The sequence below is a fragment of the Parapedobacter sp. genome, assembly GCF_035556095.1.
In the GTDB taxonomy this organism is placed as follows: Bacteria; Bacteroidota; Bacteroidia; order Sphingobacteriales; family Sphingobacteriaceae; genus Parapedobacter.
On sequence record NZ_DATMFT010000021.1, the window covers coordinates 230,686 to 288,356 of the forward strand.

43 protein-coding genes and 1 tRNA gene (2 of these 44 only partly in view) are annotated in these 57,671 nt (G+C 48.8%); 23 read left to right on the forward strand and 21 right to left on the reverse strand.

The window, feature by feature from the left end:
• On the reverse strand, positions 1–853 hold the 5' portion of the coding sequence (locus VNQ80_RS11490) for a M20/M25/M40 family metallo-hydrolase (protein WP_325638658.1). The gene continues 758 nt to the left of window position 1, outside the view; only the first 853 of its 1,611 coding nucleotides appear in the window; it begins with the start codon at positions 851–853; the stop codon falls past the left edge of the window.
• A gap of 103 nt (positions 854–956) precedes the next feature.
• Positions 957–3,689 carry an outer membrane beta-barrel protein gene (locus tag VNQ80_RS11495; RefSeq protein WP_325638660.1) on the reverse strand — a complete coding sequence of 911 codons (2,733 nt, stop codon included), beginning with the start codon at positions 3,687–3,689 and terminating at the stop codon, positions 957–959.
• A 200-nt stretch (positions 3,690–3,889) separates the two neighbouring features.
• Here VNQ80_RS11495 and VNQ80_RS11500 point away from each other — a divergent pair, with 200 nt between their 5' ends.
• Complete coding sequence (locus VNQ80_RS11500) at positions 3,890–5,131, forward strand: cysteine desulfurase (RefSeq protein ID WP_325638662.1); 1,242 nt, start codon at positions 3,890–3,892, stop codon at positions 5,129–5,131.
• Between the two features lie 52 nt (positions 5,132–5,183).
• Positions 5,184–5,609: a SufE family protein gene (locus VNQ80_RS11505; RefSeq protein WP_325638664.1), complete on the forward strand. Its 426-nt coding sequence runs from the start codon at positions 5,184–5,186 to the stop codon at positions 5,607–5,609.
• A 36-nt stretch (positions 5,610–5,645) separates the two neighbouring features.
• Here the strand turns inward: VNQ80_RS11505 and lysS are convergent, their stop codons facing one another.
• Positions 5,646–7,367, reverse strand: a complete 1,722-nt coding sequence (gene lysS / locus VNQ80_RS11510; RefSeq protein WP_325638666.1) for a lysine--tRNA ligase — start codon at positions 7,365–7,367, stop codon at positions 5,646–5,648.
• A gap of 379 nt (positions 7,368–7,746) precedes the next feature.
• Between lysS and VNQ80_RS11515 the strand changes: the two genes are divergently transcribed.
• The 4 genes from VNQ80_RS11515 to VNQ80_RS11530 all read left to right on the forward strand — a co-directional run bounded on the left by VNQ80_RS11515 (position 7,747) and on the right by VNQ80_RS11530 (position 13,422).
• On the forward strand, positions 7,747–8,352 hold the full coding sequence (locus tag VNQ80_RS11515) for an RNA polymerase sigma factor (protein WP_325638668.1): 606 nt from the start codon (positions 7,747–7,749) through the stop codon (positions 8,350–8,352).
• 9 nt (positions 8,353–8,361) lie between these two features.
• Positions 8,362–9,666: a hypothetical protein gene (locus VNQ80_RS11520; protein ID WP_325638670.1), complete on the forward strand. Its 1,305-nt coding sequence runs from the start codon at positions 8,362–8,364 to the stop codon at positions 9,664–9,666.
• A 291-nt stretch (positions 9,667–9,957) separates the two neighbouring features.
• Positions 9,958–11,892 (forward strand): sensor histidine kinase, encoded by a 1,935-nt coding sequence (locus VNQ80_RS11525; protein WP_325638672.1) that lies wholly within the window; start codon positions 9,958–9,960, stop codon positions 11,890–11,892.
• Between the two features lie 105 nt (positions 11,893–11,997).
• Positions 11,998–13,422, forward strand: coding sequence for an alkaline phosphatase (locus VNQ80_RS11530; RefSeq protein ID WP_325638674.1), 1,425 nt, complete (start codon positions 11,998–12,000; stop codon positions 13,420–13,422).
• On the opposite strand, the gene VNQ80_RS11535 is transcribed toward VNQ80_RS11530, so the two are convergent.
• Both VNQ80_RS11535 and VNQ80_RS11540 read right to left on the reverse strand, forming a co-directional pair.
• Positions 13,423–14,049 (reverse strand): HAD-IA family hydrolase, encoded by a 627-nt coding sequence (locus tag VNQ80_RS11535; protein WP_325638676.1) that lies wholly within the window; start codon positions 14,047–14,049, stop codon positions 13,423–13,425.
• Entirely contained in the window at positions 14,046–15,242 is a 1,197-nt protein-coding gene (locus VNQ80_RS11540) for a proline dehydrogenase family protein (RefSeq protein WP_325638678.1), read from the reverse strand. Before VNQ80_RS11540 ends, VNQ80_RS11535 begins: the two co-directional genes overlap by 4 nt.
• Positions 15,243–15,384: 142 nt before the next feature.
• Here VNQ80_RS11540 and VNQ80_RS11545 point away from each other — a divergent pair, with 142 nt between their 5' ends.
• The gene (locus tag VNQ80_RS11545) at positions 15,385–17,295 is read left to right on the forward strand and encodes an amidophosphoribosyltransferase (protein ID WP_325638680.1); all 1,911 of its coding nucleotides are present in this window, start codon (positions 15,385–15,387) and stop codon (positions 17,293–17,295) included.
• Positions 17,296–17,315: 20 nt separating this feature from the next.
• Here the strand turns inward: VNQ80_RS11545 and VNQ80_RS11550 are convergent, their stop codons facing one another.
• From VNQ80_RS11550 to VNQ80_RS11570, 5 genes are read right to left on the reverse strand one after another with little or no spacing between them, the layout of a single operon-like run.
• A complete protein-coding gene (locus VNQ80_RS11550; RefSeq protein ID WP_325638682.1) occupies positions 17,316–18,290 on the reverse strand; it encodes a bifunctional riboflavin kinase/FAD synthetase in 975 nt (324 codons plus the stop codon).
• On the reverse strand, positions 18,277–18,999 hold the full coding sequence (truB, locus tag VNQ80_RS11555) for a tRNA pseudouridine(55) synthase TruB (protein WP_325638684.1): 723 nt from the start codon (positions 18,997–18,999) through the stop codon (positions 18,277–18,279). Before truB ends, VNQ80_RS11550 begins: the two co-directional genes overlap by 14 nt.
• Positions 18,999–19,793 (reverse strand): undecaprenyl-diphosphate phosphatase, encoded by a 795-nt coding sequence (locus VNQ80_RS11560; RefSeq protein WP_325638686.1) that lies wholly within the window; start codon positions 19,791–19,793, stop codon positions 18,999–19,001. The genes truB and VNQ80_RS11560 overlap by 1 nt, the downstream gene beginning before the upstream one ends.
• Positions 19,790–20,032 (reverse strand): DUF3098 domain-containing protein, encoded by a 243-nt coding sequence (locus VNQ80_RS11565; RefSeq protein WP_325638688.1) that lies wholly within the window; start codon positions 20,030–20,032, stop codon positions 19,790–19,792. The genes VNQ80_RS11560 and VNQ80_RS11565 overlap by 4 nt, the downstream gene beginning before the upstream one ends.
• Before the next feature lie 9 nt (positions 20,033–20,041).
• Positions 20,042–20,920, reverse strand: coding sequence for a cell division protein FtsX (locus VNQ80_RS11570; protein ID WP_325638690.1), 879 nt, complete (start codon positions 20,918–20,920; stop codon positions 20,042–20,044).
• Positions 20,921–21,023: 103 nt separating this feature from the next.
• Between VNQ80_RS11570 and leuS the strand changes: the two genes are divergently transcribed.
• Positions 21,024–23,813, forward strand: a complete 2,790-nt coding sequence (gene leuS, locus VNQ80_RS11575; RefSeq protein WP_325638692.1) for a leucine--tRNA ligase — start codon at positions 21,024–21,026, stop codon at positions 23,811–23,813.
• A gap of 29 nt (positions 23,814–23,842) precedes the next feature.
• The gene (locus VNQ80_RS11580) at positions 23,843–25,960 is read left to right on the forward strand and encodes a S9 family peptidase (RefSeq protein ID WP_325638694.1); all 2,118 of its coding nucleotides are present in this window, start codon (positions 23,843–23,845) and stop codon (positions 25,958–25,960) included.
• Between the two features lie 5 nt (positions 25,961–25,965).
• Here VNQ80_RS11580 and VNQ80_RS11585 read toward each other — a convergent pair whose 3' ends face one another.
• Together VNQ80_RS11585 and VNQ80_RS11590 are read right to left on the reverse strand one after the other, a co-directional pair.
• The gene (locus VNQ80_RS11585; protein ID WP_325638696.1) at positions 25,966–26,568 is read right to left on the reverse strand and encodes a DNA-binding response regulator; all 603 of its coding nucleotides are present in this window, start codon (positions 26,566–26,568) and stop codon (positions 25,966–25,968) included.
• The gene (locus VNQ80_RS11590; protein ID WP_325638698.1) at positions 26,565–29,600 is read right to left on the reverse strand and encodes a ligand-binding sensor domain-containing protein; all 3,036 of its coding nucleotides are present in this window, start codon (positions 29,598–29,600) and stop codon (positions 26,565–26,567) included. Before VNQ80_RS11590 ends, VNQ80_RS11585 begins: the two co-directional genes overlap by 4 nt.
• 414 nt (positions 29,601–30,014) lie before the next feature.
• Here VNQ80_RS11590 and VNQ80_RS11595 point away from each other — a divergent pair.
• The 7 genes from VNQ80_RS11595 (at position 30,015) to VNQ80_RS11625 (ending at position 36,939) form a co-directional block, all read left to right on the forward strand.
• Positions 30,015–30,088 (forward strand) — tRNA-Ala (locus VNQ80_RS11595).
• Positions 30,089–30,146: 58 nt separating this feature from the next.
• Positions 30,147–30,938: a beta-carotene 15,15'-monooxygenase gene (locus VNQ80_RS11600; RefSeq protein WP_325638700.1), complete on the forward strand. Its 792-nt coding sequence runs from the start codon at positions 30,147–30,149 to the stop codon at positions 30,936–30,938.
• Positions 30,939–30,995: 57 nt separating this feature from the next.
• Positions 30,996–32,180, forward strand: a complete 1,185-nt coding sequence (locus tag VNQ80_RS11605) for a 1-deoxy-D-xylulose-5-phosphate reductoisomerase (RefSeq protein WP_325638702.1) — start codon at positions 30,996–30,998, stop codon at positions 32,178–32,180.
• 5 nt (positions 32,181–32,185) lie between these two features.
• A complete protein-coding gene (rseP, locus tag VNQ80_RS11610) occupies positions 32,186–33,514 on the forward strand; it encodes an RIP metalloprotease RseP (protein WP_325638704.1) in 1,329 nt (442 codons plus the stop codon).
• A gap of 66 nt (positions 33,515–33,580) precedes the next feature.
• Positions 33,581–34,045, forward strand: a complete 465-nt coding sequence (locus tag VNQ80_RS11615; RefSeq protein ID WP_325638706.1) for a Dabb family protein — start codon at positions 33,581–33,583, stop codon at positions 34,043–34,045.
• Positions 34,046–34,054: 9 nt separating this feature from the next.
• Positions 34,055–34,246, forward strand: coding sequence for a YwbE family protein (locus tag VNQ80_RS11620; protein ID WP_325638708.1), 192 nt, complete (start codon positions 34,055–34,057; stop codon positions 34,244–34,246).
• Positions 34,247–34,518: 272 nt separating this feature from the next.
• A complete protein-coding gene (locus VNQ80_RS11625; RefSeq protein WP_325638710.1) occupies positions 34,519–36,939 on the forward strand; it encodes an alpha-ketoacid dehydrogenase subunit alpha/beta in 2,421 nt (806 codons plus the stop codon).
• 22 nt (positions 36,940–36,961) lie between these two features.
• Here VNQ80_RS11625 and VNQ80_RS11630 read toward each other — a convergent pair whose 3' ends face one another.
• The 7 genes from VNQ80_RS11630 to VNQ80_RS11660 all read right to left on the reverse strand — a co-directional run bounded on the left by VNQ80_RS11630 (position 36,962) and on the right by VNQ80_RS11660 (position 44,530).
• Complete coding sequence (locus tag VNQ80_RS11630) at positions 36,962–37,822, reverse strand: ROK family protein (RefSeq protein ID WP_325638711.1); 861 nt, start codon at positions 37,820–37,822, stop codon at positions 36,962–36,964.
• Positions 37,809–38,909: a chorismate synthase gene (gene aroC, locus VNQ80_RS11635; protein WP_325638713.1), complete on the reverse strand. Its 1,101-nt coding sequence runs from the start codon at positions 38,907–38,909 to the stop codon at positions 37,809–37,811. Before aroC ends, VNQ80_RS11630 begins: the two co-directional genes overlap by 14 nt.
• 61 nt (positions 38,910–38,970) lie before the next feature.
• Positions 38,971–40,230: a 3-phosphoshikimate 1-carboxyvinyltransferase gene (aroA, locus tag VNQ80_RS11640; protein ID WP_325638715.1), complete on the reverse strand. Its 1,260-nt coding sequence runs from the start codon at positions 40,228–40,230 to the stop codon at positions 38,971–38,973.
• Positions 40,230–41,336, reverse strand: a complete 1,107-nt coding sequence (locus tag VNQ80_RS11645) for a chorismate mutase (RefSeq protein WP_325638717.1) — start codon at positions 41,334–41,336, stop codon at positions 40,230–40,232. Before VNQ80_RS11645 ends, aroA begins: the two co-directional genes overlap by 1 nt.
• Positions 41,337–41,439: 103 nt before the next feature.
• Entirely contained in the window at positions 41,440–42,264 is an 825-nt protein-coding gene (locus tag VNQ80_RS11650; RefSeq protein WP_325638719.1) for a prephenate dehydratase, read from the reverse strand.
• A gap of 539 nt (positions 42,265–42,803) precedes the next feature.
• Positions 42,804–43,625: a response regulator transcription factor gene (locus VNQ80_RS11655; RefSeq protein WP_325638721.1), complete on the reverse strand. Its 822-nt coding sequence runs from the start codon at positions 43,623–43,625 to the stop codon at positions 42,804–42,806.
• A 122-nt stretch (positions 43,626–43,747) separates the two neighbouring features.
• Positions 43,748–44,530 carry a patatin-like phospholipase family protein gene (locus tag VNQ80_RS11660; RefSeq protein ID WP_325638723.1) on the reverse strand — a complete coding sequence of 261 codons (783 nt, stop codon included), beginning with the start codon at positions 44,528–44,530 and terminating at the stop codon, positions 43,748–43,750.
• A gap of 70 nt (positions 44,531–44,600) precedes the next feature.
• On the opposite strand from VNQ80_RS11660, the gene VNQ80_RS11665 reads away from it, so the two are divergent.
• Positions 44,601–45,587, forward strand: coding sequence for an ABC transporter substrate-binding protein (locus tag VNQ80_RS11665; protein ID WP_325638725.1), 987 nt, complete (start codon positions 44,601–44,603; stop codon positions 45,585–45,587).
• Here the strand turns inward: VNQ80_RS11665 and VNQ80_RS11670 are convergent.
• Positions 45,584–46,642 (reverse strand): LLM class flavin-dependent oxidoreductase, encoded by a 1,059-nt coding sequence (locus VNQ80_RS11670; RefSeq protein WP_325638727.1) that lies wholly within the window; start codon positions 46,640–46,642, stop codon positions 45,584–45,586. The two genes, VNQ80_RS11665 and VNQ80_RS11670, sit on opposite strands and share 4 nt — an antisense overlap.
• A 192-nt stretch (positions 46,643–46,834) precedes the next feature.
• Between VNQ80_RS11670 and VNQ80_RS11675 the strand changes: the two genes are divergently transcribed.
• From VNQ80_RS11675 to VNQ80_RS11695, 5 genes are all read left to right on the forward strand, one after another.
• Positions 46,835–49,096 (forward strand): DUF7133 domain-containing protein, encoded by a 2,262-nt coding sequence (locus VNQ80_RS11675; protein ID WP_422662210.1) that lies wholly within the window; start codon positions 46,835–46,837, stop codon positions 49,094–49,096.
• A gap of 11 nt (positions 49,097–49,107) precedes the next feature.
• Positions 49,108–49,734, forward strand: a complete 627-nt coding sequence (locus tag VNQ80_RS11680; RefSeq protein WP_325638731.1) for a bifunctional 4-hydroxy-2-oxoglutarate aldolase/2-dehydro-3-deoxy-phosphogluconate aldolase — start codon at positions 49,108–49,110, stop codon at positions 49,732–49,734.
• 80 nt (positions 49,735–49,814) lie between these two features.
• The gene (locus VNQ80_RS11685) at positions 49,815–52,166 is read left to right on the forward strand and encodes a PSD1 and planctomycete cytochrome C domain-containing protein (RefSeq protein WP_325638733.1); all 2,352 of its coding nucleotides are present in this window, start codon (positions 49,815–49,817) and stop codon (positions 52,164–52,166) included.
• An 86-nt stretch (positions 52,167–52,252) separates the two neighbouring features.
• Complete coding sequence (locus VNQ80_RS11690; RefSeq protein ID WP_325638735.1) at positions 52,253–53,725, forward strand: DUF1501 domain-containing protein; 1,473 nt, start codon at positions 52,253–52,255, stop codon at positions 53,723–53,725.
• 9 nt (positions 53,726–53,734) lie between these two features.
• Positions 53,735–55,885, forward strand: coding sequence for a c-type cytochrome domain-containing protein (locus VNQ80_RS11695; RefSeq protein WP_325638737.1), 2,151 nt, complete (start codon positions 53,735–53,737; stop codon positions 55,883–55,885).
• 127 nt (positions 55,886–56,012) lie between these two features.
• Here the strand turns inward: VNQ80_RS11695 and VNQ80_RS11700 are convergent, their stop codons facing one another.
• Positions 56,013–57,038, reverse strand: a complete 1,026-nt coding sequence (locus tag VNQ80_RS11700) for a LacI family DNA-binding transcriptional regulator (RefSeq protein WP_325638740.1) — start codon at positions 57,036–57,038, stop codon at positions 56,013–56,015.
• 80 nt (positions 57,039–57,118) lie between these two features.
• Here VNQ80_RS11700 and VNQ80_RS11705 point away from each other — a divergent pair, with 80 nt between their 5' ends.
• Positions 57,119–57,671, forward strand: partial view of a sugar phosphate isomerase/epimerase family protein gene (locus VNQ80_RS11705; RefSeq protein ID WP_325638742.1) — the 5' portion only. 299 nt of this gene lie beyond the right edge of the window; only the first 553 of its 852 coding nucleotides appear in the window; its start codon is at positions 57,119–57,121; its stop codon lies off the right edge, out of view.

Sequence of the window (57,671 nt, forward strand, 5' to 3'; positions counted from 1 at the left end):
CCTGAATACGTGGTTTGTGTCCATTTTCTGCCAGCCGATAGAGTACGCCGTAGTCTTCCAACGAGATGTCGAGCGACGGAATTTTGGTAGTACGAGCACCAAAGATTTTGTTGGAACCGAACTCACGCGACCAATAGCATTCTAGTATGCCCGCAGCACCCGCTTCTTCCAATATGTGAGGCAGGGAGCGCGCTGATACACCCGTTGCAGCGATTTTATCACGCCACACATTGGTCAGTGAATCGCGCTCGCTTTTCATTTTTTCAATAGATTCCGGCTTTCCATATTCTTCCCAGTTGTAATCGGGCCGCCCGGTGGGCTGTAACATGGAAATCATGACATATTTGCCTTTCACGTTGGGCAACCAAGCCTGGAACGCCAACGAATCTTTTACGTCGGGGAGTGTGATGACTTCGCCTTCAACCGCTTTGCCGCCTGTTGTAGGGCTCCAGGCTAACTGGGTGCCAGCTAATGTCTTAACCCGCGGGTATACCATGTCGATGTGTGAGATGCCACGGTCCCAGCCGCGCCATTCACCGAATTCTTCATAACGGGCTTCGATACCCCAATCGGCATATTTGGCCACTGCCCAATCATGGGCATTTTTCATTTGGGGGGTGCCAACCAGTCGCGGACCCACCACGTCGAGCAATTCGTGGGCGAGCGATTTCAATTGTGAGTTTTGGTTTGCCTCTTTAACGATTTGCGCGACGACGGGTTCCAGCTTCTGCCCGGGTATTTGCCACGCTGTTTGGGCAGTGGCAATAAATGGAATACTCAGTCCGAGAAGGAGTACAAAAGAGGCAGGTTTGCCCAAATAGCGCCGACTCAATGCATTGTTCATGTGTATCATACCATCTTGTTTTTATTGGTTAACTCATAATGAGTGATTAAAAATCATGAAAAAAGTTGAGAATACCGCCTATGTGGTAGAAATTTTACTTGTTAGTGCTTCATCAGTTATATAATTCCTGGTAATCTTTTTCGGTGGTACCGCGCGAAAAATAACGGATATTATAAGTTAAGTTTACCATAAAATAACGCTGCAACACATTGGACTCACCGTCTTGGATATAGGTCTCTGTGACGTTACGGTAGATGTTGTTGTTCTGCCCGAATAAGTCGTAGACATTCACGCTTACTTCCGCCCGTTCGTTTTTCAGCAATTTCTTACCGATAGCCATGTTCACCAAAAAGGTGCTGTTATCGTAGCCTTCGGACAAACCACTGTTAAGTCGGTGGTTGAGATCAAGCCTGTAAATCAGTCCTTCCCAAACAATCCATTTGTAGTTAACGTGGGTTGTTTGCGTAAAGTAGTCGTTGTCGAGTGTGGGGCGCAATGAATTTTGGACATTGTTGAACGATGATCGGGTCCAGATATTGAAGTCGATCCGATCACTGATATTGCTGCTCAGCGAGAAGCCACCGCTATACCGGGTGGAATTCACGATGCTCGTTTCGTTATTGACCATACCGGGACTGTGACTATGCCGAATGCCGCCATGCACATTGAAATTGGATGGTAGGAAACGGACGGGCAAGCCATAATGAAAATACGAGCCAATGTCCCAATAGCCATTGAGATTTATCGGTCGTGTAAGCTGTGCCCCCCGCTCGAGTATGATGCCGTCGGCTAATTCGATTGGTTCATCAGCGATGATGGTATTGTTAACCACGCGGTTCGATGTCGTTGAGGAATGGACCATGGCAAAAAAACTGCGTTCCGTTTCGGGATTATAACTGCGATACCTGAAGCGGAAACGGTTGCTGTACGATTGGTCAAGATCTGGGTTGCCTGTCCGCAAGTGCAACGGATTTGAATTGTCGATAACGCCCTGCAAATCACCAATCGAAGGTGCGCTGGTACCTGCATCATAATCAAACTCCAGATTTTTTGATTCGGTAAATTTATAGCGTAGCCGTACGGAGGGCAAAACGCTTCTGAACGACCGTTGTAAGGCAAATTGACTTGGGAATTCCTGGTCGTTTTTCAATTGTGCATGTTGGAATTCGGCTTCAACCTGTACCCGGAATTTCTTAAGCGCGTATTGATATCCGATTTCAGCCTCCTGCCTGAGGTAATCGCTATTGAACGTATTGCTAAGTGCGGTGTCGATGCGCGTACGGTTCCCCAGATCATCCATGTCGTATGTCAGTTGGTCAGAATCGTCGCGGCGGTTACTCACTTCATATTCCAGCTCCACCATCCCATATTTGCCGATAGGTTCGGTGTAAGCTGCACCCGCTTCCCAAGAAAACCCTTTCCGTGCCCGGACAATGTTCTGCCTGATGGTTTCCGCACGTTCCTCGGGATCGTAAAATACGTTTTCCGCATACCGTTCGGCGTCGTCATCGTTTTTGTGGTTGCCCGTTTCCAAGCTCAGCCGCAGGCTTCTTCCTGCTTTGGAGAAGCGCCTGCTGTAATAGAGGCGGCTATTAAAATCAATATCCGAATTGTCGGCATACCGATGGTTTTCGGTTTGGTTGATTGGACCTGAATCGGACAATGTCTTGCCCGAAAAAAAACTATTCCCCTTGTCCAGTTGGGCGGAAAAATCCGGCCGGAAGAGGATTCTGTTATTGCTATCGATGTTATATTCCAGCCGCATGTTAAAGTAATGGTCCCTATTCCTGCGTGTGTTTTCGCTTGATTCAGTATAGTGTTGACCGTTATCATCTGGAAGCACATATTCCCGGAACAGGGATGACTCGCCGAAATTCTTACGGTGGTTGAACAGGTAACTGGCGTTGAGTTCCACTTTCTCGCCCCAACTATCGGTATAATTCAAACCGATCCTGTTGGTGTTGATGATTCCGTTTTGTGGGAGAACCGCCCCTTGGCTATTGGGATCGGCTGAATAATCGACTGCATTGATGTTGTTGGTCAGACCGGTAACAGTCAATCGCTGTTGTTCGTTGAAAGCGTTCACGCTTGCGCCAACGATATACCGATCGTTATCACCGTAACCGGCTGACGCTTTGCCGAAGAACCCCTTTCGGCTGTTGGGTTTCGTGATGATGTTGATGGTTTTTAGGCGCTCGCCGTCGTCGAACCCACTAAACTCAGCTTTATCACTCATCTTGTCGAATACCTGTACGTTTTGGATGATTTCGGCGGGTAGGTTCTGCAAGGCTGCTTTGACATCGGTGCCAAAAAACGGCTTTCCGTCCACTAGGATCTGTGCAACCGCTTCGCCTTGCGCTTGAAGGGTGCCGTCTTCACCATTCATTCCCGGCATTTTTTCGATGAGATCCTGGGCCGTCGCGTCTTTCATGGTCTGGAACGCCGCTGCATTGAACTGGGTGGTGTCACCGAGCTGTTTGCCAACGGGTGGTCGCATATTGATGGTTACTTCATCGAGAAGCCGAGCGTCTTCCTGCAAATAGAGCGCACCCAGATCCATGTTTTTAGTCATTTCTACTCGTTCATCCGTCTGTTCGTACCCCAGGTACTGCAAACGGAGTACATAATCGCCCCCCGCAACTTCCTTCAAGTTAAACGAGCCGTCGGAGAGCGTTAATGTTTCGCGCAGGATGATGGAATCTGTGGCATGGAGGAGTAAAACCGTTACATTCGGGAATGGGGTATCGTCGTCCGTACTGCGTACGGTGCCTTTAAGGGTATATTGTTGGGCAAGGATAGGTTGAGCGCAAAGAAATAACAGCACTGTATAGAGCAAGTGTTTCATTAAAGTATATATGTTTTAGTATCTGCGGTAGGCGCACAAATATCAGACCGTCCGGTGGTTTAGCGGCCCATGTCACGGCTTCGTTATGTAAATGATTGGGGTGCCAACTGATGTCATCAACTTGTCAGGGTTTGTTTAGCGGGGTGGCAGGTGAGCGTTGGCCGCTACAGATAACAAAAAAATACTCGTACATTTGCCTTATGGAACAGCCGATAGTTTTGGAAGGTTTTGATGTCGATCATATTAGGCAAGATTTCCCGATTCTTACCCGTACGGTAAACAATAAACCGTTGGTATATCTCGATAATGGCGCCACCACGCAAAAGCCTAAGCAAGTCATTGACGCTATCGTTGAATATTATACGCAATTGAATAGCAACGTGCACCGTGGAGTCCATCACCTCAGCCAATTGGCTACGGATGCGTTTGAAGTGACCAGAAGGAAACTTAAGCCATTCGTCAATGCGGCACACGAGCACGAAATCATCCTTACCAAAGGCACAACGGAAAGCATCAACCTGGTGGCTGCATGTTACGGCCGCGCATTTGTTGGGACAGGTGACGAGATCATCATCTCCGCAATGGAACACCATTCCAATATCGTACCCTGGCAAATGTGTTGTGAGGAACGGGGGGCTACGCTAAAGGTCATTCCCGTCAATGATGCTGGGGAGTTGGATATGGATGCTTATCGATCGATGTTGAGTAATCGAACGAAGATGGTTGCCGTTACCTATGTGTCGAATGCGCTGGGTACGGTGAATCCGGTAAAAGACATCATCGATTTGGCCCATGCTTCTGGTGCTCCGGTGTTGCTGGATGCTGCACAGGCTATTCAACACCTTGCCATAGATGTGCAGGCATTGGACGTAGACTTCTTGGCGTTTTCCGGACATAAAATGTATGGCCCCACGGGAATAGGTGTGTTATACGGTAAGGAAAAGTGGCTCGATGCCATGCCGCCCTACCAAGGAGGAGGCGAAATGATCAAGGAGGTTACGTTTGAAAAGACAACTTACAATGAACTTCCTTTTAAATATGAGGCGGGAACACCCAGTATCGAGGCAGGTATCTGTCTGACGCATGCCATTGATTATATCAATGCGATCGGATTGGACCAAATTGCGCGATATGAACAGGAGTTGTTGGCATATGCCACGCAGCAGCTGTTGGACGTGCCGGGTCTCCGCATGATAGGTACGGCGCAGGAGAAGTCCAGCGTGCTGTCATTTCTGCTGGATGGTACCCACCCCTATGATGTGGGTGTCATCCTGGATAAGCTGGGGATTGCTGTGCGTACAGGTCACCATTGTACGCAACCACTGATGGACCGTTACGGTATTCCCGGCACCGTACGCGCATCGATAGCGATGTATAATTCGAAAGCAGATATTGATGCGTTGGTTGCCGGAGTTAAACGAGCGGCAGCGATGCTGTCGTAAGTTGCTAGTCTCTAATCGTAAGTCATTAGTCTCAAATCTCAAATCTCATAACGTGACCATAAACGAAGTACAAGACGAACTGATTGCCGATTTTTCTTTTTTTGACGATTGGATGGCGAAATACGAGTATATTATCCAATTGGGTAAGGAACTTCCGCTTATCGACGAACAATTTAAAGAAGATGGCTACCTCATTAAAGGCTGTCAATCGAAAGTATGGTTACATGCGGACCATCAAGACGGGAAGGTGATATTCACCGCAGATAGCGATGCTATCATCACTAAAGGATTGGTGGCCCTGATGGTTAAGGTGTTGTCGGGGCATACCCCACATGAAATCGTAGAAAGCGACCTCTATTTTATTGACCAAATCGGTTTGCAAGAACACTTATCACCCACTCGTGCAAATGGATTGTTATCCATGGTGAAGCAGATGAAGCTGTATGCAGCAACCTTGCAAGCAGTTGACAATAATTGATAGTGGATAGTTGATAATTTATCTAACTGTCAATTATCAATTATCAAACCATTTCAACACCTCTTCCTTGGTTGGCATAGGTATATCAAGTTTCATTTTCTTACGAAGTCCGCCGAGATCATTAAACACTTTGTTAGGATTAGCCGATTTAAGTGTTTCAATGGTAGTTAAGCCCATTTTTTGGAGTACGGGCACCCACTCATTAGGTATTCCCTGTGCGTTATAATCCGCGGTGCTCGCTTGCTTTATGGCTTTCTCGGGGCGCATCTGCGGAAAGAACAGAACATCCTGGATACTTTGTTGGTTGGTCATTAGCATCGCTAGGCGGTCAATACCGATACCAATTCCCGAAGTAGGGGGCATCCCGTATTCCAGCGCGCGGAGGAAATCGTAGTCGATAAACATGGCTTCATCATCGCCACGTTCCATCAGTTTCAGCTGCTCTTCAAACCTTGCACGCTGATCGATCGGGTCGTTCAGCTCCGTGTATGCATTGGCGAGTTCCTTGCCATTTATCATCAGTTCGAAACGCTCCACCAGTCCTGCTTTGCTGCGGTGCTTCTTGGTGAGTGGGCTCATCTCTACGGGATAATCGATGATGAACGTCGGCTGAATATAGTGATGTTCGCATTTCTCGCCGAAGATTTCATCGATGAGCTTTCCTTTGCCCATGCTGGTATCGGTGGGAATACCCAGTTGCGTGCATACGTTGCGGAGCCCTGCTTCGTCCATTTCATTGACGTCGAATCCAGTGTGTTCCTTGATAGCATCGTAGATGCTTACACGTGGATAGGGTGCTGTGAATGAAATTTCTTTGTCGCCCACTTGTAAGGTAGCCTTTCCATTGGTGGCAATGGCTACCTGTTCAAACAACTGCTCTGTAATTTCCATCATCCATAGGTAGTCCTTGTAGGCCACATAAAACTCCAACACGGTAAATTCAGGATTGTGGGTACGGTCCATCCCCTCGTTGCGGAAGTTTCGGCTGAATTCATAAACCCATTCATAACCACCCACAATGAGCCGCTTGAGGTAAAGTTCATTAGCGATGCGTAGGTATAATGGGATATCCAGCGCATTATGATGGGTAACGAATGGCCTTGCCGCTGCCCCTCCGGGGATGCTTTGCAACACCGGGGTATCTACCTCAAGTGCACCGCGTTCATTGAGGAAATCGCGAATGGCGGTCTTTATTTTTGAAATTTTAATAAATGTTTCGCGCACATGCGGGTTCACCACCAAATCGACATACCGCTGGCGATATCGGAACTCGGGGTCTGTGACCGCGTCGAAGGTCTTACCGTCGGCAGATTTTACCACAGGTAGAGGTTTCAATGACTTGGCCAATAGGGTCAATTCATTGACGTGGATGGAAATTTCGCCCGAATTGGTGGTAAATACAAACCCTTTGATGCCGATGTAATCGCCGATATCCAATAATTTTTTGAAAACCGTGTTGTATAATATCTTGTCTTCACCAGGACAGAGGTCATCCCGCTTGAGGTACGCTTGAATCCGCCCAGAGGCATCCTGAAGCTCAATGAACGACGCATTGCCCATTATGCGGCGGCCCATCATCCTGCCGGCAATACTGACATTTTTGTAATTAAGCTTGTCGCGTTCGTAATTCGTTAGGATATCGTTAGCGGTGGCGTTGACGTCAAAGGCTTCGGCGGGATAAGGGTTTATTCCCAGCGCTTCCAGTTTATTGAGCGCATCGCGGCGCTGTATTTCCTGTTCAGATAGTACGGTGTTCATTCAGTAAGAATTATGCGGCAAACTTAGATAAATTGTTTTTATGTGCAAAATAGCATTCGTAAGCCGACTGTCGTAAGCCGATAGCTAATCATTCATGTATTTTGGGCGAACGGTGTAGCGTTTGTCTGTTCCGTTACGTTTGCCTAGCAGATGACAAGATAACAGAGTTATATGGTTAAATTTTCGTACAGTTAGCTACATCCCGGTGTAATTGAGCGTATACTTCCTCTGTGAAGTTCCTTCTCAGCGGCCGCCGATTAAGATTGATAAATTTGCTTTTAGTTTTAATATGTTGCAATTGTTGTATACATAAGGGCGAATTTATCTAAGTTTGCAATGTAAATTCAAAGAGCTGAATAATTAGGAGTGTAGCCGCGTAGTGAGTTTCAATATCCGATACTTGAAGGGAAGTAATGCGTTCTCGTTGGAAAGCGCGGTACGGCGCTGTGCCCAAAAGGGGGATGAGCGAAGCAAGGAGTTTATATACAAAAACTGTTATGGATATTTGAAAGCCATTACCATGCGGTATGTGAAGAACGAATATGACGCTGAGGAGCTGACGAATGAGAGTTTTATACGGGCATTCGGCAAGATGGGTACATTCCGTAGCAATGACGAGGGTGAGCGTTTTGAGAAGTCGTTTCGAGCCTGGCTGGCCCGGATAGCCGTAAATATATCCATCGATTTTTTAAGGGCCCAAAAGCAATTTGTTGCATTGGACAATGTCAGCGAAGGTGAGTTCGATCAGCAGCGCGTGGAGGTAACGGGAAACCTGCATGTAGAAGATATTATGAAGCTTCTATTCCAATTACCGGAGATACAGCGTACGATATTTAATTTGTATGAGGTGGAGGGCTATTCACACGAAGAAGTGTCGACGTTATTAGGGATACCCGAAAGCACGTCCCGTACGTACCTTACCCGTGCGAAGAAAAAACTGAGGAAACTGTATTTGGCATCGATAGATATCACGGCACGATATTAAGTAAGCAATATGAGTGAGCGGGAAGAGCATAATGAATTAATCCACCAACTAGCGGAACGGCTCCGTAGCCACACCGTGCCCTATAAGGAGGGTGCGTGGGAGCGGTTTAGGGCGGCTCACGGTAGGCCCCGACGGAAGCTATGGCCTTATTGGAGTGCTGCTGCGGTGTTGCTTGCAACCCTTGGATCGTACTGGATTATTCGTCATTCAAACGAAACGCTGATGCCGCCTCAAATTGTACAGCAAGACGCGGAGCCCAGTTCGGTAGTGCCCTCTGAGCACGAAAGCGATATATACGAAAGCGATATATTAGACGGTACCGATACCGAAGTGGTAGCGGATCAGCTGGTGTTGCCGGCGAACAATCGGGGAAGGGAGCGCCAGCAGCGTCCGGATATGGAAGAGCGGTTTCTAGCTGAAACCGTAGTTGAGGTACGCGAAGAAGCGGCTGTGGAAGACATGGATAGCGCTCGCGGCATAACGGAACAGACAGCTCCGCCAGCGGCGGCTGCAGTGGATACCTCGTCAACGCTTAACGTCGAACCACATCGGTTGGCTGTGATGGTTGAACCGGAAGGATTGGAGCAGTTGGTTGACAACACCGGATCGGTTACCGATGCCAGAACGTCTCCAAAACCAAGTAGTGCTATGGGCAAATGGGATTTGGGATTAGTGGTCTCGCCTTCGCTTACGAGCGAGGCAATTAATATGGGGGGCGGCGTTGCGGTTGCTTACCGGATTTCTGATAGATTCGCTATCGGTTCGGGGATTTCCGTGGCCCAATTGGGCGTAGGCGAAAATCCAAATCATCAACCCCAGTACGATGCCCTCCCCAACAGCCCTTCAGCAAGCGACTACTTTAACGGGCGCGCCGAGTCGGCGCTCAATTACCGACGGGAAGTTTCACTGACGAGCAGTGTGGTTACGTTGGACGTTCCCTTGGATTTGCGTTTTGATGTGGCAAAAGGCTTCTATACGTCGGTAGGGGTGTCGTACGTAGCTATTCTGAACGAGCAACGGACAAGCCATGTGGTTGACCAGATTAACAAGAATACGTTTGCTAGTGGCAATTCATCAATTACAGAGCGCCTCACTTCAACCGAGTTTGTTTATTCATCAGAGAAAATTCCTGCTAAACCCTTGCGGGGAAATGGATATGCTGGTTTCATGAATTTTTCCCTTGGCAAGAGATTACCGATATCCGGTAAACTCTTCTTATCTGTGGAACCTTATTTCAAACTTCCTATCGGTCGGCTTTCTAAAGAAGAAATGGACTTCACAAACGGGGGCATACGTATCGTCACCGGGTTTTGACCCGGCCGCTATATCTCAACGGTGTAAACGGCTTACACAAGAGTTGGATAAATTCGATGGGTTGCTTTTTTATTTGGAGTGGTGCTTGCATATTAAAGTAACTTTATCTAAGTTTGATTTATCTGTACCTCAGCGTCCGGCTTTGAGCAATGACGTAGCTTGGTCGGATACCTAATGATCTACCTTGGTGTTTATTGGATTGACAATGCCGGCGTAAAAAGCAGGTCGGCGTATTTAGTATAGGCTCATGCTCCTCGGTTGTGAAGAGGACAGGTACTGCAAATGTAAAAGATGGCGAAACGCAACAGCTTGTTTTTTTTTCTTGGGGTCTTTTTGTTGGTTGTTCAACACGTTCCGATCGCCGCATTTCAGGGTACCGCTCCTGCGACCAAGGTAGACACGATCATTATCAATGACCTGTATAGGGATGCAATCTTATCTGTTGAGGAAAACCTGAAAAAATCGGATGACCTGATTAACAAGGCCTGGAAAATGTCTATTGATATCGGTTACGATCGAGGTATTGCCGACGGATACTACTATACAGGAGTTGTATACATGCGAAAAGGCGCAACGGATGTCGCCGGGCGCTATTTTGAAAAGGCGATTTCACTTTACACGCAGGGGCAATTCTCGGATAACCTGCCCGATTGCCATCTCCTATTGGGACAGATTTACCTCAAGAGCGGCAGGTATTATACCGGTCTCCAAAATTTCCTAAGCGGCTTGCGTGTGGCGGCCGATAATGGTAGAGACATCGACCAGATCAAGTTGAATATCCAGCTTGCCAGCTATCACAACACCGTGTCTAAAGATTACGCGGAGGCAATAGCCGTCCTTAATGATGCAGCGGAACTGGCAAATAAAGCGGGTTATGACGAGGCGTTTGGTTCTATCCATCTGCAATATGGCATTAGTTTTTCGGAGCAACGTGATTATGAAAGGGCATTGTATAACATCTCGTTGGCAAAACAGGAATTCGACCTAAAAACGACCGCTGAACAGCGGCTCCGCACACTATTGGTTGAAGGTGATGTATACGCCGCCATGCGCGATGAGCGGCGTTTGGCAACTGTGCTTGAGGAGGCTGCTGTGCTTGTGGATACGGTCGGTGACGAGGGACTGGGAATAAGCTATCAACTTCTGTATGCCACTGAACTCTATTTTTTGGAGGATTATGATGCGGCTCTAAGGATATGCGAGCAGTTATACGCGGCGCTGGACCGCGTAGATACACAGATGGAACGTCATCACATCCAGTCCCTTCATGTGAAAGTAGTTTATGCTATGGGCAATGGTCCGCTGGCCGATAGCCTGTTTAATGCTTACGAATATGCGAAAGACAGCCTTTATACGGCACATTATATTGGGCAGGGCCGGGAGATGAGCGAAAATTACAAATTGGATAAGTTTGAACGTCAAATCAAGGAACAGGAGTTGCTTTTGTCTAATACGCGTTACCAGCGATACGGATTGATTGCTGGTATCGCCGTGTTACTGACCATTTTGGTCATCCTTTATTTCCACTTTCGGGAGAAAGATAAATTGGCACATCGGGTAGCCATAAAGAATACCGAAATATCTGTTCAGAACGAAGTGCTGAAGCAGGCTAACAAACAGAACGAACTGCTCTTACGCGAGATACACCACCGCGTGAAGAATAACCTCCAAATTATCAATAGCCTCCTCAGTCTGCAGTCGCGGAAGACGTCAAACCCAGATGTCATCGCCATGATGCGCGAAAGTAGCAGCCGAATACATTCCATCGCACTGATCCATAATAAACTTTATGAACAACAAAGTATCAACCGATTGGATATACAGGACTATATTGAGCAGTTGGGCGCACATTTGCTGAGTATTTACAACGTCCGAAAAAAAGACGTGCGTTTTGAAGTAAAGGCCCATGATGTGTTGTTAGACATCGATACAGCCATACCGATTGGTTTGATATTGACGGAACTCATAACGAATTCGCTAAAGTATGCATTCGCTGGACGGGAGCATGGTCAAATCCACGTAAATGTGAAACGGGAAGGGGAACGGGACTACGAGCTCGTTTTTAAAGATGACGGGATAGGTATCCCGGAGGCCAAGCGTCAAAACACATCCGAAACGCTGGGGTTCCGATTGATTCATTCACTCACCAGCCAGTTGGCGGGTATTATCCAATATACGTTTGACGAATTCTCCATGTATCGTATCCGCTTCAAGGGGCAAGCCTAACCGCTGATCTGGTAATACCTGTAAATTCATGCTGATTTTGTTTCAGGTTAATATAAGATTCTTATTTTTAAGGAATTTTAAATGTATTACCGTCAATTTTTTTCCATGAAGCGTAGAGATTTCTTCAAGAACACTGCTATTGCCGCCGCGGGCGCAACAGTGTTATCACCTTTTCAGGCCGTGGCGACACCTTTTCGCCAGGGTAGGGAAACCCGTTTGTCTGCCGCTGGCCGAGCCAAGAATATTATTTTTATGGTTAGTGATGGCATGAGTATAGGGACATTGAGTATGGCCAATATGCTTAGTGAGCGTCGCGATGGCAAGTTATGTGCTTGGATGTCATTGTATCACCAGGGGCTTGTGAATCGCGGGCTGATGGACACCGCCTCAGCAAACAGTTTGGTTACAGATTCGTCTGCGGCCAGTTCCTCGTGGGGCGGCGGCGTACGCGTGAACAACGGGGTACTGAACGTGGCTCCCGATGGAAGTAGGCCTGTTCCGATTCTTCAAAAATTTAAAGCTGCAGGGAAAGCGGTGGGTTGTGTGACCTCTGTGCCCATCACGCACGCCACGCCGGCAGGGTTTTGCGTGAACAGTGATAGCCGATCCGATCAACCTGGCATCGCCGAACAATATCTTGGCCTTGGTTTTGACGTGATGATGGGTGGCGGGACGGAGTTTTTTAGTGCTGATAAGCGGAAAGACAAACAAGATTTATTTGCAAGGTTTGCAGCCACCGGTTATCAGGTTGCCAAAACCCGTGATGACATGTTGGCAATCGATGCGGCAGCTTCAGCCGCACCGGTTTTGGGTGTGTTTCATCAAGATGGACTACCTTATGCCTTGGACCGGGAAAACGATGTGGATCTGAAAAAAAACACGCCATCGCTTGCTGAAATGGTCGGTACGGCCATCCGTCGCCTAACCAAGAATCCAAAAGGCTTTGTGTTGCAAGTGGAGGGAGGCAAGGTGGATTGGGCAGCGCATGCAAATGACGTTGGCGGACTTCTTTATGACCAGTTGGCATTCGACGAGGCGTTGGCCACGGCCCTAGCTTTCGCCGAAGCGGACGGCAATACGTTGGTCATCGTAACCACGGACCATGGGAATGCCAATCCTGGATTATTCGGCTCTACAAAAAACTTCGAACGGGTAATTGGTTTCAAACATACGAATGACTGGGTGTTGCAGGGGATCGATCGGGACTTTACGGCAAATCAGGTTCGCGAGCGGATTGAACATGCGCAAGGTTATGCCATCAATGCAAATGAAGCCATCCGGTTATTGTCCCATTACGTCACCGACCGGAATGAAGACGGGATGTACAACCCTTACAAGCTACCCTTTGCCGAATTGGCCGATATTCAGCGGAAATACACGGCTGTGGGGTGGGCCAGTACAGGCCATTCGGGCGACCATGTGGAGATTGCTGCATACGGGCCGGGGAGCGAATTGCTAAAGCCGTTCGTACGGAACACGGATATGCACTACCTCATGCTTGAGGCAGCGGCGGTGCGTCAGCAACGGTAGTTATACGATCTTATCGATCCGTACCCAATCCATGCCTGCGGCGATGGCGCCCTGGACTCCGGGGTCGCCGTCTTCAAAGACGAGGCAGTCGTGTGGAGCAACGCTGAGTTGCTGGGCTGCACTCAAAAACGGATCCGCATACGGCTTGCCCCTTTCGGTATCATCGCCACAGACGAGCACCTCGATGTCGTCGATCAAGCCGATTACCGTAAGCGTGCGGGTCACGGTTTTGCGACTGCCACCCGAAACCACCCCAATGCGTACTTCGCCGATATGGTTTTTTAGATGGCGGACAACGAACTCCACCGGAAGGGTTTGTTCGATGAAATCTTCGAAAAAGATGGTTGATTTCATCGCGGCAAAATCAACTGGGGGTACGTCTGTTTGGTATCGCTTGTTTATCTCTTGTGCAATCAACAGTGTGGGCCATCCAGCCAGCTCGTCGATGATAGCGGTATCGAGTGCGATGCCGAATTTCTCCGCTGCCTTTTTATATGCCGCTTTGTGTGCGTGCATGTTGTCTGCAAGAGTGCCATCGCAATCGTATAGGAATGCCTTATAATCTTTTTTCCTGCCGATTTGGGTAAGTTTGTCGAGTTTTTCGTGTATGGGGATATCTGTTGTCATCTTTTGGTTTTCCGTCGTTTTTTCTCTTGGGCGATAAGCGAAAGCTCGCGCCCCGTCTGGCCAGCTACGGAGGTGTTTTCTTGTGCCCGTCTGAAGAGATAGGGCATTACCGCTTTCACTGGACCGTAGGGCATGTATTTTGCTACGCGATACCCTGCTGCCGCGAGGTTGAAACTCAGGTTATCGCTCATGCCCAACAGTTGGGCAAAATGAATGTGAGGGTGATCGTGCGGCAGTTGCCGTGAGTTCATTTCATCAACCAACACTTTGCTGCTGGCCTCATTGTGAGTGCCCGCCATAAATCCAATCCGGTCGATATGGTCGAGGCAAAATTGGATGGCAAGATCATAGTCGCCGTCGGTCGCTCCCTTGTCGGGTTGGATGGGGGACGGGTATCCATTTTCCTGGGCACGCTCCCGTTCAATCTCCATGTAAGCGCCCCGAACCAGTTTGGCGCCGAGGAAAAAACCGGCTGTTTCTGCCAGGTGGTAATCGGCTTGTAGCGAAGCCAGCTTGTCGCGGCGATAAAGCTGGTACGTATTGTACACGATGGTTGCTTTTCGGTTAAACCGTTGCATCATTTCGCGGGCGAGGTCATCGATGACATCCTGTATCCATGAATGCTCGGCATCGATCAGTACCTTTACGTCATTCTCGTAACAGTTTTGGCAGATCCGTTCGAAGCGTCTCCGGATGCGCTCGTATTCCAACTGTTCGTTAACGCTAAGTGGCAGCTTGGCGTTGATTTTCTCAAACAGTTCAAAGCGCCCCAGTCCCGTCGGTTTAAATACCGAGAAAGATATGCGTGGGTCGGTGGTTGCATAAGCGACGGTCCGTAAGATTTCATTACAGGTTTCGTCGAACGCTTCTTCGGTATCTTCGCCCTCAACGGAATAATCTAGGATGGTACCTACCTGTTGGTCCGCCAATGTATCAATTGCTGGAATACATCCGTTGATGGTCTCGCCTCCACAGAAGTGGTTAAAAATAGTTGAGCGTATAAGTCCTTTAATTGGCAGGCCTATGTTCAAGGCAAAGTTGGTCATTGGCGGGCCGACCCGCGTCAGGAAATTACTGCTCAAGATTTTGAACAGCCAATAGGCTTTATTTAGGTCACTATCGCTCTTACCCCGAAACGCGACTTCAGTGTTTTCGAAAGAGAGCTCGCCCAATCGTTGCGTTTGTTGAGACATTCTGTGTGCAAATTACGGGGCGAAATTACGTATAGTTGTTGTGCTTTACAAACTTGTTTGATCAGGAAATAACGGCCAGCCTCATAATTTATTTGTGTACTAAATCATATTTTTATGTACCTTTGCCCATTCAACGCATACAATGAGTGACGCTATTAAACACGAGTGTGGTATCGCACTAATTCGCCTGCTAAAACCCCTTTCATATTATCAGGAAAAATACGGTACGGCCTTATATGGTATCAATAAGTTGTACCTTTTGATGGAAAAACAGCATAACCGCGGGCAAGACGGTGCGGGGATTGCTACGATTAAACTCGGGGTGAAGCCCGGTAGCCGATACATCAGCCGCTACCGTTCGATGGCATCCAATGCGGTGGCTGATATTTTCGAATATGTGCAGCGCAAGTTTGCCTCTGTGCAACGGGCCTACCCAGATAGATATGCCGACAGCCAATGGTTGAAGGAGAACGTCAGTTTTACCGGCGAAGTGCTTATGGGGCACCTGCGATACGGTACGCACGGCAAGAATAGCATCGAGAGTTGTCATCCGTTTTTGCGGCAGAACAATTGGATGACGCGGAACCTCGTTTTGGCTGGTAATTTCAATATGACCAATGTCGACGAGTTACTCGAACAATTGTATGAGTTGGGTCAGCATCCAAAGGAAAAGGCAGACACCGTAACCGTACTCGAAAAAATTGGCCATTTCCTGGATTCGGAGAACCAAGAACAATTCGATAAATTCAAAAAACAAGGGTATAGTAATGTCGAGATCAGTAATCTCATCGCTGAACATCTCGACATTGCCCGGATTTTACGCAAATCTTCCAAGACTTGGGACGGGGGCTATACCATTGCTGGTATTGTGGGACATGGCGACGCGTTCGTGATGCGTGATCCCGCAGGAATCAGGCCGGCCTACTATTATGTGAACGATGAAATACTGGTGGTTACGTCTGAGCGGCCCGCTATACAGACGGCTTTCAACGTTAAATTTGGAGATATTAATGAAGTAAAGCCCGGCTATGCACTAATTGTAAAAAAGGACGGCTCCATCACTGAGGAGATGTTCCGCGAGCCGGTAGAAAAGAAATCCTGTTCGTTCGAGCGAATTTATTTCTCGCGGGGTAGTGATGCGGCAATCTATCAGGAACGAAAGCACCTGGGGCGGCTGTTATGTCCGCAGATCTTAACGGCGATTAATCATGATATTAAAAATACCGTTTTTTCCTACATCCCGAATACGGCCGAAGTGTCGTTTTATGGAATTGAAGAAGGTATAAACGAATACGTGCGGACGCTGCAGAAGGAGACGCTCCTCAATCGTGCTGATAAAATTTCGGATGAGGAGCTGGATGAAATGTTGAGCATCTCCCCCCGGTTTGAAAAACTTAATATCAAAGATGCCAAACTCCGTACGTTTATCACACAGGATGCTGATCGACAAGACATGGTACAACATGTGTACGACACAACCTACGGTATCGTACAAGATGGCGAGGATACAATTGTTGCGGTGGATGACTCCATTGTTCGAGGTACAACGCTGAAACAAAGTATTTTAACCATTCTTGATCGTTTAAATCCAAAGAAAATTATTATTGTTTCATCGGCACCCCAGATCCGGTACCCAGACTGCTACGGTATCGATATGTCCAGGATGGGCGAATTTGTGGCTTTCGAAGCCGCCGTTTCATTATTGTATAAACATGGTCTTGGGCACGTTGTAGAGGAGGTTTACCAGCAATGTTTAGCTTCTTTAGACTTGCCTAAAGAGCAAGTCGAGAATTATGTTAAGGCCATTTATGCACCATTTACGGATGAAGAGATTTCTGTTGAGATAGCAAGTATCATCCGTGGCACACATATTAAAGCGCAGGTTGAGGTTATCTACCAAAAATTGGAAAACCTCCATATTGCGTGTCCAGAGCACAAAGGGGATTGGTATTTTTCTGGGGATTACCCTACACCTGGTGGAAATCGGGTGGTCAATCGGGCTTACATGAATTGGGTGGAAGGGAAAAATGTACGGGCGTATTTCAGTGCATAGCGGTTGCTCCCGAATCCCTCCTAAAGGCTAAACAATCGCCTTACCTGTTGCTCATCAATTTCCATCTGCTTGATCATATCTTCCATATTTTCAAACCATTGGTCATGGCGAACGAAATGGAGAAATTTTACGCGCAGTGTTTCGCCGTAAATGTTCTCATTAAAGTCAAGTAAATGTACTTCGATGCTTCTGCTTACTCCGTCAACCGTGGGGCGCGTGCCTATGTACCCCATCCCATATACGACGCTTTCGGGTGAGTGGGCCACGTAAGGTCCTGTTTTGATGTCAATTGGTTCAATAATAGCCGTTTCAACGGCATATATGCCATAGGCAGGAATGAGCTTATGGCTTTCCTGTACTTGCAAATTGGCAGTGGGGTAGCCTATACGACGACCTAGTTGGTCGCCGCGTATAACTTTACCGGTCAGTTGAAACGGGTATCCCAAGTATGTGTTTGCAGCGTCGATGTCGCCTTTGATAAGCGCCTCCCGGATTTTTGTTGACGATACCGCTACGTCATTAATGTCCTGTTCGGGGATTTGCTCTACCGAATACCCATAAATATCAGCGTAATCCAGCAAATCCTTAAGCGAACCTGATCGGTCTTTCCCGAAACGATGGTCATAGCCGATGACAATCTTTTTTGTGCCTATTTTGCCAACAAGTACCTCGCGGATGTATTCCTCGGGAGAGAGGTTGGAGAAATCGCGTGTGAACGGTGTGATGATGAGGTGGTCTATCCCTGCATCGGCGAGGCGTTGCACCTTTTCGTCGATATCGCTGATGATACGCAAACTGTCGTCTTCGGGATGGAGAATGAGGCGCGGATGCGGAAAAAAGGTGAGTAGCACCGTTTCGCCCTTACTGACTCTGGCCGATTCCCGCAGGGTGCTTAAAATCTTTTGATGGCCCACATGTACTCCGTCAAACGTACCAATGGTTACCACAGCATTATCTAGCGGAATGAAATCTTCGAGGTTTCTATATATCTTCATCTGATGCTGCAAAATTAACGTCCTTTATACGCTTCACCAAATCAGGTAGTTGCCACGCATCAGCTACGGAGAAATCACCTATTTTCGTTCGCCTTAACTGACTCAAGTGTGCGCCGTTATCCATGGCCTTACCAAAGTCGTTTGCGAGTGAGCGGATATAGGTGCCTTTGCTGCATACCACCCGGAATTCGATGTGTGGTATATCGATGCGTACAATCTCAAATTCGCGGATATGTACCTTGCGTGGTTTAACAGTCACTGTTTCTCCTCGTCGCGCTTTTTCGTAAACCCGCTCCCCATCGACCTTTATGGCCGAATGGGCCGGGGGGATCTGTTCGATTTCGCCGATGAACAAACCGGCCGTTTTAAGGATCAACCCGTCGGTGATTCCTGATAGGTCGAACCGTTGGTCGATTTCCCGTTCCAAATCGTAAGAAGGGGTAGTTGCGCCCAGTGTAATGGTGCCCGTATATGTTTTCTCTTGCGCTTGGAATTCGTCGATCCGTTTCGTGAACTTACCCGTGCATATGATCAATAGGCCGGTGGCCAGGGGGTCCAGTGTGCCGGCATGCCCTACCTTGACCTTCAACGGTTTGATGGCATTGCGTATTTTCTGTACCACGTCGAAACTTGTCCAGCGCAGCGGTTTGTCGACCAATAGTACTTCGCCGTCGGCAAAGTTGATCGTTTGTTGTTCGAACTGTACCATTATACAATTTGCAGGCTATGCCCACTGAGCAGCATTGCCAAGATAACCCCACCCACGATAATCCGATACCATCCAAACGCCTTAAAGCCGTATTTGGATACCACACCAATAAACGATTTAATGGCAATAATGGCGACAATAAAGCCAATGACGTTGCCAATGACGAGTTGGTTGATTTCGATACTGCTTAGTCCATGCCCGTTGTCGAAATGATCCTTCAGCTTGAGTACGGTGGCCCCGAACATCATTGGGACGGCTAAGAAGAAGGAGAATTCGGCTGCAGCCTTCCGTGTGAGGCGCTGCGCCATACCGCCCACGATCGTACTCGCCGAACGCGAGGTGCCTGGTATTAGTGCCAAACACTGGAAAAAACCTATTTTCAACGCTTGTGCATAACTGATTTCGTCAGAATCGTCCGTGAGGGGCCTGTTGAACCATTTATCAACAAATAATAAAACCACACCGCCAATGACCAACATGATGCCTACAATCATTGGGCTTTCGAGTAATCCGTCGATGGCATCGCTGAACAAGTAGCCGAGGACCGATGCTGGAATAGCCGCAACAACTAGCTTATAATAAAAGTCTAACGATCGGAAAAAGCGGCGGTAATACAATACCAATACGGAGAGAATAGTTCCCAACTGGATCGCTATCGTAAATAGTTTTACAAATGGGGTAGGAGATACACCCATCAGCGCAGTTGCAATAATCATGTGGCCGGTAGATGATACCGGCAGAAATTCCGTGAGGCCCTCAATGATGGCCAGCACAATCACTTCAAACAACGTCATTGATTGTCCCGGGAGTTTTTAGGTTTTATTAAAATAGCTACCACGCCTAATGCAAAGCCAATGACAACCACTAGTGGCGCCAACGTAATTTTAGTAAAACTATAGATATCTTCTGTTCCCGTCATGAGGACAAAGCCGAGAGCGACTACCGCAATGCTGGCCAAAAACAACTGGTAATTCCGCTTGCCGAATACAAACGAAGCTTTTTGGGGCTGTGGGGTTTTCTTATAAGATGACATACGCTGTGATTATCTGTATAATTCGTTGGATTTCAACCGCAGGTATTTGCTGACGGCAAAATAGGTGCTTAACCCCGAGATGAGGATGCCGAGGGCGGCCACGACAACGAATATAATAATAAATTCAAACCAGTTGCGAAGAAATACCAATTCGGGGATTTCTCGCTGCCCCAAATGCAAGGTAAGGAGCAGTAATAGGATGGCGATGAGTGCGCCCAACAGGCCGTGTAATATGCCGTACCCTAGGAATGGTCGCCTGATGAACCCTTTGGTAGCACCCACCATTTGCATGCTTTTAATCAGAAAACGTTGTGAGTATATGGCCAAACGTATCGTGTTGTTGATCAAGGCCACGGCAATTACCAATAGCAATACAGTAAATGCCAGGATAACAATGCCAATCGTCCGGATATTTTTATTGACCATGTCGATTAGCGATTCCTGGTAAACAACCTCTTTCACCATCTCTTTGGCCGATACCTTTTTGATAAAGGTCTCAATGCTATCCGTATTGGCATATTCCGCTTTTAAATAGATATCAATAGACGATAGCAATGGGTTGTGACCTAGAAATTCGACGAAATCTTCACCCAACTCCTTCGAGAGGTTTTCTGCTGCTAGCTCTTTACTGATATACTCCGAACGCAACACGTAGTTGTCAGACTCAAGCTCCTTTTGGTAGGCAAGCACATTCCCCTCACTTACCCCTTCATTCATGATGATGTTGAGTACGATGTTTTCCTTTACGTAATTGGATAAGTTTTTTGCATGCACGAGCAGCAAACCCAACATACCGGTCATCAACAATACCAATGCGATACTAATGACCGTGGATATGTAAACGGACTTTGTTTTTTTTGAGGATGTACTTACTTCATACGCTTCCATCTTCACTTCGATTTGGAGGCGAAAATACTGATAAGATATGAGATATTGGCCATTGGATTGAGATTTTTTGTATTTTCGCGGTTCTTATTTAAATTCCGAATTCATGGATTATCATCATCGTGCGATTGAGAAAAAGTGGCAGAAATTCTGGGCGGACAACCAGACATTCCGTGTAAGTAGTACGTCTGAAAAGCCGAAATATTATGTGTTGGACATGTTTCCTTACCCATCGGGGGCGGGCTTGCATGTCGGCCATCCACTTGGATACATCGCCTCAGATATCTTCGCACGTTATAAGCGGTTGAAAGGATACAACGTATTACACCCCATGGGATATGATTCGTTTGGTCTTCCGGCAGAGCAATATGCCATCCAAACCGGCCAGCACCCGGCTGTCACGACTGCTGCCAACATCAAACGATACCGCGAGCAATTGGACAATATTGGGTTCTCATTCGATTGGAGCCGAGAAGTGCGGACCAGCGAGCCTTCCTATTATCGGTGGACCCAATGGATATTTATGCAGCTTTTCAGCGCTTGGTACAATAAATTATCTGATTGTGCCGAACCGATAGACCGCTTGGTGGCCCACTTTAAAAAACACGGTTCTGAAGGGGTAGATGCCGTTTGCGACGAAGACGTTCGTTCGTTTACCGCCGACGAGTGGAATGCGTTTGCACCAGAAGAGCAACAGCGCGAGTTGCTGAAGTACCGACTGGCCTATTTGCGTGAAAGTACGGTAAATTGGTGTGCGGCATTGGGTACGGTATTGGCCAATGATGAAGTTGTCAATGGCGTTTCCGAACGGGGCGGATACCCCGTGGAACAAAAGAAAATGATGCAGTGGAGCATGCGGATCACTGCGTATGCAGAAAGGCTGTTAAGTGGTTTGGAAACCATTGACTGGCCGGAGCCGTTGGTAGAGATGCAACGTAATTGGATTGGCAAAAGCGTAGGTGCGAACGTACGGTTCCCCGTCCCGGTATTGGGCGAGGATCAAGCCATCGAAGTATTTACCACGCGGGTCGACACCATTTATGGTGTAAATGCACTGGTGCTCGCCCCCGAGCACGAGTGGGTGGAGCAACTGACAACCGAGGAATACCGTGCTGATGTAGCCAATTACATCGTGCAAACGAAAAAGAAATCCGAACTCGACCGTATGGCTGATGCCCGGTCGGTATCAGGAGCATTTACGGGCAGCCATGCCGTGCACCCACTTACTGGTGACGAGGTGCCGATATGGATTGCCGATTATGTATTGGCAGGCTATGGTACCGGAGCCGTGATGGCCGTGCCGTCAGGCGACCAACGCGACTACCTGTTTTCCACCCATTTCGGTTTGCCCATCATCCCGATTTCGGACGCGCAGCAACTGGACGAACAAGCCGACCCTACGAAAGCGGGTCGCTACATCAATTCGGGCATCATCAATGGGATGACCTATCACGAAGCCGTAGAAACGTTGATTGCCAAGCTCAGCTCCATCGGTGCCGGCGAGGCTACGGTCACCTATCGGATGCGCGATGCGGTGTTTGGCAGACAACGATATTGGGGCGAACCGGTGCCCGTGTATTTTAAAAATGGGCTGCCTAATTTGATTGATAAAGGCGACTTACCGTTACTATTGCCCGAGGTGGATAAATATCTACCTACGGAAACCGGCGAACCGCCATTGGGGCGCGCAACCCGCTGGAAATACCGGGATGAGCACGCGTATGAGCTTAGCACGATGCCCGGTTGGGCCGGTTCCAGTTGGTATTGGTACCGGTATATGGACGCAGCCAATGACGCCGCCTTCGTGTCCAAAGAAGCGGTTGATTATTGGCGAGACGTTGATTTATACATTGGCGGCTCTGAGCATGCTACGGGGCACCTGTTATATAGCCGCTTTTGGAATAAGTTTTTGAAAGATATGGGGTATGTTCCCGAAGAGGAGCCCTTCAAGAAACTGATTAATCAGGGGATGATTCAGGGGCGCAGTAATTTTGTGTACCGGGTGCTGGATGGTGAAGGGCGGGGCACCAACAGGTTTGTCTCGTACGGGTTAAAGCACGGGTACCCAACGATTGCGCTTCATGTAGACGTGAATATCGTAAGTAACGATGTGCTCGACTTGGAAAAATTCCGGCAGTTCCGGCCAGATTTCGCAGACGCGGAGTTCATCCTCGAAGACGGGAAATACATCTGCGGCCACGAAGTGGAGAAAATGTCGAAATCCAAATACAATGTGGTGAACCCGGATGACATTATTGAACAGTATGGGGCAGACACGTTGCGTATGTATGAGATGTTCCTTGGACCACTGGAGCAGAGCAAGCCCTGGAATACGAATGGCATTGAAGGGGTTTATAAGTTTCTCCGCAAGTTCTGGAAGCTGTTTCACGGCGCGGACGGTGGTTTTGCCGTGAGTGATGACCAGCCTAGCAAAGCCGAACTGAAGGCACTACACAAGATCATCAAGAAAGTGGAAGACGATATCGAGCGCTTTTCGTTCAATACGTCGGTGTCTTCTTTTATGATTTGCGTAAATGAGCTTACCGACCTGAAGTGCAACAAGCGGGCCATCTTGCAAGAACTATGCGCGGTATTGCATCCCTATGCACCGCACATTACCGAAGAACTGTGGGCGTTGTTGGGCAACACGGCAGGAACGTTGTCTTATGCCACTTACCCGACTTTCAACCCGGAATACTTGGTTGAGGACGAATTTGCTTATCCGATTTCGGTGAACGGCAAAACCAGATTGAACCTGACGCTGCCGCTTAACTTGGAGCAGGCCGACGTAGAAAAAGCGGTACTTGCCAACGAAGACGTGCAGCGTTATCTGGACGGTAAGCCCGTCCGGAAAGTGATCTATGTGAAGGGTCGGATCGTGAATGTGGTGGTTTAATGAAAAGGGAATAACCAAATTTTACACATATGAATAGAACATCCATTCTTGTAGGGGCTTTCCTGCTGTTTATTTTCAGTGTGGAGGCCCAAACCAAACGCTTGGACCTGCAACAGTCGCTGGGCCAAAAGCCATCGTTGACCAAACCCATTAACCAGATCCTTGGTTGGACTGACACCCAGCATTATATCGAACATGATGCACAAAACCAGCAACGCTACCAAGTGCATGTAATAACAGGTGAACGGAGCCCTTATACGCCACCGCCGATCAGCGATGTAGAAGTCTATGTTGAAAACAACGACATTTTCATCCGCCAAGGCTCCAAAACCCCACGGCAACTGACGCGGTCGCCCGCAGACGAAGAGAAGAATCCCACCCTGTCGCCCGATAACCAATACGTCGCGTTCACTAGGAACAACGACCTATATACGGTGAACGTGTCCGATGGCCGCGAAATACGGTATACGGCAGATGCTACGGACGTCATTTACAATGGATGGGCGTCGTGGGTATATTACGAAGAGATTTTGGGCCGTAGCTCGCACTATCGTGCATTTTGGTGGGCACCCGACAGCGAAACGCTGGCTTTTATGCGGTTCGACGATACACAGGTGCCCATGTTTCCCATATACGGGTCTACCGGTCAGCATGGTTACCTTGAACAAACCCGATATCCTAAAGCGGGAGATCCGAACCCGGAAGTAAAGGTAGGCTTTGTGCCCGTTGAAGGTGGCGACGTGGTTTGGGCCGATTTCAATGCGGAAGATGACCAGTATTTCGGCCAGCCCTATTGGAGTTTTGACAGCGGCAACCTAATGGTGCAATGGATGAACCGCGACCAAACTAACCTCAAATTCTACCAAGTAGATCCCAGAACAGGCGTGAAGCAGGAAATCTACGACGAACACCAAGAGGCGTGGATCGACCTCAGCCATGAAGAACGCATCACGTACCTGAAGGACAACAAACATTACATCCTGAAGAGCGATAAATCCGGTTGGGCGCACTACTACCTTTACACACTTGACGGTACACTGGTAAACCCGATTACGCAAGGTAAATGGCAGGTGTCTTCCTTGGAGCTGGTCGATGAGAAAAAGAAAGTGATTTATTTCAGTGCCCGCAAGGAACATTCGGCCACGCTGGACCTCTATCGCGTTGACTATAACGGAAAAAACCTCAAGCGGCTCACTTTTGGTGATTATACCCATCAGGTAACGGTGTCGCCTGACGGTGAATATTTCATTACGACATATACTAATGTTAGTACGCCACCCAAAGTTGCATTATTAGATAACAAGGGAAAGCTCATCAAGGAACTGGCGGATAGTAAGGCGGATGATTTTGACGACTATATCTATGCCAAAACTGAGCTGATAGATATCCCTACGCCGGATAGCTATGCGCTGCCCGCTACGATCACTTGGCCGACGGACTTTGATGAAACCAAGCCCCATCCGGTTATTTTCAGCATCTACGGTGGGCCCGATGCCGGCTCTGTTCGGAACACCTGGAAAGGTACAGCTAACCAACATTGGGCAAATGAAGGCATCATCCAGATTACGGTCGATCACCGCGCATCCGGCCATTTTGGCAAGGAAGGGGTGGCGCTGATGCACCGCAACCTCGGGCATTGGGAGATGGTAGATTACATCACGGCCGCGAAGTGGTTAAAAAGTAAACCTTGGGTAGCGAAGGACAAATTGCTTATTACCGGTCACAGCTATGGCGGGTATATGACCTGTTTGGCGCTGACCAAAGGTGCGGACTATTTCGATTACGGCATTGCCGGTGCACCGGTTACCAGTTGGGAGCTTTACGACACGCATTATACAGAGCGGTATATGGATACCCCACAGGATAATCCCGAAGGGTATAAGAATGGCTCGGTGTTGACCTATGCCGACCAATATAAAGGTGTATTACGCATCTTGCATGGCGACATGGACGATAATGTGCACATGCAGAATACCATCCAATTGGTCGATGCCCTCACCGACAGGGATAAGCATTTCGAACTAATGATTTATCCGGGAAGCCGTCATGGTTTTTCGCGCGAGAAATCTGCTTATGACCGAAAGGAAAGATATCGGTTCTATTACCAATATTTGTTAGAGAAATCGGTACCCGAAGCGTTACGGTAAGGCGTTTAGATCCAGCCTTTTTCAACCGCTAGCGATACCAACTCGATCAAGCTGCGTGCTTGGGTTTTGCGTAGGATGTTTTTACGGTGGGTCGCCACGGTGAGCGGGCTGATAAACAGGGTGCCTGAAATCTCGTCGGTCGTTTTGCTTTGCGCCAATAGTTTCAATATTTCCAATTCCCTGCTGGTCAGTTCGATTTCATCGGCAGCTGTGGTTGGCCGATGGCTGGCATGGAGAAATTTCTTCCGGGCGTGTACGAGCGATAGGTTCAGTGTGACCAACAATTGGTCCTTGTTGAACGGTTTGATTAAGTAAGCGTAAGGAGAGATCAATTCGGCCCTTTTCAGTGTGCTTAGATCGCTGTACGCCGTTAAGAAAACCACGGGTGTGATGTCTTGTACCACGTTTTCGATAAAAGTGATGCCGTCGATTTCGTGGTTTAGGTTAATGTCGCACAGCACGATGTCAAATGCATGTTCCCCGAAGAAAGTTTTTGCGGTTTCGGGATCCGTGGCAATTTCTACCTCGTAGCCGTTCTCTTCGAGGTGGAGTTGGATGCTGTTGGCAATGATGATTTCATCTTCCAGGATTAGGACTTTTTTGTTCATACAACAACTATTTTTGGGAGATCACATATAAACATCGCACCACCGTCGTCTCGAAGCGTTAAGGTGCCTTTCAGCTCGCGGGCGAGGTTTTTAACAAGGTTGACTCCCTTTTTCTTCCCCTTGTTTGCGTCGGTACTTCCGAACCCCTTCCCATTATCGCGGTAAATGAATGTTAAACGGTCGTTTTCTTCGCGGAGCGATATTTGAATGCGTTTTGCGTCTTTATGCCCTTCGAAGGCATGTTTTATCGAGTTGGTGATTAGTTCGTTAATAATCAATCCAAGATGGGTCAATTTATTCACGGGGAAATAAATCGGTTCGACATTGATTTCCAGTTCAATGGAGAGTCCCGAGAACACGATGAGGTCTTTTGCCAGATCGCCGATGAACTGGTCGGTCCGGATGTTGTTTCCAGCATCTTTTTGGTTGAGGATATCGTGGATTTTCGAAACCGTGAATACCCGGGACTGTAACAGCCTTAGTTTGTCTTGAATGCCCGTGTCTTCGATTTCAAAGCTTTGGATATCAATCAGGCTCGTAATCAGTTGTAGGTTGTTCTTCACACGGTGGTTCAGCTCTTGCATCAAAAAGCCGATGTTTTCCTTTTGCCGCTGTGTCGTTTCTAGCGAAGCATTTAGCGCACGGTTCGTTTGGCGCAATTCTTCGGTTCGTACGCTGACCATGTGGGACAACCTCAGGTTTGTTTTTTTCTGCTGGTAGTTTTTATAGACGAAGGTACCAGTGATAACTAGTGCAAGCAAAACGCCTGCTGTGAGTCGAAACCAGAGAGAGGCATACCAAGGCGATTGGATAACGACGGTTATCTTATCGGGAGCACCCCAAATGAGCTCGTTATTGCTGCCCATTACCACGAAGGTGTATGTGCCGGGGTCAAGGTTGGTATAGGTGGTCGATCGGTTTTGCGTAATGGGCCGCCACGTCTTATCAAAGCCCTCAAGCATAAACCGGTATCGGTTTTTCTTTGCCCAAAGGTAATTAAGGCTCACGAAGTCGAAGGTAATTACATTCTCGTTGTGCGAGAAGACCAGCGTATCGGTATACGGTATGTTTTTCTGAAGGGGCATGCCGAACAGCTGGATATCTTCGATTAGCGTTCTCCCGACCTGTTTGTTTGCGTAGATACTATCCGGATGGAACATGTTGAAGCCGTTCATCCCACCAAAATAGAAATACCCCAACGAGTCTGTGTATCCGGCTTTACCATTGAATTCATTATTCTGCAGACCATCGTCTTCCGTGTAGTTTTTGAACGTCCGGTGCTGGTGGTCCAGCACGGCGATGCCGAAGTTGGTCGATACCCAAATATTACCCTGCTGGTCGGATTCCACGCTATAAATAAAATCGTTGGGCAACCCTGCCTGTTGCGTGTATGCGGTCACTTTGCCCGTTTTGGGGTCGACACAGTTCAGTCCTTTGGCTGTACCCACCCAAATATTATGGTAAGGGTCTTCGGTGATGGCAAACACGCGCTCGTTAGACAGTGAGTCGTAATAAACCGACTGGTTGCCGCGAATGCAATAGAGGCCTTCGTCGCTACCGATCCAGATAGCGCCCGACGAATCAATGAAACTGGTTCGGGAGCGGACAAGTTGCTGGCCGTGTATCTCACGCGGGGTGACCCCGTAATCGTGCACGTTGAGTGCATAAATGCCGCTTGACCACGTGTGGACCCAAATTGTATCGGGAGAGATGGGTGTCAGCTGGATGATGTCTTTGTCGGCAAAAGGTAAGGGGACAGTGTCAAAACGGTCCGTTTCCCGATTGTATTTCAGGAGTCCTTGTCCAAATCCACCGGCCCAAATCGTTTGGTTCGCATCTTTTGTTAGCGCATATTCGAGTAAATCGGTTTGATATAGTTTGTAGTCACTTTTCTGTAAGTCATGGCGGACAAACCCGAGGTCTGTGGCCATCCACAGATCGTCTCCATCCCGGAGAAAATGGAAAATGCTGATAAAATCCTTTTTAGGAGAATTGGCTACGTTGATGCGCGAAGGTGTGAATTTATGCTGGTGGGGATGGTAATAAAAAACGCCACGACCGGAAGTTCCAATCCACACCCCGCCCAACAGGTCGTTTTTTACGTGCAGGACGGTAGCCTCCAGTTCCGCACCAGTTCCGTCAAAAAAAACAACTTTCTGCCACTTTTTGCCGTCGCGGAAGAAATGGGTTTCATTAAATCCACCGATCATGAGCGTGCGATCGTCCCATCGATGTAGGCTTTTGACCGCACGTCCGTCTATTTTCCGGTAACTTCCGCTTTTTTCATTGTATTCGTATAAACCGGCGTCCGTGCCGATGAGTGTCTGGTTGGGCGACCACTTGTAGAATGCATTGATTGGTGTGTTTTTCAGCGGGGCCAATTCGTATACCGGCGTTATCAATTGGTTGGTGGCATCGAGCCGATACAGACCACTGGCATTGGTGCCCACCAAGTATTGTCCTTCATTTAATTCGGTGACGGAGGTAACGTAATCGTTGTTGGTAGCGTCGGGAATAGGTAATATTCTGAAAGTCAATTTTACGCGATCGATTAAAAGGCAATTTCCGACAGTGCCTGCAATCAATATGTTTCCTTTTGTCGGATATAACGTATAGCTGAACTTGACAAAAGGGTGTTGCTCGGTGCCCAGCTGGTCGCGAAAATTGATGAACCGGTTTTCAGCCATCAAGTAGGCAATAACAGAATGCGTGTTGGTGGCTAACCATAAGGTGTCGTTGGCATAATACATGGAACGAATATGGTCATCGGGTAGCTCACCTTGCATTTCTCCCGCTTTGTGTACTTGCATTTGATAACCATTGAATCGGTTCAAGCCATTTTCAGTGCCAATCCACAGATAGCCGTTGTCGTCAAAATCCATCGCCAATGCGCCGAGTTGTGACAATCCTTCCTCCTGTGCGATGTGAACTACCATGAGGGAATCGGTGCCACGAGTACTTTCGGCCATCGATAGATAGCTCTGAATGGATAACAAGGTCACAAGGAAAACACGGGTTCTAACGAGATACATTTGTATGTAAGCGTGACGTGAGGTTCATGATAGGCAAATATAGCAACTGAAGTTTCTACTTGGAATACCTAATAGAGGGTATTCTTGCGATTCTCGCATCAAAGCTACCCTTTGTCCAACGCAAGCTGTACCAACTCAAGTGCCTGGATGTTTGTGATGACCGATTTCGGTCCAAATTTTCTTTACTTCGTCTAAAACCAGTTTCTCCATTGGTAGTTTGCGGCTTCCGTCAAGGGATTCGCAAGATAAAAAAAATACCTGCTTTGGGGTGGTTTTTTATGTAAAAAGCAAGATATATATCAACAAATCAAGTGGGGGTGATGTGGTGGCGATTCCGTTTAATTTATCGCGTTAAATTTTATTTTGCTGCTTGCAAGTGATTGCGATTTTAGCTATGTTTGCAGTCCGCCAAAAGGGGGTTTAGCTCAGCTGGCTAGAGCGCTTGCCTGGCAGGCAAGAGGTCACCGGTTCGAATCCGGTATCCTCCACGAAATAGTCCCGACGTTGTCGGGATTTTTTTTAGGGGTAAGTTGCTACGTTTGCCGGATGCCGATGATTCAATTTCTGAAAGCCAGTACGTTTGCCGTAAATGAGGTGATTTCCCGGTCGTGGGGCTTGCTGCGGAACCATTATTTCTCCATAGCTGGGCTTTGTTTTTTGCTGTTTTTGACGTCCAACACTTCCGGTATATTGGCCTTTTATTTCAGTGAAGTGAACACGTTCTTGAGTGTGTTCATGGCGTTGCTTTTTGTTATCTTGTATTTTGGTACGCAGCTTACCCTATTTAAGTACATCCTCGCGTTGGCAGACAAGAAAGAAAAGATCAACTTAATAAACACCATTCCTAGTGCGAGGGAGCTGCGCTTTTTTTTTACCGGGATGTTGAGTATCGCGCTACTTGCTTTGCTGTTTTATCTCGTTATTTCGGTTTTGGCTTTCCCATTGATATATGCCGGTATCGACGTTTCGTTGATGGTAAATATTGCCCGTATTCTGTCGGCTATTGTTGTACTTGCATTCTTGCTCCGCGTGGCTTTTTATCCATTTTTCATTATTGAGCAGCAGGCCGGGCCGCTCCGAGCGCTCCGTCTCAGTTTTGCACTTACCCGGGGAAATGTTACGAGATTGTTGCTGATATTGGCATTTTTTGCCATTTTGCACCTGTTATATATGTATTTCAATTATGCGGGCTACCCGATGGTATCCACAGCGTTGAGTTTAGTTAATTCCTTTTTGGTCGGCCCGTTGTCGAGTGTGGTGGTTTCTATGGCCTATCGGAGCATGATGGCCGATTATAGCGGTGGGGACGACCCGGAAGTGATGAAACACATTTTGTAAGGTTGTGGACATGTGAGGTTGTAAACACGGTTTGTGAAGTGACGTTATAAGATTATTTTGGTAAAAAAACATATAGCCATTTTGGGAGCCACGGGTAGTATTGGTACACAGGTACTCGATGTGGTCCGTGCTCAAGCTGATCGGTTTGAAGTAGCGGTGCTTACTGCCGCTACGAATACGCGCTTGTTGATTGAACAGGCCTTGGAATTTCGGCCTAGGGCGGTCGTTATTGCCGACGATACCAAATACGGTGAAGTAAAAGCGGCACTTTCGCATATGCCTACACAAGTGCTTGCTGGCGTTGCAGCGTTGGAAGACGTAGTACAGGATGACGAGATTGATTTGGTTGTCAGCGCATTGGTAGGGTCGGTCGGCTTACGGCCCACGGTGGCGGCGATCACCGCCGGTAAGGATATTGCCTTAGCCAATAAGGAGACGCTCGTAGTGGCTGGCCAATTGGTGATGGAACTCGTGCAGAAGCACGGTGTGCGGTTGTTGCCGGTAGATTCCGAACATTCGGCGATTTTTCAATGCATGGTGGGCGAGCAGCATAATCCGATCGAGAAAATTTACTTAACGGCGTCGGGTGGGCCTTTCCGGGGGCGTAGTTTGGAGTATTTGGCAACGGTAGGCTGTGAAGCGGCGTTACAGCACCCGAATTGGGTGATGGGGGCGAAGATTACGATTGACTCGGCAACGTTGATGAACAAAGGGTTGGAAGTCATCGAAGCAAAATGGCTGTTCGGTCTCCAAACACGACAAATTGACGTAATTGTCCATCCGCAGTCCATCATCCATTCGTTGGTGCAATTTCGTGATGGCAGTATCAAAGCGCAGTTGGGATTACCGGATATGAAATTGCCGATCCAATACGCGCTTACCCATCCAGAGCGGGTACCAAATAAGCTTAGGCGATTCAATTTCGCCGATTTCCCGGAATTGACATTTGAGAAGCCCGATGCGGATACGTTCCGTAATCTCGCGTTGGCTTATCGGGCATTGGAGATAGGGGGTAACATGCCCTGTATCCTCAACGCTGCCAATGAAGTCGTCGTGGCTGCATTTTTGCGGGGCGAGGTGGGATTTCTCCAGATGAGCGACATTATTGAAGAGACAATGGGGCGTGTAACTCCTATTGCTGTGCCAACGATGGACGACTGTATGGAAACCGACGGGCTTAGCCGGGATGTGGCTACGGATTTAGTCGCGAAGTTTAAAAAAGTATATCACATAGCAAAATAAAATAAATGGGTGTATTGGTGATGATTGGGCAGGTATTATTAGGCCTGTCTATATTGATTGTGTTGCACGAATTTGGTCATTTTTTGGCGGCACGCGCATTCGGGATTAAAGTTGAGAAATTTTACCTGTTTTTTGATGCATGGGGTGTCAAGCTGTTCAAGTTCAATTTCAAAGGTTGTGAGTATGGTATAGGCTGGTTACCGTTAGGGGGGTATGTCAAAATTGCCGGGATGATCGACGAGTCGATGGATACCGAGCAGCTGAAAGGTGAGCCCCAACCTTGGGAATTCCGCTCAAAACCCGCATGGCAACGTCTTATCGTCATGATGGGCGGAATTATCGTCAACATCATTTTGGGTATGTTTATCTTTTGGATGCTCACATTCAAATATGGCGAAACCTATGTAGACAATACACAGTTAGTAAATGGAATTGCACCTGGGCTAATCGGTAAACAAATTGGTTTGCAGGCAGGCGACCGTATTACCGAAGTGGACGGTCAACCGATCGTACGGTTCGAAGATCTCCTCGGTTCGAAAGTACTCATGGGAAACACGACATTGACCGTGGTACGGGATGGTGAAACCATGTCTATTCCGGTGCCAGGGGATATTTTGAACACCGTTGCCGACTATGACCGCAACGAGTTTGTCGGTCCGCGTGAGCGGGCGATGGCAATTGATTCCGTCATAGCAGGCAGCGTGGCTCAGGAAGCAGGAATTCAGCGAGGTGACAGCATTTTGAGCGTTAATGGGTCGGCTACGCCTTTCTGGGATCAAGTAAAAGAGATTATAGGTAGCAGTTCGGGTGAAGAAGTGTCATTGGTGTTACTCCGCGGTGGCGATACCACGACCGTACAAGCTACCGTACCCGAAAATGGCACACTTGGGTTTCTCGTCAATAGAGACATTGATTTCCCTCGTGTCACCATCCATTACGGCTTTTTCGAATCATTGCCGATCGGCGCTTCCAAAGCTTGGGGTACATTGATTGACAATGCCAAGGGCCTTGGTAAGATCGCAACGGGTGAGTTACGGGCAGATAAAGCCATATCTGGACCTGTCCGTATTGCCACGATGTTTGGTTCCGAAGTCGATTGGGTGAAATTCTGGACATTGGTGGGACTTTTGTCGATGGCGTTGGCGCTGATGAATTTCTTGCCAATCCCGGCGTTGGATGGCGGGCATGTCGTTTTTTTACTCATTGAAATGATCCAGGGAAAACCGTTGAGCGACAAATTCCTCGAAAAAGCACAGATTGCGGGTTTCTTTATCCTGCTGGCACTTATGGTCTTTGTCTTTGGCAATGACATTCTTAAGATTGTGAGTAAATAAGGATGAATGGACCCGCACTGAATAGGTAATACGTGTTGAATAATAAGTGAACAATAACTAATTGATATGGAAAGACGTCATTTCATTAAACGAGCGGGGGCAGCCGTTGCCCTAGCGGGGGTAGGCGGTAGTATGCTGGCCGCATGTGCTCCGCCAACATCAAATCAAGAGAATAATCAAACGAACACGAACGAGGAAACGAACGACACAATGGAAAACAAGGAAGTGATCGCACATTATGTGCTTTTTTGGCTCAATGACGGGCTGTCTGAACAAGAAATTAAGGATTTTGCTGGTTTTTTTGAAGAGTTGAAAGCCATCCCGACAATCAAGTCACTTCATTATGGGCGTGCTGCCAGTACGCACGACCGTGATGTAGTGGATAATAGTTTCACCTACAACTTGTTGGTATACTTTGATACCATGGAAGACATCAATACCTACGAAAACCACCCGATCCATCTCGCAGCCATTGAAAAGTATTCGAAATTTTGGAATAAGGTTGCGGTACATGATTCGTGGTTGAACTAAGGCCAACTAGTGGGAAAATATCGTAAGGACATTTACCCGGGCCTGGAGGTTGCAATCGTCCTGAAAAAAGACCAGCGTACAGGCCGGCTTACGGAAGGGGTGGTGAAGGATATCCTTACGTCCGCCCCATTCCATTCGCGAGGCATCAAGGTACGATTGGAAGATGGGCAGATTGGCCGCGTCTCAGCGTTGTTGGACTAACTTTCATGCCCAACGACGCAATAGTACAAATGATTCAGTAGCACGGCCATCTGTCATTTAATTATGACGCTTTTTACGCAATCTTTTCCTGCGGGGAGCGTTATACTATTGTGTTGACTCATGCAGGCGGGTTCGACAGTTACGTGCAAATTGGAGATGTCCATAGCAAGTGGCCGATTTTGCCAAAACCGATATATGCACCTGAATTTAAAAGCAAACGTAGCTTTTAGACAAATTTTTTTCTTTATTTTTGGAGCAAACGCAATTTAATTATGTCTGATACCCATATTAAACAAAGCGAACACCCCACCCGAAGCAAGCTAAGTTATGACGATTTCAAGTCTATTGTCATTGACGACTACCGGATTGCTGTGGAGAGTAGGTCGGTTAGTTTGTTGGGTCGGAAAGAAGTCTTAACTGGAAAAGCCAAATTTGGTGTTTTTGGGGATGGGAAAGAGCTGGCACAAATTGCCATGGCGAAAGTGTTCCAATTGGGTGACTGGCGCTCAGGCTATTACCGCGATCAGACCTTTATGTTTGCGGCAGGGATTGTTTCGGTCTATCAGTTTTTTTCGCAGCTGTATGCACATCCCGATGTCGACGCGGATCCTTCTTCGGGTGGACGGCAGATGAATAGCCATTTTGCTACGCGTATGCTCACGCCTGAGGGAAGATGGGTTGACCAGACCTTGATGAAGAATGCCGCTTCGGATATTTCGACGACCGGTGGGCAGATGCCCCGCTTGCTAGGATTTGGGTTAGCTTCTAAGCTATATCGGAATAATCCCGATTTGGCGGGGATGGGCACATTTTCGAATAATGGCAATGAGGTGGCGTTTGGTACGGTAGGTAATGCATCGACATCTGAAGGGGTGTTTTTTGAAGCAGTAAATACGGCGGGAGTAAGGCAGATTCCGGTCGTGATTTCTATATGGGACGACGGTTATGGCATTTCGGTGTCTAACGAAGTGCAGACAACCAAAGCCGATATCTCGGAGGTACTTAAGGGCTTCCAGCGCGATGAGAAAGGGGATGGCCTTGAAATTTTCAAGGTGAAAGGCTGGGATTACCCGGGGCTTTGTGAAACGTACGAACGAGCAGCAACGATCAGCCGCGAGCAACATATCCCCGTATTGATACACGTGACGGAAATGACCCAGCCACTGGGCCATTCCTCTTCCGGCTCGCACGAGCGGTATAAATCCGCTGAGCGATTGGCCTGGGAGGTGGAATTTGACTGCATTGCGAAGATGCGCGCATGGATGATCGAGTCCGGCATTGCCGATGAAGACGAACTGGTTGCAATTGAACGGTCCCAAAAAGAGTGGGTGCGCGCCGAGCAACGGCGTGCGTGGGCTGATTACAACAAAACGTTGAAAAAGGAGGTGGACGAGGCTATCGGGTTGCTGGCAACAATTTCCGACGAGACCATCCAGCTGTTGCTCAGCGAATTGAAATCGTTGACGGAGCCGTCGCTCAAGGAGGTATATGGTACAGTACGGCGGGCCATCCGATTCTTGAGAGATGTGCAAAGCGAAGAAAAATCGGCATTGCTGGCCTGGTATCACGAGAAGCAGGCAATCAACCGTCAGCGTTATAACTCCCACTTATTTTCCGAAACCGCCGAAGCACCACAACACGTAGCTGTTGTACCGACAGTATACGGTACAGAAAGCAAGCCAGTAGATGGCCGCGAAGTGCTCAACGCATGCTTTGATGCTAATTTTGCACGGGATGCAAGGATAGTCGCTTTCGGTGAAGATGTTGGGAAAATAGGGGATGTGAATCAGGGGTTTGCGGGGCTACAAGCCAAGTATGGGGAACGTCGTATTTTTGATACCGGTATCCGCGAAGCGGCCATTATTGGACAAGGTATGGGGTTGGCGATGCGTGGGCTACGTCCCATTGCGGAAATCCAGTATCTTGATTATTTGGTCTATGGCCTTACCGTTTTGACCGACGATGTGGCGAGCCTCAGTTACCGGACAAAAGGTGGGCAGAAGGTGCCGCTGATCATCCGTACGCGGGGCCACCGCTTGGAGGGGATATGGCATTCGGGATCGCCGATGAGCATGATATTGGGTTCACTCCGGGGTGTTCACGTATGTGTGCCACGGAATATGACCCAAGCCGCCGGTATGTATAATACGTTACTCCGGTCTGACGAACCGGCTTTGGTCATTGAGTGCTTAAACGGTTACCGGATTAAGGAACGTATGCCGGCCAATGTCGGTGAGTTCACCGTGCCATTGGGCAGGGCCGAGATCGTCCGGCCCGGAGAAGATGTCACGGTTGTATCCTACGGATCGACCCTGCGCGTAGTACAGGAGGCATCTGCAGAGCTGGTGAAACTCGGAATCTCGATTGAAATTGTCGATCCGCAGACGTTGCAACCATTTGACGAAGAGCATTTGTGCGCCCAGTCGCTCCGTAAAACCAACAAACTATTGGTGGTGGATGAAGACGTGCCCGGAGGTGCATCAGCATTTATCCTGCAGCATATCCTGGAGGTGCAGAGTGGCTATTACCACCTTGATGGCCAACCCCGTACATTAACGGCCAAGGCCCATCGCCCACCTTATGGGTCGGACGGTGATTATTTCGCTAAACCTTCGGCAGATGACGTCATCGAAGCCGTGTATGCTATCATGCACGAATCAAACCCGCAGCAGTATCCGGCATTATTCGATTGAACCTCTCGCGCTATTTCATTGCTTATGCAAACTGGGCCGCTGCACCGATTAATGCAGCATGTTCGCCCAGTTGGCTGATGCGGATATCGAAACGGTCGAACGCGGTCGGATTGAATGCCCGGAAAATGTCCCAAGCGTTGGAGATATTACCGCCGATGATCAACCTGTCTGTGGCTTCCTGTTCGCTGAAAAAGGCGATGAAATGGAGTAGATGATCGCTGTATTCCGCTAGAATATCCGTTATGACCGTGTGCTTATTCCTCAGTTGCAGTAATTCACGGAGCCCCGTTACGTCGATACCCTGTTGTGCCGCTTTGCGTACAAACCACCGTGTCACTAAATATTCCTCTATATTGCTGTCGCGGTAGGGTGTCTTCCATAAATCGGCATCCATTGCGTTGTTTCCCCGTACCCAAACCGCGCTGCCCAATCCGGTACCTAAGGTGATTCCCAACACCTTTGGATGACCGTGGTGCTTCCCTGCAAAGACTTCGCCCTGCAAAAATGCCGCAGCATCGTTGATGAAGCGAATACTTGTGCCACTCAGGCCGAGTCGCTCCGCCAACTCCATCCGGATATCCATTCCGTACAAATTGTCGTACTTATCTTGATTTCGCATGTGCGAAATGCCGTTTTCGTAGTCGAATGGTCCAGGCATTGCGATTCCGATAGTCGATATTGCCGACGCAGCACGGTGTCGGATAATTTCCTGAAAAGGAATTGACCACGCTGATAAAATCGATTTAGCATCTGCATGCGAATTAACGCCGTACCTGATGAGGGATTCATTGACCACCTGCCAATTTTGCGTATCTACCACGGCAGCGGTAACGTGGGTGCCTCCGATGTCTGCGGCGATTACAAAAGGGTTATCTTGCCTCATAGATTCGGTTTTTGAGTAAATGGTCGGCCAAAACAATCGCTGCCATCGCTTCTACGATGATTACTGCCCGTGGCACAACACATGGGTCGTGTCTGCCTTTACCGGTGATTTCACTGGCTTCTCCGGTTTGGTCAACCGTTGGTTGCGGTCGCATGATGGTGGCGACGGGTTTGAACGCCACCCGAAAAGTGATATCCATGCCGTTGGAAATTCCCCCTTGGATACCGCCCGAGAAATTTGTCAACGTTTTGAGCTGTTTTGCATCTTTTTCGGGGTTGACGAAAATATCGTTATGCTCGGAGCCCTGCATTTCCGATCCACCGAAACCAGACCCGTATTCGAAGCCATGTACCGCATTGATGCTGAGCATGGCCTTCGCCAGATCGGCGTGTAGTTTGTCAAAAACAGGTTCGCCTAGACCCACCGGCACCTGTTGAATGACTGCACTGATACGCCCGCCCACCGTATCACCGGCTTTACGTATGCTGTCTATGAAATCAACCATTTCATTGGCTGTAGCTGGATCGGCACAACGAACAATATTGCTTTCGCGGATACCCACGAGTTCGTCGACCGGAAGCGGTTCCAAGTTCGGTGCTTCGATTTTGCCGACGCCCGAGACGTGTGCGAAAATATGGATGCCCGATTGAGCGAGGAGGCTTTTTGCCACTGCACCGGCTGCCACCCGAGCCGCTGTTTCGCGCGCAGATGAACGGCCGCCGCCACGGTAGTCGCGGATACCGTATTTTATCTGGTATGTATAATCGGCATGTGAAGGCCGGTATTTATCTTTGATGTGCGAATAGTCCTTAGACCGCTGGTCCTCATTAGGAATAAGCATCGCCAAAGGAGTGCCCGTAGTTTTGCCTTCGAATACGCCCGAGAGTATTTTAGCGGTGTCGCTCTCTTTGCGCTGCGTAGTGATTTTTGATTGGCCCGGACGGCGCTTGTCCAATTCGGACTGGACGAACGATTCGTTGATTGAGATGTTGGCCGGGCAACCATCAATGATCACACCGATGGCTTCGCCATGCGACTCGCCAAAGGTGGTAATACGAAATACATCTCCAAATGAGTTCCCTGCCATTCTTTTTTAGACTTTAAACACTAGATATTAGATAACAGACTTTCTGAATTTAAAAGTCGGGCTAAGATATAACAAATCCCTGTTGTTTCAAATGTTTCCAGAAATCGGGATATGATTTTTCCACTACATCCGGTTCATTGATCTGCATGCCGTTGAATAGTAATGCCAGCGGGGCAAAAGCCATGGCCATGCGGTGGTCTTCATAGGTGTCAATAACCAAGTGCCCGGGCCGAAATAATCCCTCGGTACGGAGATGATATATCGATCCATCTTCCGTCAGTTGTATCCCGATTTTGCCGAGTTCGCACTGCAAAGCCGCTACCCGGTCGGTTTCCTTAATCTTGAGCGTATGTAAACCGGTAAACGAAAGGTCACGCCGTTGAGCAGCAGCACACACGATCACTGTTTGTGCAAGATCGGGGCACTCGGTAAAGTCCAGCAATTCCCCCCCTTGTATCGGGGTGTTGGATGAAGCTTTTTGGATACGTAGCCCGCCGTTTTCAAACGAGGAGACCACCCCGAAATGAGCCATGATGGTTGCTATTGCAGCATCGCCTTGGAGGCTATGCTTTTTTAGGTTGGGCAGGAACAGATCAGCTTTTTCAGCCAACGCCACCATCGCATACCAGTAAGACGCGGCGCTCCAATCCGGTTCGATGATTAATCGGCAAGGAGCCGCCACTTGGGGGGCGATGGATATGGTGTCACCGGTCCAACGGTGCGAGATACCCGCTTCGGCCAGCATATCCAACGTCATGGTGAGGTAGGGACGGGAGGTAAGCTCCCCGTCGATCTGCAATTCCAAGCCTTGGGGAAGCGCACTCGCAATGAGCAGCAATGCGGATAAGTACTGGCTACTAATATTGCCTTTTATCCGTACCGTCTGGGCCGCTTGGGTCAGTCCGCCTTGAATAGCAAGCGGTGGATAACCAGACTGCCCGGTATACGTGATGTCTGCGCCCAAAGCTTTCAGTGCCTCCACTAAAATGCCGATGGGCCGTTGTTTCATCCGTTCGCTTCCGGTGAGGTAGTACCGGCCTCCGGTAACGGCGAGGTAGGCCGTTAGAAATCGCATGGCTGTGCCGGCAGGTCCGATGTCGATAAGCGTTTGGGAATCCCGAGGTGCGGTTGCCACATGAGCGAGTGCTTGCTGAAGCGTTACGGTATCGGCAGCCTCGGAAAGATTTTCAATCGTGACATTACCTCTGCCAAGCGCTTCGATGATCAGTGCCCGGTTACTCTCGCTTTTAGAGCCCGTAAGTTGAACCGTACCACCGAGGGATTTAGCTGGGTGGGAAAGCGTGATTGCCCGACTTGCCATTACGCCTCCGCTGCAGGTGTGGTGTTCATGATTTCATTCTGCTTGCGAATGGATTCGTTGTGAATCAGCTCCAACAGCTTTACGGTAAAGTCTTTGTCCAGCTTAAGGGCTTGGGCAACATTGCTACGTTTGTGTATGATTTCGTCCCACCGGCTTACCTGGAGGATGGTCACGTTGTTGTCGCGCTTGTATTCACCGATTTTCTCGACGATTTTCATCCGGTCGCTCAGGATTTTGATGATTTGGTCGTCCAGCTTGTCGATGTCTTTTCGGAATCCAGCTAACTTGTCTTCGAATACGGGATCGTTGGATTCCGCATGCCTAGCTACGAGGTTGGTGATGAGTTCGGCAAGTGCTTGCGGGGTCACCTGTTGTTTCGCGTCGGTCCATGCAACAGACGGATCAATATGTGATTCGATGATGAGTCCCTGCATATCCATGTCCAATGCTTTTTGCGCAATGTAAGGGATGAGTTCGCGGTTGCCGCAAATGTGGCTGGGGTCGTTGATCACCGGAAGGTCGGGCACCATGGTCTTCAGCTGGATGGCCAGGTCCCACATCGGTTCGTTGCGGAATGCTGTTTTCTCGTAAGAAGAGAAGCCACGGTGGATAGCACCGAGCTTTTTGATGCCGGCACGGTTTACACGTTCGAGGGCGCCGAGCCACAAAGACAGGTCTGGATTGACCGGGTTTTTGATCAATACCGGTACATCTACCCCTTTCAACGCATCAGCGATTTCCTGTACGGTAAAAGGATTGGCTGTGGAGCGTGCACCGATCCAAAGGATATCCACACCAGCGGCGAGGGCCTCCTCCACGTGTTTGGCAGTCGCTACCTCTGTGGTAATAGGAAGGCCGGTTTCCTCCTTCGCTTTGCGAAGCCACTGAAGGCCAACGCTTCCGATGCCCTCAAACTCACCTGGACGAGTACGCGGTTTCCAAATGCCCGCACGGAGCACATTGACTTTGCCGGTGTTGGCAAGCAGGTGGGCGGTCGCCAGAACTTGCTCTTCGGTTTCAGCGCTACATGGCCCGGCGATGACCAATGGCAAGTCGCCGGTGTCGATCCACGATTTCAAGGGTACAATGTCTAATGTCTGTTTCATCGTTTTTCTGTTATTTGTTTTTTGTTTATTTGCTTTTCTTATTCATTATTTGCTTTCGTTCCTTGCTTGCAAATAGCAACGTGCGAATTGCAAATGGCAGTACTCAAACCTTGTCATTCTTTACGTATTCACCCATGATGTTGAAGTTATTCGTGTGTTTCAATACCCTACGTATGGCCGCTTCGTAATCTGCTTGGTTTTGCCATTCCACATCCACGTAAAAGTCGTATTCGTTGCGTTTACCCAATACGGGCATGGACTGTATCCTACTGAGGTTGATGTTTTGCTCCGCAAAGCATTGCAATACGTTGGAAAGCGACCCCACGCCATTGCCGGTCTGGAACGAAAGTGAGGCCTTATTCACGTTGGCTTTTTCAGCGGCGGTTTTAGCCAGGATTAGAAACCGGGTATAATTTTTCTTGTTTGTTTCGATGCGCCGTTCCAGAATATCTAAACCGTATAGCTTTGCCGAAAGTTGGTTGGCGATGGCAGCGGTGTCCTTGAGTTGTAATTCACTTACTTTTTTGGCACTACCAGCCGTATCCTCCCCCTCGGTGATTTTGAATTGTGGATTCTCTTCGAGGTAATCGCTGCATTGCTGCAAGGCAATGGGGTGTGATTCGACGAATTTGATATCCTGGATGGCCGTGCCGGGCGTGACCAATAAATGCAGTTTGATGTGCAAGTAGACTTCGCCGACAATGGGGAAGCGGTAGTCGCGGAGTAAGCCATGGTTGGGAAGTAGCCCACCGGCGATGGAATTTTCGATAGCCATTACTACATGGTCGACTTGTCCTTGCTTAAGTAACTCACAGGTCTTTTTAAACGACTCACATTCGACGGTTTCAATCTCCTCTCCGAAATATTTGTAAGCGGCTTCTTCATGGAAGCATCCCTTGATGCCTTGTATGGCTACTTTTATGCTCATCTTCTTTTATAATGGACAAAAAAAGTCCCGGCTTTCGTGCCGGGACTTTTTTACATTTATAGCTTGTTTCGTTATCAATGCATATCAATCCCGGCTTTTACTGCTAAAGTAAAAGAAACCAAAAAACCAGTATGCATTGTTCCGTGTTAACATTTCCTTTGTTTGACGTGCCAAATGTACGTTATTTTTCGGTATTGTCAAGATTAAAATTTAAAAAAAGAGAATTTACGGATATGGACGCAAAAAATGCAGCCCCGGGAGGGGCTGCAACCGGCTCAGCGCCGGCTTAACACACATTATTTATGATAGCGATAGTCATGTGTCATCGTTAGTGAGCGAGGTGTGACTCAACCGTGCCGAGCCGTTTCCGGGCAATCGGGATGTGGGAGCTCAATAAAATAACGCGCTGAAACCTAAATAAAAAAGTTCATGCGAATAATTGGTATTAATCGTTCAAACCGATGCACAATATTAAGCGATTGCTTGAAGCGTATCAATAGTCCGAAAGACCAAAAATACAGAAAGCCGGAATATAGGTTTTAGAATGCGGGATTGAGTACGCCTATAAGTGTGGCGAGCTGAGCGAGCGATGTGTTATCGCGTGCCAGCAGCCGATGGCGGGCATTTGTGAGTTGGTTTTTTACCGTGTGAACGCTTACGTGAAAATGGTCAGCAATTTGAGGTATAGAAAACCCCGATTTCCAAAGATTTATAAACTCAATTTCACGGGGAGACAAGATGTCTTTGGTGACGATTTGCTGGGTTTGTGAATGCCAATGGTGGATTTTTTCGCCGGCAGCAAATCGAATCCAATGTCCCGATTCAGGCATCATAAGTTCCTTGATATTGGAGACGCTGTCGAAACTCAACTTTACATTCCCAGAGCGGTCGTAGGTTAGTGGCGTTGCCCTGTACATCCCTCTCAGCCGTTGGCCTTTTAAGTTTAAGAAATAGGCGCCACAGGTCGTGGAGTGGAAGTCCTCCCGTTGTTTAGGCGTGAGGTTGGCTATGAAGGTTTTCCGCAAAGCCAAGTAAATCGCCACGGGGTTTCGGTCTTCAATTAATGAAAGGTAAGACGAATCCCATTTCGACGGTTGTTGGTCGGGTCCCAGCCCAACGAAATCAAAGAGGTTTTTGGTGTGGAAGATATACTGGTACTTTTCGAAATCGAAAAGGGAATAAACGCATTTATTGCGTATAGACATTTCCTCCAGTAACGCCATTTGCGCGCGCAGTGCGGGCGAGCAGTTTATTTCGCACCCCGGATACCATTCATCCTGCAGCTGGTTGGCCAAGTCGATAAGAACGGGAATATTGTCTAAACCGGCGTTGTGCATTGATGGAATTTTATCGTGAGTCAAATATATTATTTTTAGGTTAATATCGCCAAATTTAAATGACTGAAACATATAGGTGTACCTAGCACCCACAATGTACGAAGCGCGCAATGTTTTGTGGTAATGGGGTGGATGCTGCCAATTTTTCAAGGGCTGTTGAGCCGTTTCGAGACATAAGCATATACATGCTCATAAATGTGCATCATCTCTTTCTTCCCAAACATACTGAATCGAAGCATACCGGGAGGCTCAATAAACAGGTCACACTTTCGAGCGCTTTGCGCAACTGACCGCCCAATCGCGAGATGGGTTATCCGATCGAGTATCTTAGCCGGGGTGAATTTGTCAGGTGTGAGCTGATCCAGTGCATTCACATGTACGCCGATCAGGAATTTGCATTGCCCAAGTATCGGTTTAACGGGAAGGTTGTCGAGTATGCCACCGTCGTAGTAAACTGCCTTTTCGCGTTTTACGGCCGGAAACATCAATGGAATACTGGATGAGGCTAACAGCGCCTCATCCAATACACCCGAATGGATATATTCGGTCTCTCCTGATATAAAGTTTGTTGCGGACACATAGAGTGGCATTTTCAATGATTCGAACGTGTTTTGGGGAATGTGTTTTTGTATCAGTCGCGACAAAAACCGATTGTCTACGAAACCAGAGGTTCGTAAACGGAAACTTGTCGAGGGAAACAGGTTGTTTTCTTCTATAATGCGCAACATCGCATCCACGGTATATCCGGCCGCGTAATAGGCGCCGATAATAGCTCCCATACTGCATCCGGAGATGATCGATGGCCGGTAGCCATGCTCTTCGAGGGCCTTGATGGCCCCCAAGTGGCCAATGCCGCGTAGGCCGCCTCCCGAAAGCACAAGGCCTACTTTATGCGATCTTCCCCATAGTTTCTTGAAATTGAAAACCATTCAGCAACATTACGAATTTTAGCCAACACACACTGTGTAGATACTGTACATTTTCGCTAAGTTTGCTGTTATGTTCAGAAAACGTTATGCATTTATAGTTATACTCCTTAGTGGTTTTATCATCGCTTGCCAGTCGCCCGAGAAGCAGGATGGTGTTCCCGTTGTCGGTTTTGTCGAGGCCTTTGAAGACGCGACCATCGCGCAGGCACGCCAAGGTTTCATGGACGCCCTAGCCGACAGTGGGTATAGCGAAGCCGACGGTACAGTAGCCATCATCCATCGCAATGCACAGGGGGATGCGGCAACACTCAATCAGATTATTAGCTATTTCAATAGCAGGGCGGTAGATCTTATTGGCACCAGTACTACATTAGCCACCATCGCGGCGGTACAACGGAGCGAAGACATTCCCATATTCCAGACGGTTACCGCCATGCCCAGTATTTTGGGGTTGATAGCTGCGGATGGCGACGCCCCAGATAACCTCTTTGGTACCGGTGAGAATCTGGATTATATCGACACGTCGTTCACGCTCATCGCCCAGATGGTCAAGCCAAAGGGGGCGCAACTGACCGTTGGTATGATTTACAACCAATCCGAACCACAATCGCTGGAAGCATATGAGCAGATTGCTGCCCTCGCAGACAGTACGAATACATTATTGGTGGCACTGCCGCTCAATTCGTCCGCCGAGGCCCAATTGGTTGTGCGGTCGTTACTGAGCAAAAATATCGATGCTTTTTTCGCCAATCCGGATAATACCGTGTTTGCAGCATTTGAAACCATTTTAAAAAATTGCAACGACAGGGGGGTGCCCGTGTTTACCAGCGAGTCTGGGTTGGTGGCCCGGGGTGCGGTGGCGGCTTTCGGTGCCGATATTTACCATTGGGGCTATCAAAGCGGCACCCAAGCTGCAGGCTATCTTAGCAGTAGATCGACCGATAGCCTGCAGGTGGAGATGCTCCACGTGAGGAAGCGCGTCTATAACGCTGAAGCCGCGAAGCGGTTTGGCTTCGAATTCCCCGATACGTTCGAAGAAATCACCTCCAGTGACTAGCTGGACGAAACAGTACGCTGCTGCCTGCTTAACGCTGCCTTTACCTCCGGAGCGATTTTGGTGCCATAGATTTCGATGGATTTCATCAAGTCCTTATGAGATGGTGCGCCCACATCCATATGTGCCGCAAACCGCGTCAGCCCGAATAATTCCTGCATATATAAAATTTTATCCACCATCGCGTCGGGCTCCCCGATGAATAACGCCCCGTGTTTGGACTTTCCAAAATCGAATTGGGTACGTTGATAGGGCGGCCAGCCACGGGATCTGCCTACTCGATCCATCTGCGCGGCATATAGGGGGAAATACGAGCGGCTTAACGCATGGTCATCGTCGCCAAACAATGCATGTGAGTGGATTCCTACACGGAACTTGGAAAGATCATGGCCGTGCGCCACATACGTTTTCTTGTAAAGCTCGAAAAGCGGCTTGAATTGTTCGGGCGATCCACCGATGATAGCGATCATCAACGGTAAGCCCAGTTTGCCTGCACGGACGACCGATTGCGGCGTCCCACCCACGGCGATCCATATCGAAAGCTCATCGTTTACTGCCCTGGGAAATACCGCCTGGTTATCAAGCGAAGCTCTGAATTTTCCGTTCCACGTTACGCGTTCGTTGTTATTTATAGCAAGTAACAAATCCAACTTTTCGGTAAATAGCGCTTCGTAATCCTGCAAGTCATATCCGAAAAGGGGAAACGACTCGATGAAGCTGCCCCGCCCTGCCATCAGCTCCGCGCGCCCTCCCGATAGTAAATCAATCATAGCAAAATTCTGGTAGAGCTTCACGGGATCGGAAGAACTGATGACCGACACCGCGCTTCCCAGTTTGATGTGCTTGGTTACCGGTGCTGCCGCTGCTAAAATAATCTCGGGACTGGGTACCGCGTAATCGGGGCGATGGTGTTCGCCAATACCGAAATAATCGAGCCCTACCTCGTCCATGAGCTTGATTTCTTCGATAATTTCCTGAAGCCGTTGCTGCGTTGACTGAAATTTACCTGTCGCCAGATCTATCGGCAAGTCTCCGAACATACTGATACCTAATTCCATAATTATTCTCCGTTTATTTACAAAAGTAAGGAAGATGTTTGTTACGGGTCTTGTCCTAGGTTAAGAAATGTATATTGGACCGGTTTCAGGAAAAACACCAGCTTTTGTAAGCAACGTGAAATCAATCGTACCGATTAATCCGTAATTTTTTTATAGCTAGTTCGCTAATTGTCTTGATATTTTCAAAATTTGATGCAGATTTGTAGGGTGAGCACTAGTCCTTTTACCATTTTTTTGCTTTTTGCGATCGCTGTTTCTGCCTTTACATGTTGTAATACGGCCGAAGACCAGGTGTTGAGCCCCAAAGCATCCCTGAAAGCTATGGAGGTCGAAGACGGTTTCGAAGTGGAGTTAGTGGCTGCGGAACCGCTGGTGGTCGCACCTGTGGCGATGACGTTTGATGGAGCGGGCAGAATTTGGGTAGTGGAAATGGATGGCTATATGCCAGATACTTTGGGAAGGGGAGAAGAAGCGCCCGTAGGTCGAATCGTAATCTTGACCGATAAAGATGGCGATGGCCAAATGGACGAGCGCACCGTATTCCTGGATTCACTGGTCATGCCGCGGGCGATGTGTCTTGTGGATGGCGGGATACTCGTGGCCGAACCACCAAACTTGTGGTTTTACGAAATCCGGGATGGTAAGCCTGCCAGTCGTATATTGGTAGACAACACCTACGCAGAAGGTGGTAATGTGGAGCATCAGCCCAATGGCCTTTTACGTGGTTTGGACAACTGGATTTACAGTGCCAAATACGATTGGCGGTACCGGCGGCTCCCCAACGGGGAATGGCGGAAAGAAAAAACCCACTTCCGTGGGCAGTGGGGCATCAGCCAGGATGATTGGGGCAGGTTGTATTATAACGATAACTCAAGCAACCTCTCAGGCGATTTCTTCCCTCCCGGCCTTGGGTCAAGCAATCGCAACCAACATAAAGTTGCTGGGTATCGAGAAACCATGGTAGCCGACACCCGCGTGTACCCCTTGCGTCCCACTACTGGTGTAAACCGGGGATACATGGAGGGTATTCTGGATAGTACCGGCCGTTTACTGAATTTCACGGCGGCCTGCGGTCCGCTGGTTTACCGCGGTGGATTGCTGCCAGGCTCAAATGCCTTTGTAGCCGAACCCGCTGCCAATCTGATCAAACGGAACGTACTTGTGAGCAAAGGTTACCGTACAACGGGTGAGCAGGCTTATCGTGGGCGGGAATTTTTGGCGAGTAGCGATGAGCGATTCCGCCCCGTGAATCTTCATGACGGTCCCGATGGAGCACTCTACATCGTGGATATGTATCGCGGCATTATTCAGCACAGTACCTACCTCACACCTTACTTGAAAAATGAAATCGAAACGCGTGGATTGACACTTCCCCTTGGTATGGGGAGGATTTATCGTGTACTACCCAAAGCGGCCGAGACGGATTGGACAACGATGCCGCAACGTACGGATTCGCTGCTTGTTCTTCTAGGTCATACCAATGGGTGGGTGCGCGACAAAGCCCAACAGGCGTTGGTCGACAGGCGCGCTATTGACGCTGTGGGTGAATTGCGTGAAATATTGCGCAGTGGGGAAAATAATTTTCAGGTTGTCCATGCGCTGTGGACACTTGAAGGGTTGGCACAATTGACCCTGGCAGACATCCAAACCGTATTGGAGCGTCCGCAATGGCAACTGCGTGCACAAGCCATTGCGGCGACGGCAGCATTGGCTTCGACAGTTCCTCCCCAAGATAAGGTAGACTTGATAACTGCCTATGTTTCTGGTCGGGATACACTTTTGATGCCCCAAGCCATTTTAGCAACGGCAACGCTTGGTGATTTGGAGGGGTCGGCGAGTGAGCAATGGACTATAGAACACCCGAATAACGAATACCTGGTTGATGCGTTCATCAGCGGACTTGGTGGCCGGGAGGAATCGTTTTTAACGAAAATATCCAAGCAGTTGCCTGACACAACCACTTTGCTGTACAGGCGTATCTCGACCGTTGTAAACGGATTAAAAGGCGAAGCGACAACAAGCAGTCAACGGATATTGGCTAAACGGTACCCGCAAGGCGTAGCACTTTTTCAGAATACTTGTCAACCCTGTCATGGCGAGGACGGACGGGGCGTTTCGCCGATTGCGCCGCCATTGGCGGGTTCCCAATGGGTTACAGGCGATAAGCAGCGTCTCTTGGCCCTTGTTTTGTATGGACTTACCGGATCTGTCGATGTGGCAGGACATACTTATGAGCCCCCCGAGGTAAGCGGTGAGATGCCAGGCATCGCCCATAACACGACCATTGACGATGCCGAACTTGCCCAATTATTGAGCTATATCCGGAATGCGTGGGGGAATGCGGTGGGCGATGAGGTGCTTCCGGAGGATTTGGGCGCTATCCGGACAACCTTCGGTAAACGCACAGAGCCGTTTACACAGGACGAATTGTATCGTTTATTTGGAAAAGATTAGCTGTTTTTATCATGAGGTCTACGTTAGCCGAAATTAAGGAGCACCGACTTGTGGCGATTGTTAGGGGGCTTCAACCCCAGGATGTATTGCCCGTGGCGGAAGCACTCTATGCAGGAGGAATCCGTATTTTAGAGGTTACGATGAACTCCGTTGAACCGTTGACGGCCATTCAGACGGTAAGTAATGCTTTGGGTAATCAGATGGTCATCGGAGCCGGAACGGTACTCGATGCGGCCATGGCGGAAGCGGCCGTATCTGCGGGTGCCCGGTTCGTGCTTTCGCCTGTCGTTGTCGTCGATCTTATTAAGGTAATTAAAGCATTGGGTGCCGTTGCCATACCGGGGGCCTATACGCCGACTGAAATCTTTATCGCATACCAAAATGGTGCGGACATCGTAAAGGTGTTCCCGGCAACGTCACCGGCATACATCAAAGATATCGCTGGTCCGCTGCCGCAAATACCATTGTTGCCCACGGGCGGTATCACGCCCGAAAATGTCAGGGATTATAAACAAGCTGGTGCCATGGGATTCGGCGTAGGCAGCGCACTGGTGGATACGAAACAGCCTGTAACGCCACACTATCTGGAACAGATTACTGAAAAGGCCCGACGATTCGTTGCGGCGCTAGCCGACTAACGCTTGTTGATTTTATAGATTCGGCATTCGGCTATTCCAAAAATTTCGTTAAATTTGACTGAGAAACCAAGCATAGGTCGATGATGCAGCGCTTTTTTTCAGCAAAATGGGTTATTGGGGCAGTGATTATCATCGCTGCGGTGGCGCTCTCCGGTTATTTTTACACGGCAAGGAAGAGCAGTGGCGGCGGGGGGGCAGCTCGGTTGCCGGTGGTGGTGGATTATAATTTCCACATTCGGCCCATCCTTTCGGACAACTGCTTTGCTTGTCACGGGCCGGATAAAAACGCACGGGAAGCCGACCTACGGCTCGATACGGAAGAAGGGGCCTATAAAGCGTTGGTGGAAACGGCAGGTATGCATGCCATTGTGCCGGGGCATCCTGATCGGAGCGAGGCCTATCGGCGCATTACCAGTACGGATGAAATGGACCGGATGCCCCCGGTATCTTCCAACTTGACATTGACCGACTACGAGGTCATGCTTATCGAACGGTGGATTGCGCAGGGGGCAGTATATAAACCCCATTGGGCGTTTATCCCGCCCGAGAAGACAGCCATACCTGATGTTGATGACGGGCGTTGGCCAACCAATGAAATCGATCAATTCGTTTTGGCTCGCATGGAAGAAAAAGGGTTTGTCCCCAATCCCCAAGCTGAAAAACATCATCTGTTAAGACGGGTAAGTTTCGACCTTACCGGACTACCACCCACAGCGGAACAAATCCAGCGGTTCCTCGCCGATAGCTCGGCAAAAGCCTACGAAATATTGGTTGATGAGCTTTTGGAGATGCCTGGTTATGGCGAGCGTATGGCGATGCATTGGCTCGATGTGGCGCGGTACGCGGATTCATATGGTTACCAGGATGACGACGTGCGTACGCAATGGCCATGGCGCGATTGGGTAATTCATGCATTCAACGAGAACATGCCTTATGACCGGTTCGTGACGTGGCAACTTGCCGGTGATATGATGCCGGAGGCGACGAAGGAACAAATCCTTGCATCTGCATTCAATAGAAACCATAAAATTACTGAAGAGGGCGGCGTTATCGAAGAAGAGTATCGTGTGGCATATGCTATCGATAAAACCAATACCTTCAGCAAGGGCATTTTGGGGATTACCATGGAGTGTGCCCAATGCCATGACCATAAGTACGACCCGTTTTCGCAAAAGAATTATTTTCAGATGTACGCATTTTTCAATAATTCGCTGGAAAAAGGCCTTGAAGGGTTGGTTGGTTCAGGCCCATCGAAAACACCGCGGCTGACGATCACGCAGCAAGATGTGGATGATATTCTGCAATTCATCAACAAAGGAGACGATACCTCGGCGGTATCGGTGTCAGTGATGGGCGAACGTGATGAGGTGCGGCCAACCTATATCTTGGACCGGGGGCTCTATGATTCACCTACGGAACGGGTATATCCGGCTACGCCTGAGGCTATCCTGCCGTTTGATAGCACACAGTATACACCCAGTAGACTTGGACTGGCCGAATGGGCGTTCAGTAAAGAAAATCCGCTAACCGCGCGGGTTTTCGTAAATCAAATGTGGGCCATGGTCTTTGGTCGTGGCTTAGTTGCCACGGTTGCCGACTTTGGCAATCAGGGCGAATTACCCAGTCACCCCGAATTACTGGATTGGCTGGCAGCCGATTTCCGCGATAACGGCTGGGATGTGAAGCGTTTAATGAAACAATTGGTGATGAGCACCACCTACCGCCAATCGTCGCAGGTTACTGAAAAGCACCTCAATGAGGACCCAGAAAATATATATCTAGCACGCTCAAAACGCCTGCGCCTACCCGCGGAGTTTATACGCGATCTCGCATTAGCCAGCAGCGGCTTGCTGAATGAGGAAATCGGAGGTCCTAGCATAAAGCCCTACCAGCCGGATGGTATTTGGGAGGTAACCAGTTCGGGACGAGGGGCCCTGGCTAATTATGTGCAAAACCATGGCGACGCCTTGTACCGCCGAGGCATGTATGTATTTATTAAATTGACTGTGCCACCACCCAACATGCTTATTTTCGACGCCAGCAACCGGGATATGTGTGAAGTAACTCGCCAACGTACCAATACGCCGCTTCAGGCATTGGTGATGTTGAACGACCCGGTTATTCTCGAAGCATCACGTGTGCTTTCTGGCACCATGTTGAAAGCGATGCCCGACGCAAAGCCGGTCACCTATATCGAACAAGCATTCCGTCGGATATTAGGCCGAGACCCAAGTGCGAAGGAAAAAGCCTTGATGGAAGCCTATTATGCGGGTGAGTTGGAGCGGTATAAAGCGGCCCCCGATGCGGCAAAGGCATTTTTGGCAGTGGGTGAGGCCCCTCAGGAATCTAGCGTGCCGATGGTGGAGCACGCCGCGTTAATGGCGGCTGTGCATGCGTTATATAACTTGGAAGAGGCGATTACCCGATCGTGATGTTTATTGATTTGAAAATTAGAAAACGTGTCGATTTAGCGATTTGATGAAGTAGTTGGTTACAGATAGGTGAAAGGAAAGCGTAAATGAAGAAAGACAATATGATAGCGAAGGAAGTGGAGCAAGCCCGCTTATATCAAAATAGACGGCAGTTTCTCGCACGTCTAAGCGTAGGTATAGGAAGTGCGGCATTGGGTTCGTTGCTGATTCCGGATCTTTTTTCAGGAAGCAGTACAGGTGGCGAACGTCTAGCATCGATGCTCCCCCATTTTGCACCCAAGGCGAAACGGGTAATTTATTTGTTCCAAAGCGGCGGTGTTTCTCAATTGGAGACGTTCGATCCGAAGCCGAAGCTGCGGGAGATGATGGGGCAGGATTTGCCGGAGTCAGTTCGTGGCGGTCAACGACTTACGGGTATGACGGCAGGCCAAGCGACTTTTCCACTAGTGGGTTCATACTATGATTTTGCCCAATACGGCAAAAGCGGTGCTTGGGTGAGCAATGTATTTCCCCACATGGCCGGGGTGGTGGACGATCTCTGCATCATTCGGTCGCTACATACCGATGCCATCAACCACGACCCGGCCATCACGTTTTTCCAAACGGGGGCACAGCAGGGTAACCGTCCCAGTATGGGCGCTTGGTTAAGCTACGGGCTGGGCAGCGAAAACCAGAACTTACCGGCTTTTTGCGTGCTGGTGTCAAAAGGGCGGGGTAACGGTCAGGGTGTCTATGCAAAACTATGGACCAATGGATTCCTCGACTCCGTGCATCAGGGGGTGCAGTTCATGGGTGGTCCGGATCCGGTGTTATACCTGAGCGACCCTGCCGGCACAGATCGCATGAGCCGTAGGGCACTCTTTGATAAACTGGCAGAATTGAATAGCATCCAATTTGATGCGTTTGGCGACCCGGAGATTACCGCAAAAGTGCAGCAGTATGAAATGGCTTACCGGATGCAGACGTCAGTGCCTGAGGTGACAGACCTCTCGGGTGAGCCGGATCATATTATCAAGTTGTATGGTCCTGATTGTTTGGTGCCCGGTACTTACGCTGCGAACTGTTTATTGGCGCGAAAACTTTCCGAAAACGGTGTGCGCTTCGTGCAGCTGTACCATCAGGGGTGGGATCAGCACGATAGTCTGCCCGGCCAGATGGCTATGCAAGCTAAGGATGTCGACCAAGCGTCGGCAGCATTGGTGACCGATTTGAAGCAGCGTGGTTTGCTTGATGAGACGCTGGTTATTTGGGGAGGTGAATTCGGACGGACAAACTACTGCCAGGGTGCCTTGGCCCATAACAACTATGGTCGGGACCATCATCCGCGTTGTTTTAGCGTGTGGATGGCCGGAGGGGGTATCAAGCCGGGTATCGTTTATGGGGAAACGGACGAATTTGGGTATAACATTGTTAAAGACCCAGTGCATGTGCACGATTTCCATGCTACCATCCTCCATCAATTGGGTTTGGACCATGAGAAGCTTACTTATCGGCATTTAGGTAGGCGTTATCGGCTAACAGACGTGGCGGGGACTGTCGTAAAGGATATATTGGTATAAGGATAGGAGATGAAGATTATCCATTCCCTGCTGGTTAACCTGCTGATTGGCCTTGTTGTATTTATCTTGTTTTTTTTGGTTTTTGAGCACACCATCGTTATACCGCCGGTGTTGCAGGTACTTGGACGAGCTCATCCGCTGTTGCTGCATTTTCCGATTGTATTGCTGGTGCTTGCCTGGTTGCTGGCGTGTTTCGGTAATCGGTTTTCATTACCACCCCGCTCCGCCGCGCAGATGGTATATGCCCTCCTTTTTACCAGTGCGTGGACTGCTGCCATTACGGTGGTGGCAGGTTTGGTGCTTGCACAAGAAGGTGGGTATGAAGGCAGTGGTTTCCAATGGCATAAATGGATGGGCGTGGCCCTGTGTTTTTTCTCCGTTCTATTGTTAATCTATCACCGTCGTGCGATTGGCGTAACCGGTCGCTATGATGTTGTTTTTCGAGCGGGATTGAGTGTTTCGCTGATTGTCTTGGTGGTGGCCGGGCATTTCGGGGCCGCGTTGACTCACGGCGATGATTATCTTTTCGAACCGTTGCGCAGCAGTCAACAGAAGACGTTGGATGTCGCCACGGCGGTTGTATACCCCGATTTGGTTTACCCCATATTGGAGGCGAAGTGTTTGAATTGCCACAGTAGCAGCAAAGCAAAAGGAGGACTTGTGCTGGCCGACACCGCTTCTTTGCTGGAGGGGGGCGAAAGTGGCCCAGCATTGGTTAAAGGCTCAGTGGCAGAAAGTCTAATTATCGAGCGGCTATTGCTTGATTTGGACCACGAACATCGGATGCCGCCGAAAGGCAAGCCTCAATTGACCTCCGAAGAATTAGCCTTAATCAATGCATGGGTGGCCTCGGGGGCAGACTTCAATATGCCGTTGGCAGCATTGCCGGTCGATGACACGATCCGCCAGTTGGCAACGGCACTTTATCCAGTTGCGGAAGACACCTATGATTTCCCGGCCGCCGATGCCGATATTGTCAAATCGCTAAATACGCCATACCGTGTGATCCGGCCACTTGCCCAAACATCTCCGGCATTGTCGGTGAGTTTTTTCGGCAAAACATTCTATACAACGCAATCACTTCAGGAGTTGACGCAGATTGACCGGCAGGTCGTTTCCCTGAAACTGAGCGGCATGCCGTTGGTCGCCGACGACCGGGATGTGCTGGGACGCTTTTCCAACTTACGGGAATTGGCATTAAATGATACGCCGGTGGACGATACGTGGTGCGGCATGTTGGCCAAGCTCCCAAAATTGCATACACTCAGTGTGAGCAGTACGTCGTTAACGGAAGCTGGCTTAGCCACCTTATTGTCCGCACCCGCGTTGAGGACAGTATATGTGTGGAATACGGGTATCGAGGCGGCGGCGGTAGAAAGACTTCGTCAGGAGCATGGGCATATACGTATCGAACAGGGCTACCTTGACGATGGACAAACGGTGTTGCCGTTGAATGACCCTATAATCACACCCGCAACGAAGTTTTTCCAGGATAGCCTGTGGGTGACGTTGCGCCACCCGGTACCCGGTACAACGCTGCGTTATACAATCGACGGAAGTGAGCCTGACAGCGTGATTGCTCCAGTTTATCGTGAGCCGTTTTTAATAACTGATGTGACTTCCATTCGGGTGAAGGGCTATAAGCCGGGCTGGATATCGAGCAGGGAAGCTGCCCTAACCTTCCACCGCACTAGCCGTGTGCCCGATTTGGTGGAATTGTTGACGGCTCCGAACCCCCAGTATAGCGCCAGGCGTGCCCATACGCTATATGATCTCGAAAGCGGAGGAAACAACCATGCCGACGGAAAATGGCTAGGGTTTTATGGTGAACCCGTCGGTGCGGTGTTGTCTTTCGACACGGCCATCGACATTCGCACCGTAAGTATCAGCGTAAAACAGGATTATAATAGCCATATCTATCCACCGAAACAGATTGATCTGTGGGGTGGAATAGACTCGGCACATGCGCAGTTGCTCGCCGAATTCCGACCGGACCTTCCGGCCGCTGCTGCGCCGACGCAAGTGGTGGAAGTCCCGGTCGTTGGAGATAACATCCGCTATTTACGCGTAGAGGCCAAACCGTATGTGCCCATACCCGAAGGCTATCCGGCTACGGGTAATCCGGCGTGGATTTTCGTCGATGAAATCATGGTTCGATAAAATTGAGTCGGCAAAGCCAAAAACCAAGTACACCGTTTGAAAAGCCTCAAAATGCAGCTTTTTGGTGCGTTTTTGATTCGCTTCACAAAGTTTTGTGAGGTCTGGAGTATTTTAGGGGTGGCTTTCGTTACCTTTGTTTCTGACTGGAGAAGACCTGTAATTCACAAGGCGTTTTAACAAGTTGGGGCAGGTATGCCGCTTGTGGGTGATTAACCAGATCCAGTAATAATGAACCGGCTTTTTGTCCGATTTCATAAGGTTGTTCTTTGAGTGAAGCAAGGGGGGGCCGTTCGAGGTATTGGATAACTGGATTGGCTCCGTAACCAATCAGTTCGATAAAATCGGCCTGCGCAGGGAAATCCCGGCGCAGGCAGTTCAGCGCATCGAGCATCACCTGATCTTTGAACGCAAGGATCGCAGTAGGAGGCTTGTCTAACTGCATCAATCGGCGCGTGGCCTGTATGTTGTTTTCTTGGGTAAAGTCGCTTTCCTGGACGAGTGATTTATCGAACGGAATGTGATGTTGAATCAGGCCATCCCGGAACCCCAAAAAGCGATCCCGACTGGTGGTCCAATATGAGGATGCATTGATGAAGCCAATTCTCCGGTGGCCCCTTGACACAAAGTAAGCGATGGCATCGATAGCGCCTGTATAGACATCGCTGCATACACAATGGTGTTCTTCGTTGATGGGCTTGCGCATGAAATATACGATGGGCGTACCCGAGTTGACGAATTCGTTGATGTGGGTGGTGTCAACGGTTTCGCGGGAAATGGCGATAATCAGGCCATCCACGCGATTGCTCTGCATCGTAACGAGGAGTTCCTTTTCCCGGTGGATGCTTTCGTGGCTTTGGCCGATAAGCACATTGTAGCCATGATCGTATGCAAATTTTTCAAATCCTTCCACGGCAGCTACGTAGAAGTGGTCGAGCATGCTCGGAATGAGGATACCCAGTGTGAACGATTTCTGCTGTTTGAAACGTATAGCAGTCTGATTGGGAACAAAGTGTAGTTGCTTCGCGAGCTTTTTAACGCGCTCTTTGGTGATAACGCCGATATTGGGGTGATCCCGCAACGCCTTAGACACGGTAGATGGCGAAAGATTCAATGCCAATGCAATGTCTTTTATTGTAGCGCGTTTGTGGTCCATTGGGCTAATATAGTTAAAAAGCTGGAGTAAGGTAATACTGGAATGATTAGCAAATAACGTATAATCTTTATATTCAAATAATGGAAACGAGAAGAGCATTTATTCAAAAAGGCCTTTTAGGTATGTCTGCGGCCACGGTGATGGGTACATCCGTAGCTCAGGCGTTTTCCGGTAGCCCGAGACCTGCCATTGCAGAAGATCGGTTTGCATTGGGAATCGCCGGTTTTAGTTTTGCGCATTTTAACATCGACGAGTCATTAGCGATGATGAAGCGTATGGACGTACATTTTTTATGTATCAAAGATTTCCATCTTCCGCTCGCCAGTACCGATGCCGAAATCGCTGCCTTTCATGAAAAGTTGGCGGCCTCCGGTGTAACCGGTTATGCGGTGGGACCACTGTATATGACCAAATCCAAAGCCGAGATCGACAATGCCTTTGCGTATGCAAAGCGAGTTGGCGTGAAATTGATTGTCGGGATTCCGAACAAAGAAAATTTAGCGTACATTGCTGATAAAACAGCTGAGTATGACATCCGGTATGCCATACATAACCACGGTCCAGAAGATAAATTATATCCCAACGCCACGAGCATTTTCGAATTGGTAAAGGATTTGGACCCGCGCATGGGAC

Excerpts from the sequence above, each read along its gene's own strand:
- VNQ80_RS11540 (WP_325638678.1), bottom strand. The coding sequence starts at position 15,242 with ATGTCTCAACAAACGCAACGATTGGGCGAGCTCTCTTTCGAAAACACT.
- VNQ80_RS11645 (WP_325638717.1), bottom strand. The coding sequence starts at position 41,336 with ATGAAACAGACATTAGACATTGTACCCTTGAAATCGTGGATCGACACC.
- VNQ80_RS11545 (WP_325638680.1), top strand. The coding sequence starts at position 15,385 with ATGAGTGACGCTATTAAACACGAGTGTGGTATCGCACTAATTCGCCTG.
- VNQ80_RS11690 (WP_325638735.1), top strand. The coding sequence starts at position 52,253 with ATGAAGAAAGACAATATGATAGCGAAGGAAGTGGAGCAAGCCCGCTTA.
- rseP (WP_325638704.1), top strand. The coding sequence starts at position 32,186 with ATGGGTGTATTGGTGATGATTGGGCAGGTATTATTAGGCCTGTCTATA.
- VNQ80_RS11650 (WP_325638719.1), bottom strand. The coding sequence starts at position 42,264 with ATGAGCATAAAAGTAGCCATACAAGGCATCAAGGGATGCTTCCATGAA.
- VNQ80_RS11615 (WP_325638706.1), top strand. The coding sequence starts at position 33,581 with ATGGAAAGACGTCATTTCATTAAACGAGCGGGGGCAGCCGTTGCCCTA.
- VNQ80_RS11525 (WP_325638672.1), top strand. The coding sequence starts at position 9,958 with ATGGCGAAACGCAACAGCTTGTTTTTTTTTCTTGGGGTCTTTTTGTTG.
- VNQ80_RS11680 (WP_325638731.1), top strand. The coding sequence starts at position 49,108 with ATGAGGTCTACGTTAGCCGAAATTAAGGAGCACCGACTTGTGGCGATT.
- VNQ80_RS11675 (WP_422662210.1), top strand. The coding sequence starts at position 46,835 with ATGCAGATTTGTAGGGTGAGCACTAGTCCTTTTACCATTTTTTTGCTT.
- VNQ80_RS11560 (WP_325638686.1), bottom strand. The coding sequence starts at position 19,793 with ATGACGTTGTTTGAAGTGATTGTGCTGGCCATCATTGAGGGCCTCACG.
- aroA (WP_325638715.1), bottom strand. The coding sequence starts at position 40,230 with ATGGCAAGTCGGGCAATCACGCTTTCCCACCCAGCTAAATCCCTCGGT.
- VNQ80_RS11590 (WP_325638698.1), bottom strand. The coding sequence starts at position 29,600 with ATGTATCTCGTTAGAACCCGTGTTTTCCTTGTGACCTTGTTATCCATT.
- VNQ80_RS11685 (WP_325638733.1), top strand. The coding sequence starts at position 49,815 with ATGATGCAGCGCTTTTTTTCAGCAAAATGGGTTATTGGGGCAGTGATT.
- VNQ80_RS11630 (WP_325638711.1), bottom strand. The coding sequence starts at position 37,822 with ATGAGGCAAGATAACCCTTTTGTAATCGCCGCAGACATCGGAGGCACC.
- aroC (WP_325638713.1), bottom strand. The coding sequence starts at position 38,909 with ATGGCAGGGAACTCATTTGGAGATGTATTTCGTATTACCACCTTTGGC.
- leuS (WP_325638692.1), top strand. The coding sequence starts at position 21,024 with ATGGATTATCATCATCGTGCGATTGAGAAAAAGTGGCAGAAATTCTGG.
- VNQ80_RS11495 (WP_325638660.1), bottom strand. The coding sequence starts at position 3,689 with ATGAAACACTTGCTCTATACAGTGCTGTTATTTCTTTGCGCTCAACCT.
- VNQ80_RS11660 (WP_325638723.1), bottom strand. The coding sequence starts at position 44,530 with ATGGTTTTCAATTTCAAGAAACTATGGGGAAGATCGCATAAAGTAGGC.
- truB (WP_325638684.1), bottom strand. The coding sequence starts at position 18,999 with ATGGTACAGTTCGAACAACAAACGATCAACTTTGCCGACGGCGAAGTA.
- VNQ80_RS11550 (WP_325638682.1), bottom strand. The coding sequence starts at position 18,290 with ATGAAGATATATAGAAACCTCGAAGATTTCATTCCGCTAGATAATGCT.
- VNQ80_RS11570 (WP_325638690.1), bottom strand. The coding sequence starts at position 20,920 with ATGGAAGCGTATGAAGTAAGTACATCCTCAAAAAAAACAAAGTCCGTT.
- VNQ80_RS11665 (WP_325638725.1), top strand. The coding sequence starts at position 44,601 with ATGTTCAGAAAACGTTATGCATTTATAGTTATACTCCTTAGTGGTTTT.
- VNQ80_RS11625 (WP_325638710.1), top strand. The coding sequence starts at position 34,519 with ATGTCTGATACCCATATTAAACAAAGCGAACACCCCACCCGAAGCAAG.
- VNQ80_RS11700 (WP_325638740.1), bottom strand. The coding sequence starts at position 57,038 with ATGGACCACAAACGCGCTACAATAAAAGACATTGCATTGGCATTGAAT.
- VNQ80_RS11695 (WP_325638737.1), top strand. The coding sequence starts at position 53,735 with ATGAAGATTATCCATTCCCTGCTGGTTAACCTGCTGATTGGCCTTGTT.
- VNQ80_RS11580 (WP_325638694.1), top strand. The coding sequence starts at position 23,843 with ATGAATAGAACATCCATTCTTGTAGGGGCTTTCCTGCTGTTTATTTTC.
- lysS (WP_325638666.1), bottom strand. The coding sequence starts at position 7,367 with ATGAACACCGTACTATCTGAACAGGAAATACAGCGCCGCGATGCGCTC.
- VNQ80_RS11535 (WP_325638676.1), bottom strand. The coding sequence starts at position 14,049 with ATGACAACAGATATCCCCATACACGAAAAACTCGACAAACTTACCCAA.
- VNQ80_RS11600 (WP_325638700.1), top strand. The coding sequence starts at position 30,147 with ATGCCGATGATTCAATTTCTGAAAGCCAGTACGTTTGCCGTAAATGAG.
- VNQ80_RS11520 (WP_325638670.1), top strand. The coding sequence starts at position 8,362 with ATGAGTGAGCGGGAAGAGCATAATGAATTAATCCACCAACTAGCGGAA.
- VNQ80_RS11500 (WP_325638662.1), top strand. The coding sequence starts at position 3,890 with ATGGAACAGCCGATAGTTTTGGAAGGTTTTGATGTCGATCATATTAGG.
- VNQ80_RS11670 (WP_325638727.1), bottom strand. The coding sequence starts at position 46,642 with ATGGAATTAGGTATCAGTATGTTCGGAGACTTGCCGATAGATCTGGCG.
- VNQ80_RS11565 (WP_325638688.1), bottom strand. The coding sequence starts at position 20,032 with ATGTCATCTTATAAGAAAACCCCACAGCCCCAAAAAGCTTCGTTTGTA.
- VNQ80_RS11585 (WP_325638696.1), bottom strand. The coding sequence starts at position 26,568 with ATGAACAAAAAAGTCCTAATCCTGGAAGATGAAATCATCATTGCCAAC.
- VNQ80_RS11530 (WP_325638674.1), top strand. The coding sequence starts at position 11,998 with ATGAAGCGTAGAGATTTCTTCAAGAACACTGCTATTGCCGCCGCGGGC.